49 protein-coding genes (2 of these 49 cut by a window edge) are annotated in these 57,671 nt (G+C 53.6%); 35 read left to right on the top strand and 14 right to left on the bottom strand.

Annotation, left to right across the window (positions count from 1 at the left end):
- Window positions 1–1,442: the 3' portion of an APC family permease gene (locus VFX97_01645; protein HEX5701905.1), read on the top strand. 598 nt of this gene lie to the left of the window's left edge; only the last 1,442 of its 2,040 coding nucleotides appear in the window; the start codon falls outside the window, past its left edge; its stop codon occupies window positions 1,440–1,442.
- A gap of 9 nt (window positions 1,443–1,451) precedes the next feature.
- Here the strand turns inward: VFX97_01645 and VFX97_01640 are convergent, their stop codons facing one another.
- Window positions 1,452–1,814 carry a zinc-ribbon domain containing protein gene (locus VFX97_01640; protein HEX5701904.1) on the bottom strand — a complete coding sequence of 121 codons (363 nt, stop codon included), beginning with the start codon at window positions 1,812–1,814 and terminating at the stop codon, window positions 1,452–1,454.
- A gap of 239 nt (window positions 1,815–2,053) precedes the next feature.
- Between VFX97_01640 and purD the strand changes: the two genes are divergently transcribed.
- The 4 genes from purD to VFX97_01620 all read left to right on the top strand — a co-directional run bounded on the left by purD (window position 2,054) and on the right by VFX97_01620 (window position 8,268).
- Window positions 2,054–3,352, top strand: coding sequence for a phosphoribosylamine--glycine ligase (gene purD / locus VFX97_01635; protein ID HEX5701903.1), 1,299 nt, complete (start codon window positions 2,054–2,056; stop codon window positions 3,350–3,352).
- A 159-nt stretch (window positions 3,353–3,511) separates the two neighbouring features.
- Window positions 3,512–4,249, top strand: coding sequence for a PspA/IM30 family protein (locus tag VFX97_01630; protein ID HEX5701902.1), 738 nt, complete (start codon window positions 3,512–3,514; stop codon window positions 4,247–4,249).
- Window positions 4,250–4,342: 93 nt separating this feature from the next.
- On the top strand, window positions 4,343–5,167 hold the full coding sequence (locus tag VFX97_01625; protein HEX5701901.1) for a hypothetical protein: 825 nt from the start codon (window positions 4,343–4,345) through the stop codon (window positions 5,165–5,167).
- Window positions 5,168–5,562: 395 nt separating this feature from the next.
- Window positions 5,563–8,268 carry an adenosylcobalamin-dependent ribonucleoside-diphosphate reductase gene (locus tag VFX97_01620; protein ID HEX5701900.1) on the top strand — a complete coding sequence of 902 codons (2,706 nt, stop codon included), beginning with the start codon at window positions 5,563–5,565 and terminating at the stop codon, window positions 8,266–8,268.
- A 375-nt stretch (window positions 8,269–8,643) separates the two neighbouring features.
- Here the strand turns inward: VFX97_01620 and VFX97_01615 are convergent, their stop codons facing one another.
- The 4 genes from VFX97_01615 to VFX97_01600 are packed head-to-tail and all read right to left on the bottom strand — an operon-like array spanning window position 8,644 to window position 13,537.
- Window positions 8,644–9,612 carry a hypothetical protein gene (locus VFX97_01615; GenBank protein HEX5701899.1) on the bottom strand — a complete coding sequence of 323 codons (969 nt, stop codon included), beginning with the start codon at window positions 9,610–9,612 and terminating at the stop codon, window positions 8,644–8,646.
- A 29-nt stretch (window positions 9,613–9,641) separates the two neighbouring features.
- Window positions 9,642–11,780 (bottom strand): AAA family ATPase, encoded by a 2,139-nt coding sequence (locus VFX97_01610; GenBank protein ID HEX5701898.1) that lies wholly within the window; start codon window positions 11,778–11,780, stop codon window positions 9,642–9,644.
- A complete protein-coding gene (locus VFX97_01605; protein ID HEX5701897.1) occupies window positions 11,781–12,371 on the bottom strand; it encodes a hypothetical protein in 591 nt (196 codons plus the stop codon).
- A complete protein-coding gene (locus VFX97_01600; protein HEX5701896.1) occupies window positions 12,368–13,537 on the bottom strand; it encodes a hypothetical protein in 1,170 nt (389 codons plus the stop codon). Before VFX97_01600 ends, VFX97_01605 begins: the two co-directional genes overlap by 4 nt.
- 444 nt (window positions 13,538–13,981) lie before the next feature.
- On the opposite strand from VFX97_01600, the gene VFX97_01595 reads away from it, so the two are divergent.
- The 15 genes from VFX97_01595 to qatC all read left to right on the top strand — a co-directional run bounded on the left by VFX97_01595 (window position 13,982) and on the right by qatC (window position 31,578).
- Window positions 13,982–15,280, top strand: a complete 1,299-nt coding sequence (locus tag VFX97_01595) for a site-specific integrase (GenBank protein HEX5701895.1) — start codon at window positions 13,982–13,984, stop codon at window positions 15,278–15,280.
- 6 nt (window positions 15,281–15,286) lie between these two features.
- Window positions 15,287–16,822 (top strand): hypothetical protein, encoded by a 1,536-nt coding sequence (locus VFX97_01590; GenBank protein HEX5701894.1) that lies wholly within the window; start codon window positions 15,287–15,289, stop codon window positions 16,820–16,822.
- 5 nt (window positions 16,823–16,827) lie between these two features.
- Window positions 16,828–19,173, top strand: coding sequence for a hypothetical protein (locus VFX97_01585; GenBank protein ID HEX5701893.1), 2,346 nt, complete (start codon window positions 16,828–16,830; stop codon window positions 19,171–19,173).
- Window positions 19,160–19,693 carry a hypothetical protein gene (locus VFX97_01580; protein ID HEX5701892.1) on the top strand — a complete coding sequence of 178 codons (534 nt, stop codon included), beginning with the start codon at window positions 19,160–19,162 and terminating at the stop codon, window positions 19,691–19,693. Before VFX97_01585 ends, VFX97_01580 begins: the two co-directional genes overlap by 14 nt.
- A 136-nt stretch (window positions 19,694–19,829) precedes the next feature.
- A complete protein-coding gene (locus VFX97_01575; GenBank protein HEX5701891.1) occupies window positions 19,830–21,482 on the top strand; it encodes an SIR2 family protein in 1,653 nt (550 codons plus the stop codon).
- A gap of 107 nt (window positions 21,483–21,589) precedes the next feature.
- Complete coding sequence (locus VFX97_01570) at window positions 21,590–22,732, top strand: sigma-70 family RNA polymerase sigma factor (GenBank protein ID HEX5701890.1); 1,143 nt, start codon at window positions 21,590–21,592, stop codon at window positions 22,730–22,732.
- An 804-nt stretch (window positions 22,733–23,536) separates the two neighbouring features.
- Window positions 23,537–23,878: a hypothetical protein gene (locus VFX97_01565; protein ID HEX5701889.1), complete on the top strand. Its 342-nt coding sequence runs from the start codon at window positions 23,537–23,539 to the stop codon at window positions 23,876–23,878.
- 263 nt (window positions 23,879–24,141) lie between these two features.
- A complete protein-coding gene (locus VFX97_01560) occupies window positions 24,142–24,357 on the top strand; it encodes a hypothetical protein (GenBank protein ID HEX5701888.1) in 216 nt (71 codons plus the stop codon).
- 127 nt (window positions 24,358–24,484) lie between these two features.
- The gene (locus tag VFX97_01555; protein ID HEX5701887.1) at window positions 24,485–24,715 is read left to right on the top strand and encodes a helix-turn-helix domain-containing protein; all 231 of its coding nucleotides are present in this window, start codon (window positions 24,485–24,487) and stop codon (window positions 24,713–24,715) included.
- Between the two features lie 285 nt (window positions 24,716–25,000).
- A complete protein-coding gene (locus VFX97_01550) occupies window positions 25,001–25,708 on the top strand; it encodes a hypothetical protein (protein HEX5701886.1) in 708 nt (235 codons plus the stop codon).
- A 20-nt stretch (window positions 25,709–25,728) separates the two neighbouring features.
- The gene (locus VFX97_01545) at window positions 25,729–26,961 is read left to right on the top strand and encodes an XRE family transcriptional regulator (GenBank protein ID HEX5701885.1); all 1,233 of its coding nucleotides are present in this window, start codon (window positions 25,729–25,731) and stop codon (window positions 26,959–26,961) included.
- A gap of 17 nt (window positions 26,962–26,978) precedes the next feature.
- Complete coding sequence (locus VFX97_01540) at window positions 26,979–27,413, top strand: hypothetical protein (GenBank protein HEX5701884.1); 435 nt, start codon at window positions 26,979–26,981, stop codon at window positions 27,411–27,413.
- 220 nt (window positions 27,414–27,633) lie between these two features.
- Window positions 27,634–29,496 (top strand): P-loop NTPase fold protein, encoded by a 1,863-nt coding sequence (locus tag VFX97_01535; GenBank protein HEX5701883.1) that lies wholly within the window; start codon window positions 27,634–27,636, stop codon window positions 29,494–29,496.
- On the top strand, window positions 29,483–30,304 hold the full coding sequence (gene qatB, locus VFX97_01530; GenBank protein ID HEX5701882.1) for a Qat anti-phage system associated protein QatB: 822 nt from the start codon (window positions 29,483–29,485) through the stop codon (window positions 30,302–30,304). Before VFX97_01535 ends, qatB begins: the two co-directional genes overlap by 14 nt.
- Complete coding sequence (qatC, locus tag VFX97_01525) at window positions 30,301–31,578, top strand: Qat anti-phage system QueC-like protein QatC (protein HEX5701881.1); 1,278 nt, start codon at window positions 30,301–30,303, stop codon at window positions 31,576–31,578. The genes qatB and qatC overlap by 4 nt, the downstream gene beginning before the upstream one ends.
- An 873-nt stretch (window positions 31,579–32,451) precedes the next feature.
- Here qatC and VFX97_01520 read toward each other — a convergent pair.
- On the bottom strand, window positions 32,452–34,689 hold the full coding sequence (locus tag VFX97_01520) for a serine/threonine-protein kinase (protein ID HEX5701880.1): 2,238 nt from the start codon (window positions 34,687–34,689) through the stop codon (window positions 32,452–32,454).
- 483 nt (window positions 34,690–35,172) lie between these two features.
- Window positions 35,173–35,778 (bottom strand): hypothetical protein, encoded by a 606-nt coding sequence (locus tag VFX97_01515; GenBank protein HEX5701879.1) that lies wholly within the window; start codon window positions 35,776–35,778, stop codon window positions 35,173–35,175.
- Between the two features lie 338 nt (window positions 35,779–36,116).
- On the opposite strand from VFX97_01515, the gene msrB reads away from it, so the two are divergent.
- A complete protein-coding gene (msrB, locus tag VFX97_01510; GenBank protein HEX5701878.1) occupies window positions 36,117–36,500 on the top strand; it encodes a peptide-methionine (R)-S-oxide reductase MsrB in 384 nt (127 codons plus the stop codon).
- Window positions 36,501–36,534: 34 nt separating this feature from the next.
- On the opposite strand, the gene VFX97_01505 is transcribed toward msrB, so the two are convergent.
- Window positions 36,535–36,882 carry a hypothetical protein gene (locus VFX97_01505; protein HEX5701877.1) on the bottom strand — a complete coding sequence of 116 codons (348 nt, stop codon included), beginning with the start codon at window positions 36,880–36,882 and terminating at the stop codon, window positions 36,535–36,537.
- A 476-nt stretch (window positions 36,883–37,358) separates the two neighbouring features.
- Here VFX97_01505 and VFX97_01500 point away from each other — a divergent pair, with 476 nt between their 5' ends.
- From VFX97_01500 to VFX97_01490, 3 genes are all read left to right on the top strand, one after another.
- Window positions 37,359–37,649, top strand: a complete 291-nt coding sequence (locus VFX97_01500; protein ID HEX5701876.1) for an RNA-binding protein — start codon at window positions 37,359–37,361, stop codon at window positions 37,647–37,649.
- A 221-nt stretch (window positions 37,650–37,870) separates the two neighbouring features.
- Window positions 37,871–38,311 carry an OsmC family protein gene (locus VFX97_01495; GenBank protein ID HEX5701875.1) on the top strand — a complete coding sequence of 147 codons (441 nt, stop codon included), beginning with the start codon at window positions 37,871–37,873 and terminating at the stop codon, window positions 38,309–38,311.
- A 121-nt stretch (window positions 38,312–38,432) separates the two neighbouring features.
- Window positions 38,433–38,945: a hypothetical protein gene (locus VFX97_01490; protein ID HEX5701874.1), complete on the top strand. Its 513-nt coding sequence runs from the start codon at window positions 38,433–38,435 to the stop codon at window positions 38,943–38,945.
- Window positions 38,946–39,023: 78 nt separating this feature from the next.
- Here the strand turns inward: VFX97_01490 and VFX97_01485 are convergent, their stop codons facing one another.
- Window positions 39,024–39,341: a hypothetical protein gene (locus tag VFX97_01485; GenBank protein HEX5701873.1), complete on the bottom strand. Its 318-nt coding sequence runs from the start codon at window positions 39,339–39,341 to the stop codon at window positions 39,024–39,026.
- Window positions 39,342–39,614: 273 nt separating this feature from the next.
- On the opposite strand from VFX97_01485, the gene VFX97_01480 reads away from it, so the two are divergent.
- Window positions 39,615–40,154 (top strand): hypothetical protein, encoded by a 540-nt coding sequence (locus VFX97_01480; GenBank protein ID HEX5701872.1) that lies wholly within the window; start codon window positions 39,615–39,617, stop codon window positions 40,152–40,154.
- Between the two features lie 89 nt (window positions 40,155–40,243).
- On the opposite strand, the gene ygiD is transcribed toward VFX97_01480, so the two are convergent.
- Complete coding sequence (ygiD, locus tag VFX97_01475; GenBank protein HEX5701871.1) at window positions 40,244–41,023, bottom strand: 4,5-DOPA dioxygenase extradiol; 780 nt, start codon at window positions 41,021–41,023, stop codon at window positions 40,244–40,246.
- Window positions 41,024–41,185: 162 nt separating this feature from the next.
- Here ygiD and VFX97_01470 point away from each other — a divergent pair, with 162 nt between their 5' ends.
- The 4 genes from VFX97_01470 to VFX97_01455 all read left to right on the top strand — a co-directional run bounded on the left by VFX97_01470 (window position 41,186) and on the right by VFX97_01455 (window position 45,517).
- Window positions 41,186–41,929, top strand: coding sequence for a zinc ribbon domain-containing protein (locus VFX97_01470; protein ID HEX5701870.1), 744 nt, complete (start codon window positions 41,186–41,188; stop codon window positions 41,927–41,929).
- A gap of 256 nt (window positions 41,930–42,185) precedes the next feature.
- The gene (locus tag VFX97_01465) at window positions 42,186–43,355 is read left to right on the top strand and encodes a radical SAM protein (GenBank protein ID HEX5701869.1); all 1,170 of its coding nucleotides are present in this window, start codon (window positions 42,186–42,188) and stop codon (window positions 43,353–43,355) included.
- A 78-nt stretch (window positions 43,356–43,433) separates the two neighbouring features.
- Window positions 43,434–44,627, top strand: coding sequence for a glycosyltransferase (locus VFX97_01460; GenBank protein HEX5701868.1), 1,194 nt, complete (start codon window positions 43,434–43,436; stop codon window positions 44,625–44,627).
- 146 nt (window positions 44,628–44,773) lie between these two features.
- The gene (locus VFX97_01455) at window positions 44,774–45,517 is read left to right on the top strand and encodes an SDR family oxidoreductase (protein ID HEX5701867.1); all 744 of its coding nucleotides are present in this window, start codon (window positions 44,774–44,776) and stop codon (window positions 45,515–45,517) included.
- Window positions 45,518–45,585: 68 nt separating this feature from the next.
- On the opposite strand, the gene lpxD is transcribed toward VFX97_01455, so the two are convergent.
- From lpxD to coaBC, 4 genes are all read right to left on the bottom strand, one after another.
- Entirely contained in the window at window positions 45,586–46,623 is a 1,038-nt protein-coding gene (gene lpxD, locus VFX97_01450) for a UDP-3-O-(3-hydroxymyristoyl)glucosamine N-acyltransferase (protein ID HEX5701866.1), read from the bottom strand.
- 194 nt (window positions 46,624–46,817) lie between these two features.
- The gene (gene priA / locus VFX97_01445; GenBank protein ID HEX5701865.1) at window positions 46,818–49,373 is read right to left on the bottom strand and encodes a primosomal protein N'; all 2,556 of its coding nucleotides are present in this window, start codon (window positions 49,371–49,373) and stop codon (window positions 46,818–46,820) included.
- 45 nt (window positions 49,374–49,418) lie between these two features.
- Window positions 49,419–50,309 (bottom strand): uracil-DNA glycosylase, encoded by an 891-nt coding sequence (locus tag VFX97_01440; GenBank protein HEX5701864.1) that lies wholly within the window; start codon window positions 50,307–50,309, stop codon window positions 49,419–49,421.
- Window positions 50,306–51,568: a bifunctional phosphopantothenoylcysteine decarboxylase/phosphopantothenate--cysteine ligase CoaBC gene (gene coaBC / locus VFX97_01435; protein ID HEX5701863.1), complete on the bottom strand. Its 1,263-nt coding sequence runs from the start codon at window positions 51,566–51,568 to the stop codon at window positions 50,306–50,308. The genes VFX97_01440 and coaBC overlap by 4 nt, the downstream gene beginning before the upstream one ends.
- Window positions 51,569–51,730: 162 nt before the next feature.
- Here coaBC and VFX97_01430 point away from each other — a divergent pair, with 162 nt between their 5' ends.
- The 6 genes from VFX97_01430 to VFX97_01405 form a co-directional block, all read left to right on the top strand.
- Window positions 51,731–52,297 (top strand): hypothetical protein, encoded by a 567-nt coding sequence (locus tag VFX97_01430; GenBank protein ID HEX5701862.1) that lies wholly within the window; start codon window positions 51,731–51,733, stop codon window positions 52,295–52,297.
- Between the two features lie 339 nt (window positions 52,298–52,636).
- Window positions 52,637–53,350 (top strand): hypothetical protein, encoded by a 714-nt coding sequence (locus tag VFX97_01425; protein ID HEX5701861.1) that lies wholly within the window; start codon window positions 52,637–52,639, stop codon window positions 53,348–53,350.
- Window positions 53,351–53,464: 114 nt separating this feature from the next.
- On the top strand, window positions 53,465–54,763 hold the full coding sequence (locus tag VFX97_01420; protein ID HEX5701860.1) for a UDP-glucose/GDP-mannose dehydrogenase family protein: 1,299 nt from the start codon (window positions 53,465–53,467) through the stop codon (window positions 54,761–54,763).
- Window positions 54,764–55,717, top strand: coding sequence for an SDR family oxidoreductase (locus tag VFX97_01415; protein HEX5701859.1), 954 nt, complete (start codon window positions 54,764–54,766; stop codon window positions 55,715–55,717).
- An 866-nt stretch (window positions 55,718–56,583) separates the two neighbouring features.
- A complete protein-coding gene (locus VFX97_01410; GenBank protein HEX5701858.1) occupies window positions 56,584–57,225 on the top strand; it encodes a carboxypeptidase-like regulatory domain-containing protein in 642 nt (213 codons plus the stop codon).
- 235 nt (window positions 57,226–57,460) lie between these two features.
- Window positions 57,461–57,671 carry the 5' portion of a hypothetical protein gene (locus VFX97_01405; GenBank protein ID HEX5701857.1) on the top strand. Its footprint extends 3,023 nt past the window's final position, so only the first 211 of its 3,234 coding nucleotides appear in the window; the start codon lies at window positions 57,461–57,463; its stop codon lies beyond the right edge, outside the window.

The following is a 57,671-nucleotide window of genomic DNA, read 5'->3' as shown; positions in this document are numbered from 1 at the left end:
ACTACATAAGTCCCGACGTTGCCCCCATTCCCGATGATGCGAACATGAAAATCGCTGAGGGTTATGGCGTTCAATCGTTGAGTTTATTTCTGCTGCTTGGTGCCTTCGCTAATGGTTGCGCCGCGCTCACGGGTATCGAGGCGATATCAAACGGCGTCCAGGCCTTTAAACAGCCTGAGTCTAAGAATGCCGCGATCACCCTGACCGTGATGGCCGGGCTATTGGTGACGATGTTTATTGGCGCAAGCGTGCTCGCATACCTTTTCGGCGTACATCCGCAGCACCGTGAAACCGTTATTTCGCAAATCGCGCGCGCTGTTTTTACCGGGCCCGTGGGATGGTTCTATTACGTGGTGCAGGCAACTACCGCGGGAATCCTCATTCTGGCCGCCAATACATCGTTCTCCGGCTTTCCTCGCCTGGCCTCGTTGCTCGCCAAGGACCGCTTTCTGCCGCGCCAACTTGCGAACCTGGGAGATCGGCTCGTTTTCTCAAACGGTATCGTCGTGCTTGCAGTCTTTTCCGGCACGCTCGTCTGGGCGTTTGGCGCGGACACCAGCCGGTTGATTCCCCTATACGCGGTGGGCGTGTTTCTAGGCTTCACCTTGTCACAGTCCGGCATGGTCATACATTGGTGGAAAGAAGGAAAGCAGCTCAAAGCGATGCGCGCGGTAGTCGCCACCGGCAATGTCGGCGCCGAGATGCCGATCGAGAAAAAGCGATCGGCAGAGGTAATGCCCACTGGAAAACTCGACGCCAGCCGATTGACCAAATCCGGCGAAGAGCCCAAGACCCTCGCCGAGGTGGCCGCACTGGAAAAGAAATCGCATTGGAAAAAGTACCTTGCTATAAATGGGGTAGGCGCCCTCGCGACTTTCCTCGTGCTCACTGTCTTCCTGGTCACGAAGTTCACCCATGGCGCATGGATCGTCGTGGTATTGATTCCTCTGATGGTTTTCATGTTCAAGCGAATTCACCGTCACTACATCGAAGTCGCCGAACAACTTTCTACCGAAGGCCTCAGTCAGCTTCGTCCCATACACCACGAAGTGATCGTGCCCATCTCGGGAATACACCGGGGCGTGATCGAGGCGCTTGAGTACGCAAAGTCGATCGCGCCGCATCACGTCACGGCTGTTTACGTGAACCTGGATGACGAAGCAGCGAAGAAGCTGCGCGAAAAGTGGCAACAGTGGGGCTCGGGCGTAAACCTGGTGGTCGTGGCTTCGCCGTACCGCTCGCTTGCCAGACCGCTTTTGAACTATGTCGATCGCGTCAAACGCACCAAGAAAGGCGTAGTTACCATCGTTCTCCCGGAATTCGTTCCCGCCAAGTGGTGGCAGAATCTGCTGCACAATCAGAACACTCTGTTCTTGAAAGGTGCTCTGCTTTTTAAGAAGGGAATTGTGGTGACGAACGTGCCCTACCACCTCGAACACTAAATGCCTGTCCTAAGCGCTGGCGCTGTAGGCCTTGCCGGCCAGGAAACATGCGCGGCAATAAACCGGACGTCCTTGTGAAGGATAGAAGGGAACTGTCGTTTGTTGCCCGCACTGCGCGCAGACGACCGTGACTTCGATACGCTGGCGCACCCCGGAAGTGTGGGACGCGGTGACGGCCGCCAGTCGCTCGTTCTTTGCCTGCTTGCAAACCTTGCAGCGCTTTGGCGGGTTCTTCAGTCCCTTGTCGTGAAAAAAGATCTGTTCGCCGGCCGTCCACAGAAAGCTCTCACCACAGTCGACGCACTTGAGGTTCTCGTCGTGAAGTTCAGACGACTGGACGTCGCTGGTTGCGAGGACTTCGCTGTCTGACATACTGTCTCCTCCTCACATGGATGCACGCGGCGACCGGCAGGAGCGGATTCGCACGAACGGATCAGTTAACTGACGAGGAGGCCGAGAAAGACTAGATTGAATGCTGTCAGGTTTGAATAACGGGCGAGCACTCAAAAACTGACGGCCACAGCGCGTGCAACTTATAACTAAGGCGCAGTGCTGTCAAGCGTTTTTGCGGCGAAAATCATCGCCTAAATTCGTTTAGTGAGAAGAGAATAATGAGGATTCTGGTTGTCGGCTCAGGCGGGCGCGAGCACGCGCTGGTTTGGGCTCTTAAAAAGACGAGCACGCAGCCCATGGAAGTCTTCTGTGCGCCCGGCAACGCAGGGATCGCCGAGATTGCTCAATGCGTTGCGATTGGTGTAACGGATGTTGGCGCGCTCGCTGATTTTGCCCACCGCGAGCAGATCGACTTAACGATGGTCGGGCCGGAAGCGTCGCTCGCCGAAGGCGTCGTTGATGAATTCGAACGTCGCGGACTTCGGATCGTCGGCCCCCGCAGGCAGGCAGCGCAACTGGAAACCAGCAAAGTGTTTGCAAAAGACTTCATGCAGCGTCATGGAATTCCGACTGCGCGCTACCGCGTTGCAGCTTCTGCCGACGAGGCGATCAAGATTCTGAGAAGCGGCGAGTTCGGCGATGAAAGCTCACCCATCGTCGTGAAGGCCGACGGATTGGCTGCGGGGAAAGGAGTCGTCGTGGCTCGCTCGCGCGACGAAGCGGAAAAAGCCCTGGCTGACCTTATCGCGCTGGGTTCGGCAGCAGAGCGCATCCTCATTGAAGAAGTACTGACTGGCCCAGAAGCATCGGTCCTTCTGTTTTCCGACGGCAAGGACTTTCGGTTAATGCCCGCCGCGCGCGATCACAAGCGCGTTGGTGAAGGTGACACCGGACCGAACACCGGCGGCATGGGATCGATCACCGACGCAAGCGTTATCGAGTACGATGTTTTGAAGAGAGTCGCTCGCGAAATAATCGACCCGACGCTACGCGGCGCGCGTGCGGAAGGTTTTCCTTTCCGCGGGATTCTCTTCATCGGCCTGATGCTGACGAGCGACGGCCCGCGCGTATTGGAATACAACGTGCGCTTTGGCGATCCAGAGACGCAAGCGATTCTGATAAGGCTGCAAACTGATCTATCCGCCATTTTTGAGGCGATCGTTGATCAGCGTCTCGGCGAACTCGAGGTGCAATGGTCGAACGATTCGTCCGCCTGCGTCGTATTGGCGGCCCGGGGTTATCCCGGCAAACCTGAAACCGGGACCGTAATCGAAGGTCTCGAACGCGCTGCTAAACACGAGAACGTGGAGATCTTTCACGCGGCCACCTCCCGCGGATCAAGTGCCGAACGGCTGACGGCGGGTGGTCGCGTGCTTGGGTTGACGGCAACCGGTGAAACGCTCGACGCGGCATTGGCCCGCTGCTATGCCGCTGTGGGCGATATTCACTGGGACGGAATGCACTATCGCCGGGACATCGGCCGGCCGGCAGCACCCAACATGGCACCGGGCGGTTAACGGGCCAGCTCTTACTGCCCGCTGCTCACTGTCTGTTATACTCACCGCGAAAATTGCCCGGACTGCAACCGTTTGCGCGCCCTTAACGTACAACCCAAGGCGCTATTGCGTGGCTTGTGAAGTCAAACCGGCAAATCTAAACCTCTGGAGGATGAAAACATGGGACTGTGGACGAGACTAAAACGTTCAATGCGCGCGCTGTTTGGCGGCGCGATCGAGAGGACTGAGGATCCGGAACTCATTCTCCAGCAGACAATCCGCGACATGCGGGATCGCATTCCCGATCTAAATAATTCCGTGGCGCAAGTGATGGCAACCGAAAAGCTGCTTGCCAAGAACAAAGAGCGGCTTGAGGCGCAGGTAGTCGATCTTGATTCGAAGATTAAGGCGTCGATCAAGATGAGCCGCGATGACATCGCCACGGCCTACATCGGGCAGCTTCAGCAGGCGCAGGTCGATTTGCAGAAGACCGTCCATCAGCATGAACACGCGCAACTCGCTTCGAAGCAGGCGCTCAAAGCCCGCGACAACTACATGCTCCAGATGCAACGGCGCACCGCCGAAGCGATGCAGCTAATCAATCAATCCAAGCAAGCCAAGTTGCAGGAACAGTTGGCACAGACGATGGCATCTTTCCAGCTTGGGGATGATGCCGGGACATTCGACGAGATGCGGGACAAGATTGACCGCCGTGCGGCTGCCGCTGAAGCCAAGATGCAGTTGGGCACATCATCGGTTGACACTCAAATGCAGGAGATCGAGCGCGAAGCAATGGACATGCAGTTGCAGGACAAGCTGCTCTCCTACAAGAAGGAGATGGGCTTGCTGCCGGCCGGAACTGAGGCAGGCTCGCCGCAGGCTTTGCCGGCGCAGGGCGAAACCAGTCGCCAGCCCTAAAACCGTTTCCGAGCATCCAACGTGCTGGCAGTAGCCCGACCGCGAGGGAGGGCTCAAGTTAGAAACAAGTGCCCAACAGTTTTCGTACGATAGATGGACTTGTCGAAGATCGATTTCCGATATGTGAAAGAGGCGTTCAAGGAGCCTCTGAATTTCTGGGGCATGGCAGGGTTCGCCGTCGCGGCCGCCTTTTTCTGGGATGTCACGCCTTTGTTGATGGGTCTGGGCGGCGAAGCGGTTTATTTAACAGTTGTGCCAGCCAGTCCTTTCTACCGCCGTTATATTGAGCGCCGCGAGAAGCAGCGACAGCATAAGCTGCGCGAAGCCCAGCGCGAACAGTTGATCAAGGCGCTTGACCCGCGCGAACGCGAGGCAGTCGAGTACCTGCGGTGGATGAAAAATCAGATCTATTCGAATTACCGCAAGTTCACCAACAGCAAAGAAATTCCTTCCAACCTGGAAACCCTCGATCAGCGCTGGGAAGACTTCGTTGATTTGCTCGACGTGTATCGCCGCCGCAAGCATCACCTTCGCTCAATCAATCGTCAGGCTGTTCAGAACCAGCTGAAGCAAGCTGAACACGCCATCCAAACCGCCACCGACGATCGGCAGAAGCGCATCCAACAAGCCAACGCGGAAATTCTCAAGCGGCGCGTGGCGGCCTTTAACGATCTCGAACGTTCAGTGCGCCTCGTTGAAGGACAATTGCAGTCCATCGAAAACTTCTTCGGATTGGTCAACGATCAGGTGGTGACGTTGCCGACGCCTGAGCGGGTTTCGGCCCTGCACTTCGAACAGCTCAGCGATTCGATTGCGATGACCCGTCAAATGCTGGAAGAAACCGCGGACACATTTGGCATGCTCGACAATCAAAACCGAGAACTGGATCTGCTTCTCTCTGGCGGTTCGAGGCAGTAGCCTGACCGTGTCAGAGGGCGACAACCAAGACGGCGTGGCTACGCCTCTCTAACAGTCGGGCTACTGCCCCGCAATCGACTGATTTGCCGCCACTTAACCCCTCAAGTATTTCCTCAGAAAACCCACTCTATCGTGTTGAAAAAAAAAGTCACCACAACATATTGACATCCTGAAAACTCAGGAGTATAGTCCGTCCTGCTTCGGTTGTGACGGCTGGCGGCGGCGGCGGAAAGGGTCCCGAACCCAACTCCGCAGGGATTTTTAACTTCGCAAACCGACCGTAGTACCTGCAAAAAATCGAATCTTTTTGAACGGCGATCTGGAATCGTCGGTGGCTTTTTATTCCTCGAAATCGGCTCGCGTGCGGTTCCCCGCGCGAGAAAGGTAAAATAGAAATGAAATCAGCGAGTGGCGCGAAGATGGAAAAAGTGTCGGAAAACGAGATCCTCCCGGCGAACGGTTCGCACGCCTCCGGCGTGCTGCAGGCCGGAGGCATGCGTACCACTCTTCGCCGCGCGATTCAGCCGTTGGGTTTGAATGCGCGGAAGGTGGTCGCCAAACGCTACTCGCTGAAAGACTCCAAAGGAACCACAATTGAAGAATGGAGCGACATCGTAGCTCGCGTCGTCGCGCACGTGTCTGTCGCCGAAACCAATCCCGCCGAACGCGATCTTTTCTACAACACGATGTCGGACATCATGTTGGCGCGCGAGTTCGTGCCGAACACGCCGTGCCTGGTCAACGCGGGCAAGCCCAACGGGCAACTCGCCGCGTGCTTTGTGCTCGATGTCCCGGATTCGATTGCCGGCATCATGAAGACGGCCACCGACGCTGCAATTATTCATCAGACGGGCGGCGGTACCGGCTTCACTTTTGAGAAGCTTCGTCCCAGCGGTTCGATGGTCAGCACCACGCACGGCGTCGCCAGCGGCCCGGTGTCGTTCATGAACATCTTCAATACGACGACTGATACGGTGAAGCAGGGCGGGGTGCGCCGCGGCGCGAACATGGGCATGATGCGTGTCACGCATCCGGACGTGCTGCGTTTCATTCACGCGAAGAACGATCAGCACTCGCTCACGAACTTCAATATCTCAGTCAACGTTACCGACAAATTTCTTGAGGCAGTTGATAAGAACGAGTGGTATCAGCTCGAGTTCGGTGGCGAGACCTGGAACGATCCGGTTTTCGATCCCGTCACGGGCCGCAACTACGTCGTCTATCGCCGTCCCGACGGCTCGACCGTCACCTTCCGCGACAAAGAGACATTCGAGACTGCCGATCTCTCCGACGCTTTGATTGAAGAGCCGCCGGCGCCGGGATTTGTTTATGCGCCGGACATCTGGAATCGAATTATTTCCAGCGCCCACAAGTACGCCGAGCCGGGCATCGCGTTCATCGACGAAGTGAATCGCCACAATCACATGATGAATTCGATGGGCCCGATCATGGCGAGTAATCCCTGCGGCGAGCAGTTTCTGCACTTTGCGAACTCGTGCAACCTCGGCTCGATCGACGTCAACAAGTTTTACAATCGCGAAAATCGTGTGGATTGGGATCGGCTGGCGGAAGTCACGCACTGGACGACGCGTTTCCTCGACAACGTGATCGATACGTGCGCCTGGCCGCTTCCGGAAATCAACGATGTCGTGAAGCGCACGCGTCCGGTGGGCTTGGGCATCATGGGCTTTGCCGACCTCTGTTTGAATCTGAAGATCACTTACGGCTCGCCAGCCTCAATCGATCTAATGGATGAGGTAATGGGATTTATTAGAAAGGAAGCCTGGACTGAATCGATGCGTCTTGGCGCCGAACGCGGCGTCTTCCCCGAGCTCGAAGCGAATCGCGACGCTTACGCGAATTTCCTGTACAACGACATCGGCATCTCACGCGAAGTTCCGCTCACCCCGCGCAACTATGAAGTTACGACGATTGCTCCAACGGGCACGATTTCCCTGGTTGCCGAGACGTCGTCGGGTGTTGAACCCAACTTCTCATGGGCTTACGTGCGAAAGGACACTCTCGGCACGCGCACGTACGTTCATACGCTCGCCGCGCAAGCGCTGGGGATGGATGTAGATCAAACCGATCAGGCTTCGATCGATGCCGCCGCCGCTCACGTGGTTGAGCATGAGCACGAACTGCCCGGCTATTTCATTTCCGCGATGTCGATCAGCGCAGAGCAGCACGTGCACGTGCTCGCCGCCGCGCAGCGTAACGTCGACAACAGCGTGTCCAAGACCTGCAACGGCGCGGTGAACGACACGATTGAATCAGTCGATCATCTCTATCGTTTGGCCCGCCAGCTTGGCTGCAAAGCCGTGAGTTATTACCGCGACGGCTCGCGCGAGAACCAGGTGCTGACTTCGATGAAGACTGAAGCCAAGACCGAGTCGCCAACGATTGTTACAACTACGACGATTCTCGATCCGACTCCAGACTCCGCACTCCAGACTCCAGACTCTCCAGTTCTGACTGAAGGCAGGACCGAATCTGAGAACGAAGCTGCCGCGCGTCGTCTGGCGGAAGCTGAGGCTGCGGCGCGCAAGCAAGGCGCAATTCGTCTCGAGCGGCCGCGCGAACTGCGCGGTGCGACCTGGCGCATTCCGTTCGATGGACAGAACCTCTACGTTACGGTGAATCACGACGACGAGATGATTCAGGAAGTCTTTGCCACCGGCCCGATCAGTGGTGGCGTGGGCATGCTGGCTTCGAAGATGCTGCGTGGCGGATTCGACGCAGCGGAAGTCGCTTACAGCTTGAACAAAGTGACGGGCACGCACGCTGTCTGGTTCAACGAACGCCTGCTGACGTCACCCGAACAAGCCGTCGCCGAATGCATCATGATCACCAACCGGCGCTTGAAGGGCCATCCGGATTCAGCGCGTGCAATGAAGACTCAGCCTTCGCTTGGTACACAGTCCTCCGGACTGCCTTCTCAGTCCTCAGTCCTGAGTCCTCAGTCCTCGACGGACACCCGACATGTGGTCGGCGCGATCATGTCCACGATGATCAGCACCTGCCCCGAATGCCACGGCCAACTGGAGCATGCGAGCGGCTGTGATTTCTGTCGGGACTGTGGGTACAGCAAGTGTCGTTAGGTGTTTTCTTATCATGTATACCCTGATCTCCTACTCGCCTTTCTTTCTAGCAAGTTAGAGCGGTCAGGGTATACCGCAAAATCCACCTCTCTGCTCTTCACTAAAATCAGTCTTTTTGTCTTCCTTTTCCTCGACCACCCCCGCCCATTGTCAGGTGAACTTCTGCTTAGAAACTATTAGTTTCTGAGCTGCGAAGCAGCTCATAACTACTCGTGAGCCGTAGCGAGGAAGGCAGTCAAGGGCGGAGCGAACTGTTTTTAGTTCGCGGAGTTCATCGGAGCGAAGCGGAGACCCTTTACTGCCTCCGCAGCGGAGGCTATTCGGTTGGAAAGCTTGCCCATGAAGCGAAGACTTGTTGCCGGTCGTCGGTAGGACTCAGCGGCGTAGAACTAAGTCAATGAAGTAATCCTCGCGCGTAGTTTTATCTCCTTCAAATAGATCGAGTAGTTCAGTCGAATCTATGATTCGTCGAAGAACCTCTCTCACTAGCGAGTCCGCATCGCGAGAAACATCTGCCAAAGTTCTTGCCGCAGTGGAGCCCATTACGTCCCCGTGAACAACTTTACTGCGGATGTTGTATAACTTCTTAACCCGGTTGAAAAGAAGTCTGCGTTCCTCATAATTGCCACCAAGGAATAGGGCAATTCGTTCGGCGAGTTTGTGCACGATCTCGGATGAGCCTGTTGAGAATAAGACTTCTAGGCAAGTCATGTAGTGGGAGATTTTGACAGAGAGATCGGTACAATCGCGAGCAGAGTCGGCAAAGAATGTAGCTCTTGAAAGCGCACGTACCTCATCGGCGCTTATTATGGTTCCGCTAGGTTGCACTTGCTCAACTGGGTTCAGAGTCGAGGGGCGCGTTGTCCTGGCACCAATCCTGTGGAGTCGTTCGTACAGCCCACGGGCTTGTAATAGTTCACATCGGGTGAATTTCTCAGGATGCCGGCACCCATTAGCAAGTGTGTAAAGGGATGCCCGTGAATTGCTTGATCCAATTTCTTTGCCGCTTGGGTCAACAGAAAACAGAAAACCGAGTCCGATGTTAATGGAGTTGTCTTTAATCAACCACAATGAGAAAACAAACTCTAGAAGAGAGTTATGCCATATCGACAAAATCTGAAGAGGCTCAAGAGATTCATCGGCTATTCCGCGAGTGAAAACCGCAATCTGCCTTTCTATTAGATCAAGGTATTCAAGTCCCCCTATCGCCAATTTCATCCGGTCTGATATCAGGCTTTCGATAAATGGTGATGTCCACGCCAAATAGATCCCGTCAGCCATTTCAAACGGTTCCTCAATTTCATCGCCGAAACTAAAGTCTTGAAATGAGTTAAGAAGGAACATGAAGCGTATGGAGAGTCTCAGTCGCGCGATCAAGAGGCTATTAATCGCAAACGTACGGGGTCACATTCAACGTTTCGCTGACTCACCCGAGGTCCCTCACGGCTCCACCCGTCTAGTTCAATGACGGTCGTGCGTGTCGTTTTATCGACCGGTCTCAGCTTACGTGATAATAGGTTTCCAAATCGCTCGTCGTGTGTCGATACAATTAGCTGCCTCTGATCTTTTGTTCTTCTAAGCAATTCGACTAAACCTAGCAGATTGATATCATCTAAGCTCTGTAAAGGATCATCGAGCATGGCTACGGAAACCGGCAGATTTCCTACGCCTATATTCAACGACAGGAACACGGATACCGCTAATGCGTTGATCTGAGAACTGGACAGCACAGCAGCTGGCGCATCGCACTCCTTAGACTCAATGGGGTCGTTGATCACAGTTGATAGCAAGCCGCGTTTGTTGTAGATACGTGAGGTAAACCTAACGAGGCGAAAAGTTGGGTGCGGATCAATTCTCGAGTAAACATTCTGCAGGATTGGCGTAATCCCTTCTAGGCGCCTTTCGACAACCGCTAACGAAGCCTCGCGGAGTGCTTCAATGACTCTTTGTGCTAAGTCGCCGGTCCTATTACGACTAGCGATTACCTTTTCACCTATTTCGTCCTCCTCGCGTAATGTCGCCGCTTCTCGCCTGACTTCGTCCAACGTTGCCAGCATTGAGGACTGGGCAAGACCAGTCGCCAAAGATTCGCCGCGACGTTGCAATTCAGACATCTCAGTGATTCTAACTTCTGTTTGGGCTAATGCTTGTTGGATTGTTTGATCGGTGTAGTCATCGATCGCCAATTCTTTCAGTTGTGTGCCAATCAGTTCGCGCATCTTCTCTTGTTCCGCAACTTGCCGTTCCGCTGATCTCACGGCTGTCTCGGCTTGTTGAAGCTGCTGCTCAGTTTTAGACATCTCAGCCAATAATTGCTGGAGTCTCTCCGGCTCCTTATCAACTGGTATGTCAAAGGGCTGATTCGCGAGGTGCGTTAGGCGTTCCCTTGTTGATTCTTGATCGTAAGCCTGATGGCAGACTGGGCAAACTTCACCAAGATTATCTAGAGCGAGAACGGCAAGTGTTTTGAGCTGTTCTCCCTTCTCCTTCACCGCAGCCTGTTGGCTTCTGAGGTCGGACAAGCGAGCCTGTTCTCTAGCGATGTCCTGCTTCAACTTTTCGCGACGAGTGAGCATTGCTTCAGTTGATTTGCGCAACTCGATTAGGCTCGGTACTGGTTCGTCGCTAATGCGTTTGCTCTCAGCGTAGAGCGACCGGAGATCCTGAACGCGTCGTTCACTGCGTCTGCGACGAGAAGTCAGCTCATTAATAACCGCATCTATTGAAAAAGATGCCTCTCGTGATGACGGCTCAACGCGCTTGGTCTCAATACCCAAGCGGCCCACTTCTTCCCACCACTCTTGCCATGTGCTATCGGTTATCGCGACCGTGGCCGCAGATGATCGACGCGTCAATTCACTAATGCGTGCGTCAACTAAAGCCCGCCGTTCTCGTACCGGCTTCAATTCCTCCATACGTTGGTTCGTTGCAGTGGACCAGGCTTTCTTCGCGCGTTCGAGACTTGCTTGCAATTCCGTTATGCGTCCAGTTCCGACCAACTCACTCAGGGTTTCGAACCTCTCTACCTCGGAAGCGGCTTCAACGAATTCTCGTATAACGTCCTGCTGAAGATAAACGCTGCGAGTTAGGACAGCTGCCAGGGCATCTTGTGCGTTGGCCGCCGTTGCGGCGCTCGGCCAGATTTGGCTAAGGAGATACGCCTCAGCTACAGGACCATGATAAAGATTGTCAGCAATCCGGGCGGTTATGCGCGTTTGCTTTCCATCATAACTACGCGTGATGGTGCAGGATTCGCCAGTGGTCGATTCTTTAAGTTTGAGCTCGACTCGTGCTTGACCAGTCTCAGAATATAAGGACACGAAACGCGAATCGTCTTCTCCGAGTCGCGGAATTCGACCGGTCAATGCCCACAGGACGCTGTCAAAAATAGATGTTTTTCCATGGCCGTTCGCTGCTACCAGAATGACGGCGTCTGCATCAAAGTCGAAGAATTGTTTCCGCGAGAAGCCGCGAAACCCATTGAGCTCAAGTGACGATAGTCTCATGCCCATTTATTCATCCGTTCTCTCATGCAGCTGTTCTAATAGAGGCAATTGTTCAGCGAAGGCATTAACAAGAATTTGTGTGACGTGTTCGGAAATTCCCTGATTAGCCAGTAGTTCAGGCAGAAGATCGAGCGCAGACTCTTGTGGAATCAGATTACGCTCGTCGGAGAGTGGTAATAGCGACCGTAACACGCGTTCCACGTCACTCGATTGTTGTAGATCACTACCAGTGGCGACGAACTTTCTTATTCGCGTTGTGTCACGTCTAATCTCATCTATCTCCGCAGACTCGGAAGTGAGGATACTGGGCGTCAAGAGGATGAGATACCCATCCCAAGACTTTGATTCAATGCGACCGACTTCGCCCGAGATAACGTCAACTAGCGAGCCTTGTCTGTCAGTCCACTCATCTAGAAGTTCCCTGCATGTGGCATACACAACGACACCAACGATATTGTATGGGTCCTCAAAGAGTCGTGAGGAAGAAGTATCCCAATCGGGAAATTTCTGGATCTGTTGGTAGCCTCCTGTAGCCAGCGTTTGAGTCGCTGCCGCCAGTAGATCACTGGTTGAGAATGCGCTAGATCCATCCGTCATGGAACTATATCTCCAATGGTTTCAGGCGCGCTTCGAATAACACTCACGTGGTACATAGGAGTGTCAGGCGCGATTAGATCATCAAAAGGTATATCGCCTCGCGCAATGTCTTTCGGTAAGGTTGGCAATTCAATGGGCTCTGAGGTTCCGGCGACTAAAACGCCATTAGCTTCCATCTCGTCAACACGCTGTCGTCGGGATCTCAGCTGCGCTTCCACTGCCGCCCTTCCACGATGACCTCGACCGGAGGCTAGAATATATCTAGCTACGGTCCGATGATCTCTTCGAAATTCCACCATACCATTTTTCAAAATGACAGCGGACGAAGCTGAGATTCTCGCGATCATGGCGATCGCTAACAATAGATCCCCGATGAGTCGAAACGCATCATCGCTTGCGGGCTCATACGGTTTGCTGGCGAGTAGAACATGCGCCCGAAGAATGCCCTGCGTGACAAAATCAAGATTCATGATCTGATTCACAAGGTCCCCTGAATTCTCGGCTGGTAGCTGTTCTTCTTCGGTTTTCTCGCGAAGCGATTGGTCAAGTTTACTACGGAATTCGACTGTCAACCGTTTTGCCAGCTCAGTCATGAATTCACCCCACCCGAGCTGGATGTAATGTTGTGCATCGACACCAGCTTCTAATGCAAAACGCGATCCTACGCGTGCTCCGGGACCTACCTGATAAACGACGGTCGGCATTGGGAGAGCTTCTCGAATTAGACGACTGCTCTCGAGTAAGACTGCTATGGGCGTCCCTAAACCCGCAAAGACAACGACGGGGGCTGTCAGCACCCTGACGGCGATGAGAGCTTCCCAATGATTTCTCCAGTCCTCCTCGAGCACAGAAGTGCGCAAAACCCACAATTCAGGGTCCGGAGAGTTCGCGTTTCTGTGCAAGTAATAAACATTGACGAGCTTGGTATGGGGCAGTTGCAAGTCCTCGGGCCGTTCAATCACGCCAACAACAGAGCCAAGTCCCAGCTGCGAAAGCGCAGTTGTAAGCGCCACGTCAAAATTCAGGGTGACGACAGACGAAATCGCCCCCTCAGCAAGCAATGCAGCGGTGATTAGATAGCCGTCATTGGGTGGAGCTACTTTGAAATCAGATATGGAGAGTATTCGATCGACAACCGGTTTTTGGAGCCGAGTCTTGTCAAACACCTTATCGCATAGGACCGAAAGGTCTTCAGGATTTGCACACTCGCCCTCGTTGAGTATTGAATCGGCAACAAGTCGTCGATGAACCTCAAGTGATAGGTCTCGAGAGATCGGTATGTTAGTCGGATATTCAACAGAGCAGCCAGCCCCAAGAATCAGTGCCACCTGACCGCCGGCAGGTGAGGATATTGCTTGTAGCAGTTCTGGGGGTAAAGGCACTGTCTTCCTTGAATTTCAGGCGTGTGTAGAGAACCGGGAAATCAGGGTTGTCACCTGCCAAGATCGTGGCCGTTAACAGCAAGCTTCCAAATAAAAAACACCCTATTTCTTCTCGCCTAGCCATGTTCATTCTAAAATCCGAGGCGTTCCTGCCGAAATCTCCCTAGGGCTCCTGAAACGGTTCGCGAAGTCTATCAGGCTTGCGAGAGTCGTCGCGAATATAAGCATATGGGTTCAGGAATTCAAGTAATTCGCACCTACTGTCCGTTCTGGGAAAGAACTGTTTACGAACTATGGGATGGACCTCATCCGGTAATTGCTGCGAACAATTATCTCAGATCAAATCTGATGTTAGAGGATGCTACGCTTGCCGACAAAGCGTACTCCTTGGTTCCATTCTTCCGATTTCTCGAGCGCAACGGACTCAATTTTTTCGATTTTACCGAAGGAACGCTCAAGCCATTCATTCTGCATTTTCGAAATGAGTTGTTCTGGCGCGTAAGACAGTCAGAAACCGGAATAGACAATAACCCAACTCGGCCGCTCCATTACGCGCGTGCGTCACACATGCTAGGAGAGGTTGGCTTTCTTTGTGCCTGGTGGGGCCTTATTCAGTCGGAAGCGTGCCGACACAGTTACAGAACCAAGTCGCAGTGGCAAAACGCATCGAAAGCCCTGCCCGATTACTTCAATATCGGTGTTCCGCGCGGGCGGCGAAAACTGAAATTCAACCACGTATTCGAGCCGAACGAAGTCGAAGCCATATGGAGTTACCTGACCTCTGAAGCACGTCCTAAGAAGCCTTTTATTCTCTCGGAGCATCCCTTTGGACCCAAGCGTGGTTGGTCATCGCGGAAGAGTGTCAATTGGAAAGCTGCCCAACAAACTTACAAAGATAAACGCGCGTGGTTTCACCGGCAACAGATGTTGTGGGCTTTGATGCTCGGATCTGGCATGCGCCGCAGCGAAGTTCCGCTAATCATGGATGAGGACATACGCTTTTACGGTGAGGACCTTTGGGTTTGTTTGAGACCAAGGAATGAGACCCAGAGGCTTGGCACAGCAAAGACTGGCCCTCGCACGATTTTCATCGGTTGGGATCCGAGAATAATTGTCGCTTGGCAAAACTGGGTGCGAAGTCGTTCGCTGTTAATCGATAAGTGGAAACGGTCAGGCAACACGTCCCATCACATGTTCTTAACAAACCGTGATGGTGGACCGCTGACCGTGAACGGGTTGGATAGCCTATTTGAAAGCCTAAACACAAGGTTTCCGATCTTTGGTGGAGAATTCACGGAGGAGCAATTCACCGCACATCCACATGCAGTTCGTCACACGGTTGAGTCCCTCTTCGAGGATTGGGGGGTTCCCCGGGACATACGACAACGACATCTTGGTCACAAAAAACCAGAAACCACAGATTTGTACGGAAAAGTATACAGGAGACGCTACGTCGATTTTCTCTCAAAGCTGGAAAGCACCCGAACTGCCGAAATGACAAAAGCTTACAGTGACAACCTAGTGTGATTCATCATGACGACCAACTGTGAATTCCTCACAACCGATCTTTGTCGAGTCGAGATTCGGTCTTTTACTCTCCAGGCTGAGATAAATGTTCGCGACAAAGTTTTTTTGATCAAGTTTGAGTTCGGTTCGACTCCATTCTCGCACGACATTCGCGCGTTTCTAATTGATCGCGGTCCTCATTGGACGAGTAGAACTCTTCAGGGTTACTGTCATGCCATTCAACGGCTCCTTTCTTTCTCTGCTTCTCATGATCGACCCAGTCTTACATCAGAGACGTTTGCAGCCTACACAGAATGGTTGAAAGCTACGCAATCATGCAAAGGAACAAAACTGACGGAGGAGAGTCGTCGATTTTACGGAAGTCTGTTGCTTCAATTCATCGACTGGCTAGCGGATGGCGGCAGAATTAGCTTACGAGACGCTCATGCCGCTCGCCAACGTCATCGTGCTGCCTTTAAGGGCAGTGCTGCTCGCAAGCTCGAGTTGATGAGAGCAAATGCCATTCCGCCAGAGAGATTGATTCAGCTTCGAAAAGCTGTCCGACTCGAATACGAAGAATGTCAGGAGCTACTGCAAACAGATCCTGAGGTGTTGATCAATGGTCAATCGTGCTTTCCGTTATTGCCGTTTTCCATCCTTCTCGGAATAGACCTAGCCGTGCGTCCGGTCGAATTTAATCACATGAAAATTGGTGATCTCCGGGGCGATCGGCTTTTGCTAAGACCGCCAAACAAGGAACCATCCGAAGTCGCCCTCACCTCGAGCATCGGATCATGTTTTGAACTGGCCCAAAAGGTGATGTCGCAGTACCGCACATCTTTAAGGTCTGGGGAACCACTGATGATGATCCGATGTCTCGGAGGCCCATGGAGAAACACACTCTTCAGGTTCGATACCGTGAGGTTGAACAAATCTCTCGAAAGATTCTATGAGAAATATTTTGAGTTTCTCGATCCGGACGGTATTCCGTGTCTTTATACCTTTTCCAAATCTGAACAAGACCCGGCGCCTCAAAAATGTCACCTACCCTTCAAGACGTTACGCGGGGCAGCCATAACCGAAGCCGCACGCCACGAGCGTAATCCGGAGACAGTCATGCGATTTGCGCGGCATCTCACGTTCGATACAACGATGAAGTTTTACATACACGAGGCACATGAGCAGTGGTTGAGAAACATCGCCACCTACCTTGCGCCTTCCGCGGAGATGTTCAGGATTTCATTAGCGAACAAGATTGCATCCCCTCAAGATGAGGGGGTCGCGCAGACAGCCTCTGCGAAGGTTCCCGGTGGTCATTGTCAACAGGCGGTGTCGGGAGACTATTCTTGTCGGCGCGCTTCAGATTGTCGACTCTGTCCGTTCTTTCGAATTCATATTTCTAGAAAGTCGTTTTTTGTGCAAGAACGTGATGAAGCTTTGAGTAATGCCAGCAACCTGGAGAACGATTTAGGCTTAACTCGTGACGCGCAAAACCTGCGCGAATTTGCTGCCCTCAATCAAGCAATAATTGATCGAATCGACGACGCTATTTCTCAGGCGTAACAACGATGACGCTTGCAACCGAACATCAACATCTAACAGCTGCTCCGTTGGATTTTATCGGTGGTAAACCTTATGTCCACCACACTGGCGAATTCGTAATGTTCGACGACGATTCATGGTTGATATCTCCCACAATCGGGGATCGGACGAGCGTCTCATTTGGCGATCTGCCTGCTTGGTTTGTTAGGCCGGTGAAAATCACTCTGAGTCATGGTTGGCTAAGCTTAAGGAGATCTCCGAACTGGTGCGCAATCCTAGTTTCAACATTCCGACAGATGTCGACATGGCTGGAAGACTTTAATGGCGGTTCGATGGCAGATTTGAGGAACGAACATAAGCTGATTTTGCAGCGTCGAATTGATCAAGAGATTACTCGATATCGCGACACGCTGCACGAGGCAGCGACAAAAGCTGGGCGTGTACTGAGCGATCGTGAAAACAAACGGATCCAACGTGAGTCAAAACTGCATGGACCCAAGTTTGCCCGGAATGCCATTAGTGCATTCAATATGGCGGCAATTCTCTACGAAGAAATCGACGGCACTACAGTGCCAGTCCGGTTGAAACGATCAAAGCTTCTAAAACAGTGTGAAACCCGATCCGTAGGTTCGGCCAATCCCGACAAGGTTCTTAGTCCCGACCAAATAGCAAATATCGAATATGCCCTTCGACAGGATCTGCGGCGCTACCGAAAGGGACTGGAAACAATAAAACGGCACCTTCAGTCACTTGACTTGCGAAAAGCAGAATTTCGTCCGCTTGTGAGTTTTGATACTGAACGCTATTTCGGGTTAAACGGCTTTCGAGAACACAGAGCGAAGGATGTCGCTACATTGAGAGGCCTGTCGCCGAACTCGGCGCCAGACGTAACGCGCCGCATTTCGAAGTTTCTATCCCACCGACTCGGCGCTCCACTTGCTGCCGAAGTCCTTCAACTACGTAGCCAATTCGGCCAGGCCGGCCAAAACCTCAGTGAAGTAACAAAGAATCGTGATTACGTGCGTACTATTCTGGCGAACGTCGATCTCTCCGCTCCAGCAAGCCCGACAAGCCTTTGTATCGTTCTTTACTTTGGGTTGAAGGGTAATCGTATGCATCCGGCGTCAGCGATTGGCGCTCAAGTGGGCCTGACAGAGATTTCAGTTTCGCGAAGAATATCCGCTGGGCTTCGTCGGTCGATTGGAGAGACTAAGAGTAGGCGAATAATGGCAATTCGCGAAGCCTTGCCGCGTTATCTTTCTCGCGCGATCAAAGCCCAGGCATTGAGACTACAACTTGCCGCAGCAAGACGCGTGAGTGCCATTCTCGAGCTTGAATCGGAACCCAAGGTGAAAGTTCAGTCGATCGCAGGTCGGCGAATAGTAGAAATCCAGTTCCGAAGCCGTAAGACTTGGGGTGATGAGGGCTTACTAGAATGGGTCCCTTGCGTGGATGGCTTTGGAGAAATGGCGGAAGATGCAATTCGAACCGCTCAAGGACTCACCGCTGAAATCAGACCTCTGGCATCTGAGGACGCGCAGAAACGACTATTTATTATACCTGGGCGGTCCATTGGCTCCGCGATCGCCCTTACAACGAAGGTTTTGGCAGAGTATCTATATACCAATCAACCTGGGAAAGTTGACTTGCTTCGTCGTCACAAACTCGACGATTTATTGAGCTTCCAGCTGCATCACGCACGTCACACCCACTCCACTCACATGATGGAGGCCGGCGGAACTGTTCAAGATGTTGCTCGCTACCTTGGTCACATTCTTGGCGGGGGAAGTACAAGAATGGCCGCGACCTTTTATCTCGCTGGCGGCACAGACAAGATGAGGCACAGAACGGCCGAAGCGCTGCGAAGAGGCGCCGCAACAGGGATGATTTTTGACGGCGTAGCTAGGATGAAAACTGAGGCGATGGGGGAGGAGGCCAAGAACATAACTGTGCCGCCGAATCAACTATCATTTGAAGAAGCGAAGCGAAGAGTTCTCCAAGCTGACATAGTCGACGATATTCCTATGAGTCCTCAGGAGGCGGGCAAACTCGCCTCGCAAAAGGTCGTTTTTAATGTTACCCGCTATGGCGGATGTTTGTTACAAGCGAATTCAGGGCCTTGCCCCACAGCGAATCCTTGCCCAATCGGAATCTTGCCAAAAGGTACCGACCCGGTGCTAGGTTGTGGATGCAAGTACCTAGTGCTACTGCCTGATTCTGTTGAACAACTAACGGCGGATATAGAAGTCATGGAGTCTCAGCTTAGTCGCATGCAGGAGGATCAATGGGGATGGAAGTCCCACACGGAAGCAAAGCTAGATCATTACAAGTCACTTCTTGAAACTGCTAGATCTCTCAATGGGTCAACCTAAGACATCACAACCTTCTGCTCCCATTGTCAGTGCGCGTGAGCAACAACTTTTGGATGACTTCCAGCTTTTGAAGAGCCAAGGAGAGAAGGTTACTATTGCTGGGTTCGCTCGACGTAACGGTTACGCGAATAAGTCAGCACTTCGCCATTTTCCGGTTCTACGCCGAGAATTAAGTGACTATGTCGCACGGTTTTCGGCGGCGTCGCAGAAGCGACAAGGCTCATTAGAAATCAAATTCCTCGAGTCGCAGATTGAGCGGCAGTCTCGCAAAATTGAGCGCCTGGAGACCCAAGTCAAGACCATTCCCCAACTCAAAGCGAGGATTGTCAGACTAGAAGCTGGGAAGGAAGAAGATAGCCGTAAAAAGCGGCTACTCCGCGCCATGCTGAGCACCGTCATATCGTTTCTTAGCAGTAGCGATTTTGCAAAGGCTCGTGACCTAAGCGCTCGCCTTGAAAAGCAAGCGAAAGCACTTATGGAAGATGCTCAGGACGATCTTGGCTCATCCGGTAAAGGATAGAGACTTCCCCATGATTCCCTCCCCACGCGTACACATTATCGGATCACCTGAGGCGAGCGACTTGATTCGCTCACTGCGTTCTGAAACCCCCGTGGCTTTCGTAGGTTCCGGAGTGTCGATTTGGGAGCCTTCGGGAATGCCAAGCGGACAGGACTTTACAGCTTCACTCTACTCATTACTGTTTGATTCATCCTTTCCTCTTAGTGCTGAAGAACGTCCCATCATTCATGAGTTGTTCAATGAAATGCCGTTTGAGCACGTTCTTGAAGTATGTCCGAATCCTCGAGCGGCCGGCGATCTTTTGGTTGAACTGTACGGTAGAAACGTTCCAAACGCCTTTCATAAAGCGTTAGCAGCAGCGCTGGGAGGTGGCGAAGTTGCATCATTGGTAACCACCAATTATGACTGTTGCCTGGAAGCGAGCTTGAGTTTACTTCAGCTTCGAGTCCGGAAAATAGTCACCGAAGACGATGCCGAAACGTTCGCACCCTCCCTGCCGACTTACTTCAAGATTCATGGCTCTAGTGAACCAGGACTAGAACACACGGCAATTCGCACACTCGGTGAAGAACATTTGCTACCCGCTTGGAAGCGTTCAGTGTTAAGAGATCTTCTAGACCATAGGACGCTTGTCTTTATCGGGTATTCTGGGCGCGACTTCGAACTTTGTCCGGAGATATCTCGCATCGCACCCTCGAAGATTGTTTGGATCAGCCGTAACCCAGCCCCACCAAGCGTGAATGCCAAATTACTATTACAAAATTCAGACGGCCATATTTTGAGCGGCGATATGAACGCAGTCCTGCACGAGTGGCTAGGCTCTGCGCCCGCAAAGTTGACAACTGGCATGGATGTTGTGACTCAGCAGTCACTATCAAAGCGATTTACTCACGAGCAATTAAAGGAGTGGCGCCTGGCAATTCTTGTGAGAATCGGAGCCCCCATATTAGCGCTAAGGACAATCGAAACGGCAGGGACCTTGGATCGTGTAATCGCTAAACGCCAGCGTGGCCATGCTCTTGTAAGTGCCGGGAAGTGTCACTCAGCCGCGGGAGATTTTCTACAAGCGAGCTGGCAACTCTACAGGAGACATGGGCGCGCGGCAGCGGGCGATGCGCTGCTTGACGTTTGCGATGCCTATAGGATCTACGGTGCAGTCTCGCGCTCATGGATAACATTCGCGGCCGCAGCTTTTCTCGTTGACAAACAGTCTCGTGCCAAAATGCTCCTAAAGTCAGCTCTCTTACTCTTTGCTGTGCACGGTTTCCTGCCGCCTACGTTCGCACGACTGCGTCGATGGTTGCGTCACTGTTCAGTCCTTGTGTTGCGCAAATGTGCAATGGAGGCACTGGCTAAAGGAAACTGGCTTGATTTTCAACAGGCGGGTCTTGTGGGACTACGACTTGGAATACCTCTGGAAGACTTGGCAGAAGGCGATTTTTATCCCCCACCCCAGCCTGGAGAGGGGTATCTTCAACTTGGCTACTTTTTGGCGCAATCGATGGCGCTTCTGGACGAGGTCGAAAAGCGTCCGCCTAATGGTCGAACGGCCATAGAACGATCCGAACTTGCTTTGGCTGTCAGTCGCCAGTTGCATTACTGCGATGTATTAGGAATCGCGCCCCAATCGTGGAAACTACGGGCCGCGTCGCGGTCCTGCTTTGACTTAGACAGTGGACAAGAGGCCAACTACATTGACTCGATGCTGACTAATTTTCGCGCGTGCGAGTTTACACGCATCATGAGATCTTACTGGCGTCGACGTATGCCGCTTCTGAGAGTGCGGTAAGGCACGAGGATGAGAACCGCCGAGTTGCTGTCAACTTGAGGCCTCGTTATGCTGATGCGGTGCGTACCAGTTCGAAACATCCCGCATCATTCAGCGCACGTCTTCGCTTGGCCAGAGAGCGGTTTCGAGAACTTTTACTGCAAAACGCACCTGAAGCCGAATGGCAGGCACTCTTCACTGAACACCCGTACGTACTTTCCCGTAGCCTCCCTCTCCGTCTTTCTCCTACGGACATAGTTCCCCTAGGCCGGCCAGGACAGAGCGAAGCTGACTTCATCTTCTACCAACGCAGCAAAGCCCTCATCACTGGATACGGGGTTATCGAGCTTAAACGTCCTGATTCCCGGGTGCTAACATCGCCGCGCAACGATATCGTTATTCTTACCCGAGAAGCGGACACTGCCATCCGACAGGCCAGCCACTATGCCCGAGCGTTAAAGCTCCCTGAGCGCGCGATTTTCCTCGGCGCATCTCAGCACCTATTCGTGATTATGGGTTTGTCTTCACACCTTACCAAGACTATCAGCTCCGAGTTTGTGCGTAATCAAACCGGTGGACTCGTACCTATGGGTTGTCAGATCCTACCTTACGACGAACTCTTGCGTCGCTTCGAATCTTCGATTCCTGACAGGCTGCTCGTTTTGGCGCCACTCATTCCACAGTCAAGCACCGCCGGCGTTTCGCCCGGAGATGGCCGTACCGAAGGCCTAACGAACCTCTTAGATACTATTAGAGACTCCGGCACCCACTTAGAATCGCTGCTTGATTACGCTACGCGACGGGCACGCCAATTGGCGCGAGATTTCGGCGACGAAACCGTGGATTATGAGAGCATTTCACAGGAAGCATTACTGCTGGTCCTGCAGAGCCAGACAAAGATCCCTGATGAAAGGGGCCTATTAGATAGAGTCATCGCTAGGGAGATTCGTGACGCTAGGCGGCACAGCCCGCATGAACGGTCCCACGTTCCACTCGAAGTCCTGTCCGAAGGCAGAACGTTTGGTGACTATATAGACTTATCGATTTTTGGTGAGTTTGAACGGCAACAGAAATCAGTCGACCTGTGGGACGCTGTCGGTCGTCTTCCTTCTGACCTAGCACATATAGTACAACTGGTGGTTCTTGGTGGATTTGATGTCCGAGAAATCGCGCAGATACTTGACCTGAGTCCTCGAAACGTGCGGCGAAAGTACGAGCAGGCTATCGTTCAACTAAACGCACTTCTTCGTGCCGGCCGTGACGGATACTAAGCGCAAGCACCCGCTTGTGGCGAAACATAATCGATTTCAGCTGAGGCAAGTGCCACTCCGCAAGCATTGTGGTCGTTTCTGGGAATCCTTTTCACTGCTCGTAGCTTGAGGTGGCTCACAATTGCGTAGGCGTGCAGCGGGAGCAGCAACTTTCGGACAGCCAACACTAACGCTGGGCATCACGCAGAAGACTTCAACTTCATAAGATTGCAAACTTTTGGAGGTGGCGGACTATCGGGACTTCTTAACCGTTGGGATTTTACTAGGCAGTTCCATTTCGTCGTCAATAATCGCCTCAAGGAACTCGCCACGCCCCGCGCTCGATACTGCTCGCGCGTAAGCTAATAACACATCTAGCGTTGGCTCTAAGATCCCGCGCTCATATTTCGAAATGTAATCGCGTTCAATCTTGTTCTCTAGTCCGAGGCGTCTAATTAATTCACCTTGAGACAGTCCGAGCTGGGTCCGAATGTGCAGTAGTTTTTCAGCCAGTCTAGCCGGTTTGCGTCGCTTAGACTTGGGTCGCGAACGACTTTTTCTTGTCCCTGCCATCTCAGGATTCCCTCCTGAGAAAGCAGTCTCGGTTTATCGGACCTAAATCCTTGCCTTTAGGGATGTACGTCCCTAGAATACGCCCAAAAGAACGTTCTGCCGCGTTTTCGAGCCTCTGGCTCTTAGCGACAGCCTCCATTGGTAGAGGTGCCGAAGAACGTCATTTTGGTTCGAACGATCAGTTTTCAAAGAAGACAGGCCTTAAAGATATCAAAAGTTCAGTTTCGTCGATAGGGCTGTCTGCACCAAGCGATGTCTACAAAGGACCATAACGAGACGTTAGTTGGGATCCACTTACTGATCGGTAGTGTCTTTGTTCTCGGCTTGATTGGGGCACCGTGGATCATCGCTCGAAATTTTAGACACGTGGAGCAGATTCCGCTCGCGATGTTCATCTTCGGAACAGTTTTCCTGGTAGCGGCTCTGATGTTTTCGACAGCCATTGCGATGCGCCGCCAAAAACCAATTGGCCGAAAATTGGGTCTCTTCGCAGCCGGCGTTCTAATAGTCCTCTTCTGGCCGGCCGGCGTATACAGCTGGTGGTTCTTCCATAGCGATGGAGCTAAGCGGATCTACGGTGTTCAGAAAGGGTAGTCGCATCCCGGACTCATGTCAGAAACGAAGAAAGCAATTACGATCGCGCCTTCTTTTTCTATTGATGCCGTAGCTGAATTGATTTGTGTGCATCGGTCAACGGTCGAGAGACTTCTTGAGAGTCGGAGACTCGGCTTTTACCAAATCGGTCGCCGCCGCGTAATTGGACAAATACACTTGGACCAGTACTTAGCTCAGGTTGAGCGGGAGGCGAGAACAGACAGCGAGCGCCGATAATCTCTTCAAGTGCCGTCGTAATGGCAATGACTTTAATCAAACGAAAAACCCGGATAAGCGCCAAGCGGGTAGCCGAAATCATTGGGTGCTCCGAAAAGACTGTGTATAACCGCGGCGCCGGCACTGACGAACTCACGCGCATTCGCAATGGTCGGCGCCAGGTACGGTTTATCCTTGAAGAAGTAATTGCACTCGCCGAAAGGCAGGAGAAGGAAGCGCAGAGGCCGATCGCTCGTCGCTGACTCATGAACCGAAGAGCGATGAAACCAATGCCAGCTTTTAGTTCTAAGAAGGGAGGGTGTTCGAACAACAAGACATCTCCGTAATATCAACACCAAGAGATAAAACACGCTTTGCGCCGAGTGAACCATGGAAACGAACACTTCTAACCAACTGCAGATTAACCCGAATCTTGAGCTCAAGCGGGCGAAGTACACCATTGAAGATGTACAGCAGCTCTGTGGCGGCATCTCCCGGTCTACGGTCATGCGTGAGATCCGACGTAAACGATTGGCCTGTTACCGCGCACGTCGAACGTTGCGCTTCTCCGAAGAACACATCACGAAATATTTGGAGAGAGTTGAGCAAGGGGTAAGATGAAGATGCGCGTTCCTTTCATATTGTTTGACCTTCCCAAGTCATAATCTTTACGGCCCGTGCAACCAAAAGGCCCTACACTCCCCCTTCCAACGGATTCTACGTCATCAAACGATGTGATTGCTCCTACCCGCACTGCGGTCTGGTAGAGCATGTCACGAGAGAGCGGTCAGCCACATACTTCCCACAATTGCGGACAGTCAACTTGACACTTCCCATTTTTCACGCGGCAGCGTAGGATACTTCAAAATGTATGCTTTTTGAAGTCTCAGCTTTACGGGAGTTGTTGTGACAAAAGAATCAACGCTTTACGAGATGTTAGTTGAGGACACGCTTGAGGCGAGACACGGTTTACGTTTTCTCAAAGGCTACGGCGAACGCGGCGCAGTGATTTACAACGAGGCGCATGTTGCCGCACGGGACGGCTCAGTCCATCCAGACTTCGCTCCCTATTATGAAGGGCAACTGCTTTTTTATTTGCATCAGACTATGTTTCTGAAGTTGGCCAGTGACTGCGGATTGGAGTCGTGGGTAGATCGGTGTGAACAGAACGGGTTTCCGAGCGCGGTCGTAAAAATGGGACGTTTTCATTTTACAAATCATCACGGAGCGAGTCCTTCCGAAGTGAAGTGTCTGAATCCATCGTTAATGCGGGCGCAAAACTCGAACATCAACATGTCGCTGCTGCAAGGCAATCTGTTCGAACCGCCATTCGACAATAACAAGCTGCGCAAGGCCAACAACATCTACGGGAATTTCATTCATGGTTGTCGCGGAACGGGAAATACGTTCACGGCTGACGGGTTTATGCAGATTGCGTTTCCGTGCGTGGCGGATGTGGAGAACACCGAGGACGCGCAAAAGAAGTTGCGATATGTCGAGCGTTACAGTCTGTACAGCCTGATCAATCACGTAACGACCTGCCAGAACGAACGTCGACGTATCGCGCTGCCAAAGGTGCGCATTATTAGTCCGAAGATCAAAAAGCAACAGTAGTCATTTCGGGGAGAACAAAGTTGACCATTGGTGTAAGTGGATTTGTCGGCGAACGGCTGACGGAAGCAAGAGAAGCCAGGGGAATCATGACTAAGTCTGCACTTGCGGACTTACTCGATCTCAGCGTTAAAGCTGTGAGTCATTATGAAAGCAATGCAATGAAGCCCCGTCATGAGATGGTCATGCGAATGGCAGAGCAACTGAAAGTTAAGGAATCCTTTTTCTTTATTCCGATCCCTCGCAAGATTAGCAATCCGGTGTTTTGGCGTTCGCGACATGCCGCTACGAAGACGAGTCGCATCACTGCAGAGCGCAAACTAAATTGGGCAAAGTGGATCGCTGACGAATATCTAAAGCAGTTTCTTGAATTGCCTCCCGTGAATCTTCCAACACGAGAGGAACTTGCGATCCCTGACGATCCGTTTTTACTCACGGATCGTGACGTTGAAGAGATCACGCTGAAGCTTAGGCGGTTTTGGGGATTAGGTATGCTGCCTATCGACGATCTGACTCGCGAATTAGAGAACAACGGGATCTTGGTGACTTATGGCGATCTCGCATCTGGCAGGCTAGATGCCTTTTCAAACGTTTCTGAATTTGACAAGTCTTTTCATATCTTTTTGGGGACTGACGATAGCACGGCCGTGCGTTCGCGTTTGGATGCCGCTCATGAACTTGGACATTTGATTTTGCATTCGCACCTTAGCAAGAAGTACTTGGAAGATAAGGACAAGACGAAAAAACACTCTCTAGTTGAGCATCAAGCGTTTCGATTCGCTTCGGCTTTTCTGATGCCTGCCGATTCTTTCCGTGCTGATGTGTGGATGACATCCCTAGAGGCGTTGTTATCGCTGAAGGAACGATGGAAGGTCTCGGTCAAAGCGATGATTATGCGGTGTAGCCAGCTGGGAATGATTGACGAAGATCAAACGCGGAGACTCTATATCTACTATAACCGCCGATGGAAACACGCCGAACCGAAAGATGACATTATGCCTTTCGAAAGCCCGCGTCTGATGAAAGACTGCTTTGACATGATCATAGACGCAAACATTAAGACGAAAGCAGAAATACTGCATGAGCTACCTTACAAGCAGCGCGACATAGAAAAGCTTATGAACCTCCCGGAGGGATACTTCGATCCTAATTTCGGCAATGTTAGGCATCTTCCCACCTTGAAGCTAGTTGCACAGCCGACAAACGCCGAGAGGGGCGCAAACGTTGTCGATTTCGAGCCAAAGAAACCAGCCTAGTCAGGGGGAACGACTGTATGGATAGAACAACGCAAAGAAAACGCGGCGGGTATAAGCGATCACAAATCAAGAAACCGCTAGTCAAAACACCTTCTCTACATTCTTATGCGATAACGCCAGAATTATTAGTGAGTCTGCCGCCGCTGTCGCAAATCGAACCGACAAATCCACTTACGTTTCAGTTCGGCCCCGTCGTGCCTCCTCCGCAACCGCAGAAGTCGCTTGGCGATCTAATTTCAGAACTGATCTGGGAAATGGCTAAAGCTGCGTGGAAGCAAACCAATCCGGCTTCTTACAATTTCAACCAGGTGATGTTTGAATTAGCACCCTATTGGCCGCCTGAGAGCCGCTGGATGCTAGGTGTTGGCGCCGTTGGGAGCGCGGTCTATGGTCTTGGGCAAGTTGCGGATCGCATTGACAAAGCCATTGACTGGGATCGTAATCGACGTTGAGTGTGCTTATAGAGGTTTACTAAGAGCGGCTGACTGCGCTGGCACGGGCGCGTGGGTCCAAGATTCCTGATGAGTAAGCTCGGCTAAGTTTTTCCAACGAGCCTTATCGGCTTTTGGATGGACAGACTCACAGTTAGCCAATGGGTCTTCTCGAAAAACTCCCGGCGCATATTAAAAGAAACCGCTCGAGATCGCACCTTACCGGTAGTCGAAAACCAACATGTGGTCTGATATAGAAACCACAACAGATTTTCTAAATTTTGCGGGTGTCGCTGATACCGTCGCGGAGATAATTGTACAGGCGCGCGGTCGGCCAATTTCGATCGGCGTGTCTGGTGCCTGGGGCTCAGGCAAGTCGTCGATGATAAAACTCACGCGGCAATCCTTAACAAACCGGCATTCAGAAGAAGAGGATCGGGAATTCATTTTCGTTGAGTTCAATGCTTGGCTGTACCAAGGGTACGACGATGCACGAGCAGCGCTGATGGACGTGATTGCCACCAAACTTCAGGAGGAAGCCCATAACCGCGAGCGGGGAGTTGATAAGGCCAAAGACCTTTTGAAGCGGGTTAACTGGCTTCGTGCTGCCAAACTTGTGGGAGGCTCGGCCGTTGCCCTCTCGCTAGGATTACCGCCGGTTGGGCTTCTGGGAGAACTCTGGTCACTTGGGAATAGGGCTATTGGCGCCGGCGTAAATGAGGCGTTGATAAATGAGGGTCAGTCGAAGGTAGGCGAGGTTGCTGCAGCGGGGACAGGACTGCTAAAACCCAAAGCCGAAATCTCGCCCCCAAAAGAGATCCAGGCACTTCGAGACACTTTTGAAGAAACGTTGGACGAGCTTGGAGTGACTCTCGTGGTGTTGATTGATGATCTTGATCGATGCTTACCACCCACGACAATTGCGACGCTGGAAGCGATCCGTCTTTTTCTGTTTCTGCGCAACACCGCATTTGTGATTGCCGCCGACAATGAAATGATCAAGCACGCTGTGCGGCAACACTTTGAAGGAATCAACGATGATGTTCTTGTCACCAACTATTTTGACAAGCTAATCCAAGTTCCAATTAGGGTCCCTCCGCTCGGCACTCAAGAAGTGCGTGCTTACATAATGCTGCTATTCGTTGAAAATAGTGACTTAGCAGACGATATCAAAGAGCAGATTCGTGCCGGCGTGTGCGCACAGTTAAGGCAAACTTGGCAGGGCAAACGCGTGGATCGGGCCTTTATTCAGACGTTACACAACAATCTGCCAGACGAACTTGTCGGAAAATTCGACACCGCGGATCGGCTTGCGCCTATGATGACCACGGCTACAGGCATTATTGGAAATCCGCGCTTGATTAAGCGATTCTTGAATGCCCTTGCCATCCGAATGACTATTTCTAACGCGCAAGGAGTCGGCGTCGATGAGGCTGTCCTGGCTAAAATGCTTTTGTTTGAGCGACTCGGTCGACCCGAAGCGTACGCTGAACTCATAAAGGCTGTGAGCGCAAACGAACAAGGACAACCTCTCTTTTTGGCGGAATGGGAGGAGAAGGCAAACGCTGGTGCAGCGCTGTCGTTAAAGGAACCGTGGAATGATCCATTTGTTCAGGAATGGCTCATCGTCCCGCCCCGTCTGGCAGAGCAGGATCTTCGGGGCGCGCTTTACGTCAGTCGTGAGCATGCTCCACTTATTACGCCTGAAGATCGTCTTTCGTCAGAATCGGTGGAGTTGCTCACCGCGTTACTCCAACATCCAGACATGGCAGAGAGTGTCAAGGACCGATTAGCTCGCGTTCCTCGGGCCGAAATCACGATCATAATGGACCGACTGCTTGATCGCGCGCGCAAAGAACAAGAGTGGGGGGTGCCGCCTATTTTGGAAGCTTGTCTAGTTGTGTCACAGGCGGATCCACCACAGGGTGCTCGGCTAGCAGCATTCTTGCGGGATCGACCACCGGCACAGATCCAACCGAACATTGTGCCAAAGATAGGTGACGAAACCTGGGCAGAGACCGTCTTCAGCGCGTGGCAATCAGCCGCTGTTTCGCGTCCGGTAAAAACGGCAATGCGGCGAAGGAGCGAAAATGGGGACGTCTAGTTCTAGTGGGGGGCCTCCATCTGGCGTGCCCATGGTGCCCCCGTGGGTTCCTGATATCCCGAGCGACGAGACACCCGGCGCTGGCTTACCGCAAGCTCCCGCGCCTACACCTAGCCCAACACCGACAATTGCGCCGCCGAACCGCTTCGGTGGAGCTCGCCGAAACTTGGGAGATTTCGCCCGAAGTGGCGATGCCAACAGTCTGCGGAGAGGAGTCGGTAGTTATGTCCGCTCTGGCTACGGCGGAGCGGGCACCGCTGTTCGACGTTTTGGAGGGGCAGTGTCGACTGCGGGAATGCTTTATGACGCTCTCGCGCTTGATGCAGCGGACCAGCCGGTTACAGCGGGAACTCGAATCGATCCGGTGCTTTTGAGAGGGAAGACTGCAAGAGAAGTCATGGATGCTGTGATTGAAGCTGTTCAGCCGGTAGACGGAACGCAGGATGCGGAAGCAGGCCGAGCAGCAATCGGCGACGCGCTCTCCGAGTTACTTACGCGATTCCCTGAAGCCGATCTTTTGAATCTCAACGATGAGGAGCGAATGTTTGCAGTAGAGCGTTACGTGGCGTTTGATGTATTCCGTCGATTTGACTTAGATCTTGGTAAGACAATTCGTGATAAGGCACCGAGCGCCGCTACTGCACTTTCTCGTCTCAAGCAAGTGCGCGATTATATAAAAGAGACCGTGGCGGCTGCGTTCAGGAGACTGCGCCAAGCCGCCACGGGTGTGACGTCCAGGCGCATGGAGCACCTCGTCCGAGATGCCTTGCGTGCGGCTTTTGATGTTTTTGAGGCGTATGCTTCATGAAACTTATTTGTACTCCCAACACATCCTCATTTCCGAATGAAGATAGTGCTCTTAAAATTTGTCTCTTCGGAAATGCAGACGCATCGCAAAACGGAAGTGTGGGCGCCGCAGTTTTTCGCGAGATCTTTCGTAAGAAGCTTGCGGGTGAGGCACGCGCTTGGGATCTACTCTCACTTGCTCTTTCCGTTGTAACAGCGGATCTTGCGGGCCATCGTTCTCGGACGGAAACGGGGTGGACGCGTGACTTTGAACTCGAAGTAGCCGTTGGTGATCCCGAGTTTTGGAATACTCAGACTGCTACGATCAAGAAAGCGCTGGATTTTTTGACTACCGACCGTTGGAGGATTCACTTCATTGGTGGCGGCGCACGCCCTCCGCAACCCAACGAACCCATTCAACCCGACGAAGATAGCGTCGTCCTATTATCAGGGGGGCTGGACAGCTTGGTAGGCGCGATTGATCTGTCCGCGTCTGGCAAGAAACCATTCGCGGTGAGTCAAACTGTCCGAGGCGACGCAGAAAAACAGGTGAGCTTTGCAAGGAACATAGGTGGAGGGTTGCGACATCTCCAGCTAAACCATAATGCGATTGTGCCGGACCCAGAGGAACCGCCATCGCAGCGGGCACGTTCACTCAATTTCATCGCGTACGGCATCTTTGTAGCGACAACGCTCGCTTCCTACCGTCGCGGAGAAATGGTGACTCTGTATGTTTGTGAGAATGGTTTCATTGCAATCAATCCGCCATTAACAGGTGCTCGTTTAGGGAGTTTGAGCACCCGCACTATGAATCCTGTCTTTCTGCGGCTAGTTCAGAGCCTAATCGACTCTGCCGGACTGAGGGTCCGTATTGAGAATCCGTACCAGCTAATGACTAAGGGTGAAATGCTTAGCGCTTGCGCGAACCAGTCACTGCTAGAGGCCCATGCCTCCTTGTCGACAAGTTGTGGTCGCTTTATGCGGTACGGCTATAAACATTGTGGCCGGTGCATGCCGTGTCAGATTCGACGCGCTGCTTTCCGGGCCTGGGGGTTTACTGATTCGACCGAGTACATATATGAGGATCTCGGAAGAGACGACGCGGATTATGCCGGCTTTGATGATGTCCGCTCGGCAGCTATGGCCATTGCTGAAGTTGAATCGATAGGTCTCGACGACTGGCTTGGCGTCACCTTAAGTTCGACATTGCTGGGTGACGTATCTTCGTTGAAAGCAGTAGTGAGTCGCGGACTTGCCGAACTGGCGGCACTCCACCATGCGTACGGTGTTAGATGATCGATCTGCATTGCCATTTAGACCTATACCCAAAGCCACAGCAAGTGGCAGACGAGAGCCAAGCGCGAGGACTCTATGTCTTATCCGTGACCACAGCACCGTCCGCATGGACCGGCACGGTTGCTTTGGCTCGAGATGCCTTGAGGATACAGACCGCGCTTGGGTTGCATCCTCAGCTTGCGCATCAGCGAAAAAGTGAGTTAGCACTGTTCGAACGCCTCTTGCCAGAGACGCGCTATGTTGGCGAGATAGGATTGGACGGGGGACCAGAATACAAGTCTCATTGGAGGGACCAAGTGACAGTTTTCACCCGAATTCTCGAGGCTTGTCGTTCAATAGGTGGCAGGATGCTCTCCATTCACAGTCGGCGAGCTGCTGCCGCTGTACTGGATCGTCTTGAGGAAGTCCCTGGGGCCGGGACTCCCATTTTGCACTGGTTTTCAGGCTCACAACGTGAGCTCTTGCGTGCGATAGACATAGGTTGCTGGTTCACTGTTGGGCCTTCGATGTTAGCTGGCGAGAAGGGGCGGAAACTCGTTGCGAACATGCCGCGCGACCGCGTTCTGACAGAGTCGGACGGCCCTTTTGCGCAGGTTGACGGAAGGCCTGCTTATCCTTGGGATGCGGATCTTGCCGTTACTCGTTTGGTGGAGGTTTGGGACATGCCTAAGCCAGAGATAGAACAGTTGCTGCTTAACAACTTGCGCTCCCTAACTTCGTTCATATGACGATGGTGTGGGCTAGAATGGGCTGCAACCTTTGACCTGCTGAATCAACGTAAAGACCATTCCGTCATGCTGTGTGGGTTTCAGCCGTGCAACCGTGGTTGGCCATCTTCAACGTCGGGCGTCGTAGAACTTGGCTCTCGTTGAGTCAGAGTGCAATTGCCGAGTATTTGTGACGAATATCTCGTTTGATGCTTTCGTCAACTTTTTTCTTGAACTCCAAGAATTCGGCGAAACTTCCGGCGAAGATTCCGGCTTTAAACCACGGCCACGACTCTCCTTGACGTTGTAATTCGTTGTCAGTTATTTCAAACACATAGGGCCGCTGCCTTAGATTCGACTCCCAGAGGTAGCTTCCGTCAGGCGCAACGGCATTTTCCCAAACCTGCTCATGCGCTTGAGCACTGACGAGGGCTAATAGATATTCAAAAAGAAGGAACGTTTCATCATACTCGGCATCCACCCTAATAACTCGCTTCAAAGGCTCGCGCAAAACTGTAAACAGGTGTTTGTTTATCGGCGTATGATGGTTTTCGATTGACTGAACTATTTGCTTATCAAATATGCGATAAGGGTTCAGAACATAGGCTGCAAGTTGACCTTTCCCATAAGTTCTCGTTCGAATCTTTGTTCTCAATAATGAAACCGCCGTCTGCAACCTTTTTCCTGAAACGGCTGCGAGACCTGCCGCGTAAGTTAGCAGCAGCGCCGAATATAACTGCGGTTCCTCACGCGCATTCTTAATCCTTGGTATGTGCCCGACTAGCGTTAGGCCTCGTACAAGTGCCTCAGTTACGGTTGGTTCACCGTCGTTCGCGGCGTGCGTATAGAGACACACTGCTAAGGCTGAGGCGCGTTCGTAAGTCGTCATTAAATGAAGTACACCGTCTTGGGTTTGATCCGTTGCGACTGGCGAAGCATTGATCTCGGCCAAATCTTTTGCCAGTTGCTCCACCGTACTTTCGATTAAGCGGCAAGCCCGTTTAATCGTGTTCGGATCCAATAGGTAATCTTCCAGCTTCGACACCGTGTCGATCTTGTCACCGGAGATTGCGATCGCTGGCTCACTGTCAACAATAGTAGATCTCGCATCTTCAACGGTGTCTGCGAGGTCAGAATCGGGACGTATTTTGATGACCGCTTCAAACGCTGCTCGCAATTCTTCTCCAAACACGGTGGCATTTGCTTGGCGATCTTCCCTTCTTTTCGAAAGTCCTCTCATAACAACTTCTTCAACTAACGGAGGAACACCAAGGTGTGAATCAAAATGTGGTGGGTCATCAAGCTGATGCTGTCGAATAACATCAGGACCCTCAAAAGGAGGACGACCGGTTAACATCTCATACGCTATAGTCGCGAGGCCATAAACATCCGAGCGAGAGTCCAACTCTTCGACGCGGCACTGTTCCGGTGACATATAAACAGGAGTGCCTACGAGAGTGCCTACGTAGGTAATCGCTGGTTGGTTGGGTGAGTTAAATAGTTTCGCTAAACCAAAGTCGAGAACTTTCACTGCTCCTGTTTGCGAGACCATGATGTTATCTGGCTTTATGTCGCGGTGAATGACTCCTTTTTCATGCGCAGCACCTACCGCGGCGCAGATTTGTTTCAGGAGGACATTGGTTGTTTCCAAATCGAGCCGTCTTGCTCTCTGAAGGATCGCCTTTAGAGACTCCCCTTCAGCGAGTTCCATCACAATGAAAAGGCGCGCGTCCGGCTGGGCGGTTTTTCCCAAATCGTGAATGACGATCACATTCGGATGTCTAATACTAGCCGCCATCTTAGCCTCACGCTCGAATCGGAGAATCGCGCTTGCGTCGGACAAATGGCGTTTGTCAATAACTTTAATTGCTATGTCGGTTTCCAATCGAATGTTTCGACCGCGGTAGACTCGACCCATTGCGCCGCTGCCGATTTCTGAGATTATTTGATAAGTGTCCCGCAGAATCGTTCCAATCAGCGAGTCAGTTCCCGTAGCTGATTTATCGGTCGGCATCTTCAAAGTTGCGTCCTCGGTCATGGTCAAACGAAACCCGCATTTGTCACAAAATAGGGCTGACGGTCGCAATGAGTTGTGGCATGCCGAACAAGAGAAGTCGGCGGACTCTTCGCCATTGCGTTCCGTCGCTGCTAGTTCTTGAAGTTTTCTCCTTCCCTTCGCGGTTAAGCCGCCAACGAATACGAAATCAATGTAGGCTCTCCCCGTACTCGTTTCGCGATTTGGTGCACAACTACTGAGATAACCGTCTTCGCCAAGCTCAATTAATTCCTCCGCTTGAGGTTGGAAGGCTTTCTCATCTTCTTCCGACCTGCTGTTTGCCTGAAAGGCTCTCTTGCCGCCCTCTATTTCGCGCAGCAGATTGAGTTGAGTCGCTGTGGGGTTCATTTTTCCGCCATAATACCAAAAACAGTTTCGCAAGTTCACAAATGCCGGGGGTGGGTCGAGCCTGCGATTTTGCGATTCTCGCGTGCGTTCTGACGACGGAAGTCCGAACCGGTTTGTAGTTTCCTTTAGTTTTCTAACAACCGTTAAGCGAGAAAATTGAAAGTTAAGGTATTTCATCCGCACGTATGGCCTTAACGTGCCTGAAATCAAATGGTTGGCGTCACTGTATCCCGCATACAGTTTGCAACGCCCCTCACTGTCTAAATGTAAGTAGTAGGCTCAGATCCAACTGAAAGTAACGGAAGCCTTGAGCCGCAGTTCGACCAGCGATTCGGGTCAGTACCGGGAACGGTAGCGACCGGATCATGAATCAACTTGCGTTTCGAAGTGGATCAATTATTCAACGTTGGGACCTGATCCGGTCGCCGATTCATCAAAGTTCTGACACGGGCGATCTACCGTTTTCGGTGCCTACAGGCGTCATCACCATTTCACGTCATATTTCTTCAGAAGCATTTCCATCTGTTCCCGATTGTCCAGCACCGTCGTAAACAGCGCTTTGTAGTTCTGCTGTCGCTTGAATTTCAAAACGTCGCGCGCGCGACCGGCGCCGATCAGGTCTTCTAGCGCTTGCCATTCGAGCATGATCACGATCAGGTGTATATATGAAGAACCTTCTTTGCCATCGCCGTGTGGCGGCTCGATCCGAAGCTCCGGATACGCCCTTTTCAACTCCTGAATCATTTCGCGCCACTGGCCTCGATGCCGCTCCCCTAAAACCCAGTGAGCCTGTTCGTGCACGTAAATGGAAAGCACGCGGTCGTCGTTGTCGCCAAAGCGGAGATTCAGCGTCAGCACGGGGTAAGAATGGTTGATGGCCGTTTCATCGATGACTATATCGCGGGTAATGGTGTACTTCTTCAGATCGTACTTGGCGGCGAGCCGTCGAATTTGTTCCCGGCGCAGATGTTCACGCTGCGAATTGTGTTGAAGCTTGATGTTCAGATCTGGTGCCTGAGCAAGGACAAGCACGGGCATCAATATCAGCGCAAAGGTAAAGGCCTTGATAGTGTTTCTCTCCGCCATCATGTCGATGCATTTTAGCTGATTGTGATGCGCTGAAAAACAAGAGCCCTCTCTCACGGTCGGGCGACGCCCAGATATAAGCCCCAATTCCAGTCACTCAACAAATCCAATCTGCCGTCAGCTTACGTAATTCATGTGTAGTCGATATCATCTTGCGAGGCGAATCCATGAATAGACGGTTCTTTCTTTCATCTTCAGTTGCGGTCGGCGGGATAGCGTTGTTAACGCAGTTGCCGAGTTGGGCGCGGAGCAGCAATTCTGTAGGAGCCGACCACAATCCGGAATTCAATAGTCCAAATTCAAGTATTCAAGAAAAATCAAAATCAAAAGGAATCAAAAAAGTGATCAAGACAGACGCGGAGTGGAAGGCCCAATTAACGCCGGAGCAGTACAACGTTTTGCGTGAGAAGGGGACTGAGTATGCCGGCACGAGTCCTTATACCGACCTCCACGACAAAGGCACGTTCGAATGCGCCGGATGCGGGTTGCCGCTGTTCAGTTCGGAACAAAAGTTTGATTCGGGCACGGGCTGGCCGAGTTTCTGGGCGCCGATCAAGAAAGAGAACGTGATCGAAGAAGTCGATAAGAGCCTTGGCATGACGCGCACCGAAGTCCTGTGCGCGCAGTGCGACGGCCATCTGGGACACTTGTTTGACGACGGACCAAAGCCGACGGGGCTGCGCTATTGCATGAATGGTGTGGCGCTCAAGTTTGTGAAGGAGTGATAGACGAGGACACCCTTCCTCGCGTGCTCCGAATCTATTTCCGACGCTTGAAATAATACGCCGGATCCGTTGCCGGGCCGGCGACCGAAACCAATTCCCAACCGTTGGCGCCAAGCTTGTCCAGATGTTGTTCGAGGACAAATGCCTCGCGAGCAAACGGGACGTTTGGTTCCTTACGCATGCGCGGGTTGTTAGTCGAGGTTAGGTTGGTTGTGCTCGGGCCGGCGACGGCCAAATATTCCCACTGTTCGGCCGCTGCGTTAGTTTTCGCATTGGCTTCTTCTTGTCCTTTCGTCCTGACCACCGCAAGCACGGCCACGGCCAGTACCAACGACACAGCCACTTTTAAGATACGGATCAATGCTTCGTTCTTTTGACTCATTTGAAGTTCTCCTTTCAATTCCGAGTGCGCTTCTCTTGTCCCTTCTGCGCTTTGAGTCGTTGCCCGCGGCTTATATCACCTCGCTAACTTGAATGGGATCGTGATCCTGGGTGGCGCGCCGAAGCGGCGCTTACCCCAACCTATTTTATTTCATGCCTTCAGCGTGAAGAACCCGCCCGCTCACGCAGGCGGTTCTGACAAGCGGGCAAGATGCCCGCGCTCCCAGGGGGATGTTCGCACTCCCAGCTATATCCTGCCTTTGACATATACCTACTATTAGCGTAGGGTCGTAGTCGAACATAGTTCGAGCTTACTCTGCTCTCAGATCCTCTGGTCACTTTTCCAGTTCAACTGAATTCCACAGCTCATCCCAGTTAGAAAGCCAAGGCTTCTCTCTTCTGGTTCGTGTACACCTTGGCAAATTGGGAAGCGTTTGTAGCTTCTGTTGGTCCCACAGGGGAAAAGGTAAAGAAAAAATGTCTATGAAACTATATGTTGGTAATCTCGCGTTCGAAACGACGGGCGACGATCTGAAAACACTGTTCGCGGAAGCGGGCACGGTCGAAAGCGTCTCGTTGATTGAAGATCGCGAAACTGGTCGCTCACGCGGCTTCGGGTTTGTCGAAATGCAGACCAAAGAAGAAGGTACGGCGGCAGTTGAGAAATTCAACGGCACCGAGTTCGGCGGACGCCCGCTTAAGGTCAATGAGGCCAAGCCGCGCGAAAATCGCACGCAGCGTTACAGCGGCGGCGGCTCGGGCTACTAAGTAGCGGCCACGTAGCGGCCTACCGCTCTCACCAAGCCTCCGGCGTGATTTTATCCGCCGGGGGCTTTTTGATTTCTTGGTGACTTGATGGGGCTCCTTTACCCATCCACTTACGTGGATGGTACTGACCTCATCGCGCTGCTCACTGCTCACTGCTCACAGCTCACTGGTAGGACGCGCTACAATCATTCAAAACCAAATCATCAAGGGAGAAAACGATCATGGCGAAACGCACAGCAAGCGCAGTTTGGACAGGCACGCTCAAAGAAGGGAACGGCAAAGTAAAACTCGGTAGTGGAGCATTCGAAGGTCAGTACTCCTTCGCATCGCGGTTTGAAGAAGGCACGGGGACGAATCCCGAAGAGTTAATCGGCGCGGCGCATGCCGGATGCTTTTCGATGGCTCTGGCGGCGGGCTTGACGAAGGCCGGTCACAATCCCACCCGTATCAGCACGAACGCGAACGTCAGCCTCGAGAAGGTTGGCGAAGGATTCAAGATTACGACGATTGAAATCACAACCGAAGGCGAAGTGCCGGGAATTGACGAGCAGACCTTTCTCGCTGCCGCGGAAGCGGCGAAGACGAATTGTCCTGTGTCGCAGGCGCTCGCGGGTACGGAGATTAAATTGAATGCGACGCTGATCAAATCGGCCGCGGCGTGATTTCCGTCAGTGGACGATTGACTTACGTGCAATCCGTGGATAGATTGCGGGCGCTCTAGTTAACTCCGTGTTGGATGCCTACGGGATTTATACGAGGTACCCCTTCGCAAGGAGAACAACGATGCGTCGCTCATCCTTCGCCGCCTGCATTCTACTTGCTGCTTCAGTTGTAGTTTTAATGTCGTGTACCGGACCCGCGGGACCCCCAGGACCGGCGGGCCCTCCCGGGCCGCCGGGTTCAGGCGGTGGGCCGCCATTCGTGTGGGTCTGCACGCCCGCGCATTATCCGAACCAGGGTCCGGGTCACCCTACCAACATCTACGTTTTCAATGGGAGCGGATCGAGTGCCGCGGTGGCCTTAAACATTCTGGATAAGAATGGAAATAACCTCGCAGGCGTCCCAATCCCAGGAACAGCGCCCGGGAATAACTATCCGGGCAACGCAGGCGCAACCACTACACCATTAGCAGCAGGTGCCACTCGGGTCGAGACCTGGCTGTCGCCTAACACGGTCACTGACCCTTTAACTAACATTTCGTTCAGCGTCAGAGTTACGTCGGATCAACCAATCGGCGTGGGCGCGAATTTTAACCACTTCGAACAGAGGCCGGTGGCCTGTGTTCATGTGAAGTAGTTCGCCGGCGCGCGTTTGAAAAAGAAAAAGGCCTCGCGTGCAGCGGGGCCTTTTTCTGGTGATGGCGAGTTTGTTTTGCTATGGCCGATTTGTGTTGGACGTCGGTTTGTTCGTCTTGACATCGAGTTGTTCTCTCTCAACAACAGGGCTGCCTTGCGGAACCCAGATGCGTTTGCCGTTGCGCGTGACGTAACGACCGCGTTGCCCGTTGCGAACATACGTTCCGGCGCCTCCGGCACCAATAGCTCGCTTGGGTGACTGAGGATTGCGCGCGCGTGCGCCTGTGCCCGTGGCACCGCGGGTAACAGGCCTGCGCTTCTTGGGTTGAGCGGATGCAACCACCAAACATGAAGCGAAGACAACGAGCATTGATAACAGCGACAGAATTCTTTTCATTGAAGCTCCTTTAAGAGTGGCCTCCGTGATCTTAGTCAATAGCTTCTGACGGTCAAGTCTCTAGATTTTTGCCTTCCCTTAACGAGCACGCGCGAACGAGATGGCCGAGCTCCCAGTTTGTCGGATATCGTCAATTACCTGCACGAATCTCACCCGATATCGTGCTGAACGTTATCGTGCACACCAAAAATCGCGCGAAACTCCAAGGACACTATGATCATCACTCAAAAGGCATGGCAATTGCCAAAGTCCGCAGCGGAGGTTTTTAGCAAAATGAAGGCACACTATTTCAGTCAGAAGATCGGGAGAGTCCTGGCGGCATTGTTCTTTGTAATCAGTATCGGATTCGTGTCGAGCTCAGCAGTTCAGGCACAGTGGTGGCCAAATGCTACTGGCCAGCGGGATCGCGATTATCGGCGCCAACAGGAGCGCGAAATGCAGCGCGAACGGGCGCGTATGCGTAACGAGGAATGGCGGCGTCGGGAACGCAATCGGAACGACGATAACTGGCGTTATCGAGGCAATACCGGCTACGGCAATATTAGCCAGGCCGCAGTGAATCAAGGCATTCAGGACGGACTTTACACTGGCTCGCGGGACGCCCAGCGAGGTCAGAGCTACAATCCGCAGCGCTCGCATTTCTACAAGAACGGGCACGGGGATAACGGTGGCTATGGCCGTTACGGTAACAGCTACCAGTTCCAGCAGGCTTATCGTCAGGGATTCCTGCGTGGATATGACCAGGGCTTTCGACAGTATGGCGGTTACAATCGCAGTCGAAGCAGCAACAATCGGTTTCCGTTCCCCTGGTAAGTAACTATCTCTTGCTTAACTCCGAGGCGGATCGCTGATTGTCAGCGGCCGCCTCTTTTTTTTAGCAAGCGACGAGCGCCCTAAAGTCTTTAGCCGAACTTCACGGAGAGCATAGAAACCGATCCGCCATCAAAGCCTTCGACAGGAAAACTGACTGCATCGTCCGAGTGAACAGCGCCGAGAACGTAGAGCAGAGGCAAGTAGTGATCAGGGGTCGGCACTGAAAGCAGCGCGTCGCGGCCGAGCGATTCGTAATCGACGAGCGACGCAAAGTCGCCTCCCGTCATCAAGTCACGCGCGCGATTCTCAAACCTAACCGCCCAATCGAAAGGGTCAACGTTCTGGCGCCCCCAGGCGTACGTGTGCAGGTTGTGCACCAGGTTGCCGCTCCCAACGATAAGCACTCCCTCCTCGCGCAAAGGCGCTAGTCGCTGGCCCAGTTCGTAGTGAAACGCCGGAGACTGCGCTTCATCAATACTCAGTTGCACTACCGGGATGTCTGCTTGGGGGAAGATGTGACAGAGAACTGACCACGTACCATGATCGAGTCCCCAACGCTGATCCATGCCGACGGGAATCGGAGTTAACAGCTCACGCACGCGTTGCGCAAGCGCAGGATCGCCGGGCGCTGGATACTGAACTTCGTACAGCTCGCGCGGGAACCCGCCAAAATCGTGAATTGTGCGCGGCTGCGCCATCGCGGTTACCGCAGTTTCAGGAATGTACCAGTGTGCTGAGACGCACAGGACAGCTTTCGGTTTCTCAATCGCCTGGCCGATTTCCGCCCAGGCTGCGGTATATGCGTTGTGTGTAATCGCATTCAGCGGATTGCCGTGGCCGAAGAAAATGGTGGGGAGCCGTGAACTCACGAGAGCGATTCTAGGCTTTCGGGTCGCGCGACGCACCCCGCGAGGAAGCTCAGGCGATGGCGTACGAAACGTCGAGAGCCCTTCCGGACATGGCGGGCCGGAACGGCGAAACGGAGTGAACAACTGCCCGCAGGTGGGCGTACAATCTCCCGGGAAAAAGCTATGTTCTGTCCACAATGCGGAACTGAATCACCGGCGGATCTAAAATTCTGCCGCATGTGTGGCGCCAATCTGCGTGTGATTGGTAAAGCGGTCACGCTCAGCGAAGCGATCGCGCGCAGTGACAGCGTGCCTACTAAGATCAAAGACCTGGTCACGAACCTGAAGATCGAAAAGGTCAGCGATGAAGTGGCGCGCGCCATGGAGAAGGTCAAACAGGAAATCACGCATACGGCCGAAGATCATCGTGATTGGCATCGTGAGAGAACCGATCGCAAGCGAAAGGAAAAGACCTGGGAGCAGCGTCGTGAGAAGCACTTGACTGCCGGGTTGGTGACGATGTTTTCCGGCGTGGGTCTTTCGATTTTTCTCTATTTTCTCAGCACCGCGATCGCGCTGAAACTTCCCCCCGACGTGGTTGCTGATATTCCATTCGAGCTTGAACCAGTGATTCGTGTGGCGTGGATGGTCGGTCTGATTCCAGCGTTAACAGGCTTCGGACACATAATCGCCGGGTTGACGATTCGGCGCGACCGTCCTGCTGAAGTTGCGACTACGGCCGCAACACCGTTGCGCATCGGAGAACCTGTCGAGCCGGCATTCGACCCGCCACCAGGGTTCGTGCCGCGTCACGACGATGAGGCGACGCTGTTCGCAAGACCTTCGGCGCCCGGAAGTGTCACGGATCGAACAACAAATATCCTCGAACGTCAGCCACAGGTGCAACAGAAGGACGAGATGCGTTGAGTTGAGCGCGGGGCTCCAACTTATTAGCGCGTTTTGAACGCGCAACCCGGTAAGCCCTCGCTTGCTGGCCGGCTAATGTCCCTCGCGACACGAACTTAGACTCAATTCTCAAAGAAATCCACGTTGACATTGTCGTGCGAATCCCTTATCAGTTGATGAGGTTTGCGCTGTCTGAGGCCGCGAATACAACTTCACCTCGAGCGGCGCATCAAAGAAACCTGAGGCTAGCTGCTTATAGCAGTGGTATTGGAATTAAATGGACTACACAACTCGCGAATTACTTAAGCGTTACGCAAAGCTGGCGACGGGCCAACCCTTCGCGCCGGTGCTGCTGAACATCCTGGTTACGTCGGTGTGCGACATGCGTTGTACACATTGTTTCTTCACGGATGAACTCGATGATCGTCCACGCAAGAAACTCCAGATGAAGACGCAGGAGATTGATCGGATCGCTCAGACGCTGGGCGGCAACCTCGGCGTGTTGATTCTCGCCGGCGGTGAGCCTTTCACGCGTAAAGACCTGCCCGAGATCGTCAGCTCGTTCTACCGACACAACAATCTGGAATCGGTCTACCTGATGTCGAATGGGCAGATTCAGAAGCGCATCTATCCCGACGTCACGCGCATCCTGGAAGAGTGTCCGAACCTGAATGTCACCGTGGCGATGGGCATCGACGGCCTGGAGCAGCAGCACGACAAGATTCGTCAGAAGCCCGGCTCGTGGCAGATTGCGATTGAAACCGCGCGCGAGCTGAAGGCGATGAAAAAGCAGTACCCGAAGCTCGACCTGCAAACGTGCACCTGCTTTATGCATTCAAATCAGGACACGATCTTTGATTGGTACGAATTCCTCAAGCACGATCTAAAGCCGGACAAAGTCAATTTTAATTACATTCGTCCGCCCTCAGCCGATCCGATTGAACTCGACATCGATAAGTCGCGGTATGCAAAGCTCGCGCAGATGATCGACGACGACTCGCGTCACGCCGCTATCAAGAACAATTACGGCGGCAAAGCCGGTTACTTCAAAGCGGCGATCGACATTTACATGCACGGCCTGATTACGAAGACGCAGGAGACACAGCAGGCGCAACTGACTTGCTATGCCGGAACCGCGGGCGCCGTGATTTACGATGAAGGCACGCTGTCATCGTGCGAGAACCTCGCGCCGATAGGAAACCTCCGCGATCACGACTGGAACTTTCAGGGACTGTGGCTATCCGACGCGATGAAGGCGCGCCGTAAACAGGCCGCGGATGGCTGCTTCTGCACGCACGAGTCGAACTGCTATTACCCGTCGCTGCCTTTTAACCCGAAGCACCTGATTCAGATCAAGAAGATTGAGCGCGAGATGAAAAAGGCGAGCAGGGAACTGGAGAAGCGTGGTGCTGCTGAGCAGCCTGACGGAATTACCGTGAATGTGTAGTCGAGTAAGTGGCACAGACTGCAGTCTGTGATTAGTTGAGAAAAAGGAACACAGACTGAAGTCTGTGCCACTAAGTAAGTGACCTCAAACAATCCCAAAATCCTGATCCTCTCTTCCGACACCGGAGGCGGTCATCGTTCGGCGGCGGCGGCGATCGTGGCCGGCATTCAGGGCTTCGTGAAAGGCGAGTCTTACGCGATTCGCACGATTCGCGCGGTTGAAGAATCCCATCATCTGGCGGCGAAGTTGGTAGGTGTTTACAACTGGCTGCTCCGTAACCGCCAGGGCTGGATGAAGTATTACTACTGGCTGATCAATCGGATTCGTCCGGATACTCGCGAATTTTTCTACAAACGCACCGTCGGATACGTCGCCAGCCACTTTGATAAGTGGTGTCCGCATATCGTGGTGAGCGTACATCCGCTCACCCAACATATGTTTGCGCGCGTGTTGAAGGAACTGGGATTGGCGCATCGCATTCCCCTTGTCACAGTCGTCACCGATCCTTACTACGGATTCTGGAAGGGTTGGGCGTGCGATGACGTGACGCTTTATCTCGTCGCGAGCGATGACGCGCGCCGGCAGCTGATCGATTACGGGATCTCGCCTCACCGGATCAAGATCTCCGGCATGCCCGTGCATCCGAAGTTTGATTTTCCCGGCGAGCAGGCCGCGCAAACGGCGCGCGTCGCCTTAGGTCTGGACCCTGACAAGTTTACGGTTTTTGTTAATGCCGGGTGGGAAGGCGGCGGCAACATTCCGCTCATCTTCCGCGAACTCGTGCGCGGGGAACTCGACGTGCAGGCGATCTTTCTCGCCGGCCGGAACGAAGAACTGCGCGGCGAAGCCGAGCAAATCGCTTCCGAAGCAAAGTTTCCGGTGAAAGTCATCGGCTACTCAGACGAAGTAGAAAAGCTGATGCGGGCGGCCAACGTGATGATTTCGAAGCTGGGCGGCCTTACCACATTTGAAGCTTTATCGTGTCGCGTTCCAATCATTGCCGATTCAACAACTGAACCGATGCCGCAGGAAGCGGGGACAGCTGCGATGGTCGCTAAGAGCGGCGCCGCCGTCATGCTGCAGACACCGGCGGACGTGGTGCCCGTTATTCGTCGCATGATTGATGATTCAAGGCACTACGCGTCTCTGCGTGCGGCCACGATCACGCTCGGGATTCCCAATGCAACCAAGCGGATTGTTGAAGAGATCGTTTCGTTGATTCCCGAGCAGGCGACGGCGAATGCTGAGGTGCTCGCGGAACGTGCAGCTTAGCCCCCTTCTTGACTGGCGCGCTCTGTTCGCGGTTTAATCCCGTCGTTCCACACTCCGAACAAGTTGAGCAATTAAGTGGCACAGACTTCAGTCTGTGGTTTCCTCCCGAATGATCACAGACTGAAGTCTGTGCCACAATGGTTAGCATGAGTCTTTTACTCGAAGGAAAACGAGCATTTATCACTGGCGGCACGCGCGGCATTGGCGCCGCGCTGTGTGAGGTGTTCGCGCGCGAAGGCGCGGACGTCGCATTCAGCTATAACTCGCGCGACGATCTCGCCGAAGAAATTAAACAAAAGATTGAAGCGCTCGGCCGCAAGGCGAAATCATTCAAGGTCTCCGTGACCGACCGGTTCGGCATGAAGCATTTGACGCGCGAGTTGGTGCACGAATGGGGCGGCATGGACATTCTGGTGAACAACGCAGCGATCAATCGCGGGGACAACTTCGCTACGACTACCGACCGCGCGTGGGATGAAGTCATTGGGACCAACGTGGGCAGTCTGTTCGCCGTCACCAAGCCGATGTACAAACAGATGATTCGCCAGCGGGCCGGCGCGATTCTCAACATCACTTCCATCGGTGCGATTCGCGCGCTGCCGACTGCGGTTCATTACGCAACTTCAAAGGCGGCGATGATTGGGTTCACCAAGTGTCTGTCGCGTGAGGCGGCGACGTTTGGAATTAAGGTCAATGCGATTGCGGCTGGAATTTTCGATACGGATCTGGCGAGCGCTCTGCCGGAGCGCTGGCTGCAAATGCACGAATTCTGGGTCGGGCGTCTGGGCAAGCCGATGGAGCTGGCCGAGTTCGCGGTCTTCATGTGCAGCGATCGTAATTCGTATATGAACGGCGAAGTTGTGATTGTTGATGGCGGGGCAGTGACTTAATCAGTGGGCAGTGGGCAGTGAGCAGTGAGCAGTTAAAACGAGAGCTTTGAATCTGCGTAATCTGTGGACTATTTCTTTTCTGACTTTTCGATTTCCTCAACGCGCTTTTCCAAACCCCTAAGCGTTCTGACCATCTCTCCCAGGCGCCTGAACGCAGCAATCGATCGTAACCAATCACGATTGTCGAACGCGGGAATTCCGGAAATCATTTTTCCTGCCGGCACGTCGTGACTGGTAGCGCTTTTCGCGGTGAGGATAACGTCGTCGCCAATCGTGTTGTGCCCGGCAACTCCGGCCTGGCCGGCCAGAATCACTCGGTTGCCGATGACCGAACTTCCTGCCAGCCCAACTTGCGCGCACAGCAAACTGTCTTCGCCCACCGTGCATGAATGACCAATTTGAACGACGTTGTCGATCTTGGCGCCACGTTTGATGCGCGTCTCGTCAGTCGATGATTTGTCTATCGTTGTGCCCGCCCCGATTTCCACATCATCCTCGATCATGACGCGACCGACTTGGGGAATCTTAAGCCAGTGTCGCTCTTCATCTTTGGCGAACCCGAAACCGTCACAGCCGATCACAGCGTTGTTATGAATGATGACGCGTTTGCCGATAACGGTGTTCTCGCGAATGGCAACGCCTGAATGAATCTCTGAGTCATCACCGATCATCACGTTCTCGTAGATGGTCGCGTTCGCGTGAATGCGGACCCGATCGCCGATACGCGAGTTCTTTCCCACCACTGCGTTCGGCCCGACAAAGCACTCCGCGCCAATGGTCGCGGTCTGGTCGATCACCGCTGATTCGTGAATTGCTGATTCGACTGCCGGGCGGGGATGGAAGGCTATCAGCGCTCGAGTAAAAGCCAGATACGGATCTTTCGCGCGCAGCACAGCGAGATCAGCCCGCGGTACTTCGACCTCTTCTCCCACAAAAATTGCCGTCGCACCGGTGGTAGCAATTTTTGGGGTGTAGCGCGGATTCGATAGGAAGGTCACTTGGCCAGGCTCAGCCTGTTCAAGGCCCGCGGCGCCGATGATTTCGATGTCACCGTCGCTGGGTTCGCAGCGCGCATGCGCTTTCTCAGCAAGCTCGGAAAGTTTCATTGGCGCAAGAGTTTATCGCATTCGCCGGTTGGACGGTACGGTTTAGCTGACTGGGGTCGTTCTACTTTCTTCGGCGGTCCAGGAACTTAATAATGGCGTAACAGATGCCAAACCATGTCAACAACAGCAAGACGTAGAAGACCGGGTACAGAACCACGATCCGCCAATCGCCATGAATCCAAATAAGGTTCATCTCACATCATGCTAATCGGATCAATTTCCAAACTCACGTGCCGCAGATCGTGCCCGGCGTCCTCAAGCGCTTTAAGGGCGACGTCGATCACGGCGCGCATCTGCTTACGACTACGCGATTTGACCAGCACATGGAAGCGAAACTCTGCGCGAAGTCGAGCAAGCGGCGCCGGCGCCGGACCCAGCACGCGACACGTACGATCGGGATCAGCTTCAACTAAAGCTTTTTTCGCTGCCCCGGCCAATTCGTAGGCACGATTCGCATCTTTGTGACGCGTCAGCAGCAAGGCGAGCGCGACGAACGGCGGATACTGATGGTTCTTGCGGTGCCGGATTTCTTCCGTGTAAAAGCCGAAATAATCCTGCGCGACCGCGTGCTTCAGAGCGTAATGATGCGGATGATAAGTCTGGATAAAAACTCGTCCCGGCCGATCGCCACGACCCGCGCGGCCCGCGACCTGGGTAATCAACTGAAATGCACGTTCGGCAGCGCGAAAGTCCGGCAAGGCCAGTCCGGCATCTACCGAAATTACTCCCACAAACGTGACGTTCGGAAAGTCATGTCCCTTCGCGAGCATTTGCGTGCCCACCAGCATGTCCAGCTTGCCTTTTTCAAAATCGAGCAGCGTCTGCTCAAATTCGCGGCGGCGAGATTTCGTGTCGCGATCGATGCGGCCGATGCGTAGTTGCGGAAAGCGCTTTCGCAGAAGCTCTTCGATCTGTTCCGTGCCTTCGCCGACGTAGTAGATGTATTTGCTTTCGCATTGCGGGCACTGCGCCGGGGCGCGCTCGCGGTGATTGCAGTAGTGACAGACAAGCACGCGATCGCCGCGATGAAACGTCAGCGTCACCTCACAATTGGGACACATGATCGACTCGCCACATGAGCGGCAAAGAATGAAGCTCGAGTAGCCCCGACGGTTCAGCAGAACGATCGACTGTTCGCCCTTCGCGTGTGTTTGCTCGATCGCTTCGAGCAGTTGATCGGAGAAGACAACCGGCTTTTTATGCCGCGCAAAGACGTCGCGCATGTCTACGAGTTCAGCGGTCGCCAGGCGGCGTTCGCCGATTCGATCCGGCAACTCGAGGTATTGGTATTTGCCGGTCTGCGCATTGTGAAAGGTTTCCAACGAGGGCGTGGCCGACCCCAGCACAACCGCGGCGGATTCTTTCTGGGCGCGCACAATTGCCGAGTCGCGTGCGTTGTAGAACGGAGACTCTTCCTGCCGGTACGACGAGTCCTGCTCTTCGTCCACAATAATGAGTCCAAGATTCTTGACGGGCGCGAAAACAGCCGAGCGCGTACCGAGAACGACGCGCGCTTCACCGGTGCGCAGGCGCGACCACTCGTCAAAACGTTCGCCGCGCGAAAGCGAAGAATGAAAGATGGCGATCTGATCACCGAAGTGCGCGCGCAGACGACGGGACAAAATTGGCGTTAGCGAAATCTCCGGGACCAGCATCATCGCGCCCCGACCGCCGTGCAGCGCTGCCCGCATCGCGCGAATGTAAACCTCAGTCTTACCGCTGCCGGTCACACCGTGGAGCAGGAAGGGCGAGAACGAGCGGTTGCCGATGGCGGTCTCGATCATTCGGAAGGCCGCCGCCTGATGTTCTGTCAGCTTGAACTCATCGGTCCCGGGAAGTTCCGCGAGCGCCAGCGGATCGCGACGAATGTCCTGCTCGAACTCTTCCACCACGCCTCGCTTCTTCAGCGTGGCAATGACCGAAGGGCTGATGCCGGCAGCCTCGATTAATTCGCTTGCCGGCATTTGCTGGTTGTGAGATTGAAGTTTATCGATCGCGCGTTGTTGAGCGTCGGTAATGCGTTCGGTGCGCGGGCGTCCCACCTGCTCGTTTGTTGATTGTTCCCCAGGTGTCTGATCCGAGCCGGCAGCAGGCGAGGCGCCTGCGTACCGATCTTGAACCAGCCGGATCAACTTCTGTCGTTTGGCGCGTGTAGCAGTTGTGCGCGTCCGATCCGCCCGCTCGATGTAGCCATCGGCCTCCAGTTCTCGCAGCCATTTAGGAATGCGCGCCGAACCCAGGCGCAGGCAGAACGCGTTAATCTCGGCTTCGCCTTCGTCAGCCAGAATTTGCAAAGCCTTCTGCTTGGTTGATCCATCGGTCAGTGTCGCCAATGCCTCATGACCTTCCGTCGTGATCGACACAACCTGCATGATTGAAGTGTTGATACCGGCGGGAAGCGCCGCGCGCATGACTTCGCCCAAAGGCGCGGCGTAATACTCAGCAACCCAGCGGGCAAGCTCGACCACTTCAGGTGTCAGCGACGGCTCGGCGTCGAGTAGCTCTTCAACTTCCTTAAGATCAGACTCAATCAGGCTTGTTCCTTCGCGCAGCTTAAGGAGGAGAGCGACGATGTAGCCCGTCATGGGCTTATTGCCAAGTCGCACGACGACCCGCGAACCGACACGCGCCGCTTGTCGCATGGTTACGGGCAGACGGTAAGTAAACAGCTTTCGGAGATGGACGGGGAGCGCTACCTGGGCGAACTGTGAAGCGGAGTCTTCCTGCGGAGCTTGAGCGGGCAAAGACATTTGTGCGGCAGGTTATCGCGGGAGCGAAACGATTCAAAGCGCATCTCAGCCATTCGCCGCTTTGTGCGAATTACTGTCGAGACATTCCATTACTTTCTTCAGGTCGTCCCACGTCTCGCGCTTCTTGGAAGGGTCGCGCAGGAGATAGGCAGGGTGAAAAGTTGGCATTACCTTGATGCCTTGATAGTCCCGGAACTGACCGCGCACGCTGCTGATTCCGGCCTTTACCTCAAGCAGATTTCGCAGCGCCGTATTGCCCATCACGACGATGACTTCAGGGCGAACCGCGGCGATTTCGCGGAATAAGAACGGGCGGCAAATCGCAGCTTCTTCCAACGTCGGCTGCCGGTTGCCGGGCGGCCGGCAGCGGTTGACGTTGCCGATGATCACTTCTTCGCGCTTCAGACCCATTGCTTCAATCATCTTTGTCAGCAACTGACCGGCGCGGCCGACAAACGGCTTGCCCTGGGCGTCTTCATCAGCGCCCGGAGCTTCGCCGACGAACATCAAACGGGCTTTTGGATTGCCGTGCGTGTTCACGACCTGCGTGCGCCCTGAGCACAGCGCGCATCGGGTGCAATCGTCGCCAATCTCGCGCCAGATGTCTTCGAGAGTTTCAGTTGAGGGTGGCAACGACGGTCGCGCAGGGAGTTCGCCGAATAGACTGTCTGGCGTTGGAGCACTGACACGGGCCGGAGTTGGATTTGTTCGTGTAAACAGAGTCGATTTTGCCGGCGACGGAGCGGCAGCCGGTAATTCTGTAGCGATCTCCCCCGGCTCTTCGACCCTTGCCGAAGAGATGCTCTGCGGCGCTGAATCGTTCAGCGTCGCCGGTTCCGCATCTATCGTTTCCGCGCCGAGTTCGCCGAAGTAGCGAATGTATTCTCTCGTCTGCTCCAACAGTTCGCTCAACTCTTTCGTTTGATCTGACGTCATTCTTTTTGTGCGGCAGCTGTACGTGCGTTGCTTTGGTTGTTCCTCATTTTCACGACTTCATCAAGAATGCGATGCGCTGCTTCTTCTTTCGGCATGAGCGGCAGTTCGACGGTGTCGGGTCGGTCGCGAAACAAAATCGCGATGGCGTTGTCAGCCGAGTCAAATCCACCACCGGCTTTTGAAACGTCATTGGCCACGATCGCGTCGAGGTCTTTGCTGACCAATTTTTCCCAGGCGTTCTCGAGAAGATTTTCAGTTTCCGCCGCGAAGCCAATGATCAATTGGCCGTTGCGTCGCGCCTGCGCTACTTCCCGGAGAATGTCGGGAGTGCGTTGCAGTTTTAGCTCGAGCGTGTCTGCCGATTTCTTCAACTTCTGAGTAGAGGGGTCAATGGACGCGTAGTCGGCTACTGCTGCCGCGGCAATAAAGATGGTCGCGTCGCCGGCGCGTTCCATTACGGCGCTATGCATCTCTTTTGCGGCTGTTGTCTCGATGAGTTTCACACCTCCGGGGGCCGCGACACTCGTGACGCCTGAAACGACCGTCACTTCGGCTCCCCGAGCGTGGGCGGCTTTTGCAATCGCATATCCCATTCGGCCGGACGATCGATTTGAAATAAAGCGCACCGGGTCGATTGGTTCGCGGGTGGCACCGGCCGTGATTAGGATCCGCTCCCCGGCCAAATCGGCCGCGTGCGTTGACGCCTTGAGCATGTCCAACGCCACCGACACGATCCTGTCCGGTTCGCTTAGACGTCCTGGGCCGATCGTGCCGCAGGCCATCTCGCCCTCATCCGGCTCAATAATCCGGACTCCGTCAGCACGGAGCTTTTCGAGGTTTCGCTGCGTGGCGGGATGCTCCAACATTGTGGTGTTCATCGCCGGCGCCACCAGAACCGGCGCGGTGCAAGCCAGGTATGTGGACGTCAGGAAGTCGTCGGCTACGCCGTTGGCGAACTTCGCCAGGGTGTTGGCTGTTGCCGGCGCCACGATCAGCAAATCTACGGTTTGAGAGAAAGTGATGTGCGCAATCGGATCCGGATTATCCGGCGCATAGTCGTCAACCAGGACGTAAGCACCGGAAAGCGAACGAAAGGTGAGAGGCTGAATGAACTCGCAAGCGTGCCTGGTCATGGCCACCCGTACCTCGCAACCGGCGCGTTGAAGGCCCCGGAGGACCTCAATCGCCTTGTAAGCGGCTATTCCGCCAGTTACGCCGAGCGCCACGCGGTACTTGCCGTCAATCGGATCGCTATCCATGTGAAATCGAAATGTAACACCGCCAAATTATGGGTGCAATATTGCTGGATTTTGAGCGGGCGTATAATCGCCGCACAATCGAAACTGGCTTACCAAAGTTCCCTGAGCTAAAGTAACGCATACGCGTCAGTCAGCAGGCTCGATCAGTAGAGGTGGACTTCAATGGGTAACTTAAAGCGAATCGTGTTGTTGGTTCTCGCGCTGGCAATGGCGGGTGGAGTTGTGCACGCACAACGCGCGGAGCAGTCCCAGTTCGGGCCCGTCATGCAAGCGTACCTTGGCTACCTGCGTAATGAACAGGAAGTCGTTGATGACCGGGCGAGTCGGCACGAGATTTCCGGAGACTATTACCGGCGTAATTCGAATCGGATTCGCGCGTTGCGGCAGATGGCCATCCGTTTAGTGACGAAGTCCGACAACGACTATGTGCCGGAGCTCGAAGCAGTCGCGGCGGATGAGATGCGAATTCTGTTTGAGGAGCCTCCAAGCCCCCGAACCCTCCGCGTCAGTCAAATTGTAAAGAATACGTTTCGTTACCTGGGCCCGGTGACTTCAGGAGAGGTCTTTTATGTCTTCGCGCGCCTTGACCCTTACGAGCAGGCCGCGTTAATAGAATCCGGGAACGGCGTCGACGGGCCGATGAGTTCGACAACCCCGGACTCTTCAGCCGCCAAGGGCCAACGCGTCGGCGACAGCGCGACGCGTCCCCGTCGGAGTAGTCCGCGCTGACCCGTCTGACCTCCGATTTTCTGATTTTTGGCCTCGCCGTTGACCGGAGGGACGAGGACACACAATCTTGACACCGCCAGGCCAAAAACCCCTTTACAGCACCTATAGGCCGTGATATCGTGCGCCGAACCTAGTAATTCTGGGCTAAGTTTTAGAGTTTTCAATCAATTGCCTGTTGACAGGGGGGCTGGATTTCGTGTACAAAAGCCACTGATTCAGTGGTTTCACTACACCACGAAAAAGCTTTCTTCAACAGAACTCAAGCGATAGCGACTCGAAATGTGAAAGAGTCAGCAGCGCGTTTTCTAAGGTATCTTGTCACTTGTACGGGAGGAAATGATGATTAGCAGAAATTGGAGCCGCAAGTCGATTGCATTTGCGGTCACAGTAGCCGTCCTCAGCGTCTACTCGATGGTAGCGTTGGCGAAACCCGGCCAGAAGAACTCCGGAGAACTTTCGGTTTCCGGCCAAGTCACCGTTAACGGTCAAGCGGCGATTTCGGGTGCGACAGTATTTTCCGACAGCGTCATTACAACTGCGGCTAACAGCAGCGCGGTTGTGAGCCTCGGCAAACTTGGTCGCGTAGAGTTGTTGCCGAACACGAGCGTTAAACTCAGCTTTACCGACGCCAGCATTTCAGGAAATCTCGACGCCGGTCGTCTGCAGGCTTCGACGTTGGCAGGTACGTCCGCCATCATCACGACCAAAGACGGCGCGGCTGTTGCCGATGCGAGCCAAGCGTCAAGCTTTATGGTCGATGTCGAATGTGGCGACATGAGAGTCGCTGCTCAGGCAGGCTTGGTTGAACTGCGAGCCGCTGGCAAGACGACAGCTGTCGCTGCTGGAACGACTGAAACTGCGGGAACACCTCAGCCCGGCACACGCTGCACCCGTCTAGCACGGCCCGGCATGCCTGGCATTGGTGGCGGCGCCTTGGCAGCCTTGTTACTGGCTGCTGGTGGTGCGATTGCGGCGGCGATTCTGGCCGGAAGTTCAGAGAACAATGATCTGAACTTTGGCGGAGACGTTACCGTAATCAGTCCGACGAGATAGAGGACGCGAACAATCCTGCTGGTGGCGTGCCCGAGTGCGCGGCACTTGAGTGTAACTTGCGGGTCACGCGCTAAATGCGCGTGACCCGTATCTTTTGATCAGACATATTTCCGAATGCACATCGCTGTAATTGGCTCTGGTTACGTAGGGCTTGTAACCGGAGCGTGTTTCGCAGAATTTGGCGTTGACGTCGCGTGCGTTGACATAGATGCCGACAAAGTCGCCCGGCTAAATCGCGGCGAAGCCCCCATCTACGAACCAGGCCTCGAGCAACTAATCCAAAAAAATCTTCAGGCGGGACGGCTAAGATTCACCACAGACCTTCATTCAGCCGTCGAGCCTGCTTCCGTTGTCTTTCTTGCGGTCGGCACGCCACCACAGGCCGATGGCTCGGCGGATCTCAGCTTCGTCAATACTGCCGCCATCGACGTCGCCCGAAACATTGGCAGCTACAAAGTGGTTGTGATGAAATCCACTGTCCCGGTGGGGACTGGCAAGCGACTGACGGAACTAATTAAGAAAAATCTGCCGGCGCCGGTACCCTTCAGCGTCGTTTCCAATCCAGAGTTCTTGCGAGAAGGCGCCGCGATCAGCGACTTTATGCGCCCCGATCGAGTAGTGATCGGGAGCGGCGACGCGCAAGCGACCGAGGTGATGCGGGAACTCTACCGGCCGCTCTATTTAATCGAAACGCCGTTCGTGATCACCTCTGTCGAAGGCGCTGAGCTAACTAAGTACGCTGCGAATGCCTTTCTTGCTACGAAGATTTCGTTCATAAATGAAATCGCCAACCTGTGCGAGAAAGTGGGTTGTGACGTTCACGACGTGGCCCGCGCTATTGGTATGGATCGGCGTATTGGCAGCAAGTTCTTGCACCCCGGTCCAGGCTTCGGTGGCTCTTGTTTTCCGAAAGACACGCGTGCGTTGTCGGTAATCGGAAGGGAATACGACTCGCCTACGCGAATCGTCGAGACGGTGGTAGAAGTCAACGAGCGACAGCGGCAAGCCATGTTTCCGAAGATCGAAAAGCTGGTTGGCGGTGTGAAGGGTAAGCGAATTGTTGTCCTGGGCCTGAGCTTCAAGCCGGAGACTGACGACATGCGTGACGCTCCCTCGGTTGATATCATCCGCGCTTTGGTGGAAGCCGGGGCAACAGTAGTAGCGTACGACCCGGTCGCCCAACACGAGGCAGAAAAACTGCTGCCGGATATTGAGTACGCGAATGATGAGTACGCCGCTGCTACGGGCGCTGACGCTCTCGTGTTTCTCACCGAATGGAACCAATTTCGCGCGCTGGACATGGAGCGTATTCACGGCCTGATGAGGACCGCCAACATCGCCGATCTTCGAAATATTTATGAGCCTGCCGATCTGCGCGCGCTCGGATTCAAATACGCAGGAGTTGGACGCTAAATGGCGCTCTCCGGAATTGCTCTAGTCACTGGCGGCGCGGGCTTCGTGGGCTCACACATCGCCACGGCGCTCGTTGACGCTGGCGCTCGCGTTCGCGTTGTCGACGACCTGTCGACGGGTTACCTCAAGAACCTTCGGCACATTGAATCCAAAATTGATTTTATCGAGGGAAGCGTTGGCGACGCGGCCACATTGGGGCGCGCGCTAAGCGATGTAGAGTTGGTTTTTCACGAGGCTGCTATCCCCTCCGTGCCACGGTCCGTGGATCGGCCGGTTGAATCTCATGATGCCTCGGTCAATGCCACGTTCGCACTGTTGCTGGCAGCCCGCGACCAGAAAGTTCGGCGGTTAGTGTACGCGGCTTCCAGCTCGGCTTACGGCGATCAACCTGAGCTTCCGAAACACGAAGAAATGAGGCCCGCGCCGCTTTCGCCCTACGCGGTCGGAAAACTGGTAGGCGAGTATTACGCCCAGGTCTTCACCAACGTCTACGGTCTCGAAACCGTTTCGCTGCGGTACTTCAATGTCTTTGGACCGCGTCAGGATCCCGGCTCACAGTATTCCGGCGTCATTTCGCGTTTCATGAATGCGCTGGAGAACGGAGAGCAGCCGGTGATTTATGGCGACGGGGGACAGTCACGCGACTTCACCTTTGTATCGAACGTGGTCGATGCGAATTTGCGCGCGGCTGAATCGCCCGACGCCGTCGGTAAGGTGATGAATGTCGCTAACGGCCGGCAGGTAACGCTAAACGAACTGCTTGAGATAATGAAGAGTGTCACCGGCAAGTCGGCCGCGGCGGCCCGCTATGAACCAGTCCGCGTCGGAGATGTGCGACACAGTCTCGCGGACATCTCGCTCGCGCGCGCATTGCTCGGATATGAGCCGAAGGTCGGACTCGAAGAAGGTCTGCGCCTGACGTTTGATTGGTGGCAGAAAAGCGGTGGTCAATAACGCCGTCGCCACTGATCGCCACAAATATAGTCCTTACGAGCCAATCAAGAAATACTTACGATGGGGATGAGTTGTCTGGGTTTAGAAAGTAATAAAGTCGTTACTTCGGTACCCATTTAAGAGCCCGAGTCAGCCGCGACGAACCGTTAAAGTCCTTACCTTTCTTACCTAATTCGAAATCGGCCATAATCCGGTTCTTCGCCGCGGTCTAAAGCGACGACAAACATGCGCGGCCGTGAAAAAAGGCGAAGGGCGGGCCTCCGCTTTGTTCAGGAATAGCAAACGAAGTCTCTTTCATCGTAAGGGAGGTCACGGAGTGCAGGATGCCATAGACATTTCGTTATCGAATCTGAACCAACATTTCACACGTATTGATGCGTGATTATTGATTAGTCTCCTCTAAGCTTGGAAATACGCTGCCGACCGTTGCGCGAAACCGCCGGTTGATTCGCAATGCACGAGCCGCAAGACTGGTTGTAAACAACGCGATAACATGAGCATGCGATCTTTTAATCAGAAACAAAAAGACGAAGCAAACTGCGTTGTACGGACTCTCTTGGTTAAGCGACGTCCTTCGCATATGGAGGCTTTCTCGAGGAGTAAGACACTATTCCCATACTTCCCCTGCTGGGTGTAGAATTAGCTTTCCCCGCAACCTCGCAGCGGCCCAGTTTTCTCGGATTAGACCCAATCCGTCCGCGAGCAAATTGGTAGCCGGGCGCCGATAGGTAGCAACTTCAGACGGTTATCGGAGGATGCTCATACATGCTCTAAATCCAGCTGCGGCTGCGCAATGCGTTCGCACGACGACTTGGCGCCAACAGGCGCCTCTCTATGACTGTAAGAATCTAATTCGGAGGTCAAAAATGAGATTATCGACTCCTTGGTATAAGAGGACTCCCGTTATCGTTGCTCTCATACCGGTGTTAGGCGGACTGGTAGTAGCGGGCGTTAAGCTCATACCACTCACGTTTAATCAAGGGAACAAGAATGAATCATTTATCGGAAAGGTTTCCGATACTAAGGGTACAACGCGAATTCGGGGCGCCAAAGTAAGTCTGGAGGGAAAGGGGCTGCCTCCGGTTCTTTACACTGATTCAGAGGGCGTATTCAAATTTGATCTGTCTCAGGAACTTGATGAGATCAAGATTGTAGTTGAAGCAGACGGATATGTGCCTTTTGACAGGCGACTGCGAGTGTCTGCAAAAAGAGAAATCGAGGATATTCGGCTAAGTCCCGTATCAGACACCAAAGCGAATCTGTCGGGCACAGTGCTGGACAGCCACGACCAGCCGCTTCAGGGCGCGCTGGTCACGCTCGATGACTTTCCTGGAATGGCGCCCGTTCACACTTCCACCGATGGAGTCTTCAATCTAAGCGAGATTCCCAAGAAGTATGGAGAAGGAGTACGCGTCCGGGTAGTCCTAGTCGGCTATCAGCCTAACCCTTACACGGAAGATGTAGTACTAGGTAAGGCACCTCCGATAATCAAGCTGCGAAAAAAATGAAGTTCACCACCTCCCTCATTGCGCCTCATTCTTTTCTTATCAGCGACCGTCATTGAGAATAGTTATCGACTGACGGTGAATGGCATGGCTCAAAATCCCACGTGGCTCCTACAGCTGCAGTATCCATTTAATGACCGAATGAGATTGATCGCTCAATACACTGATGCCGCCCGGCTGGTTCGGCGACAATGACATCCTGATAAATCCCTGCTTTGCAAGCTCACGAGGATAAGACATGAAACCACGCCTCACCATACTTCCCCTTTTCATTCTCAGCCTGGCAGTAACCGCATTCGGGCAACAAGCCAAGATTGAAGGACATGTTTATGACCACAGGGACCGGCGACTAGCGTCTGTGCGAATCGTCGTCACGCCCGGCGGGCAGGCTGATACGACTGACAGTAAAGGCCATTTTAGTATCAGCCTGCCTGACAACGTTCAGCCCG

Source organism: Pyrinomonadaceae bacterium, from assembly GCA_036277115.1.
Taxonomy (GTDB): Bacteria; Acidobacteriota; Blastocatellia; order Pyrinomonadales; family Pyrinomonadaceae; genus UBA11740.
Note: the sequence above shows the minus strand (reverse complement) of the source record. Positions and strands in the feature narration are given on the sequence as shown.

Excerpts from the sequence above, each read along its gene's own strand:
- VFX97_01625 (HEX5701901.1), top strand. The coding sequence starts at position 4,343 with ATGGACTTGTCGAAGATCGATTTCCGATATGTGAAAGAGGCGTTCAAG.
- VFX97_01480 (HEX5701872.1), top strand. The coding sequence starts at position 39,615 with ATGAAGGCACACTATTTCAGTCAGAAGATCGGGAGAGTCCTGGCGGCA.
- VFX97_01440 (HEX5701864.1), bottom strand. The coding sequence starts at position 50,309 with ATGACGTCAGATCAAACGAAAGAGTTGAGCGAACTGTTGGAGCAGACG.
- VFX97_01560 (HEX5701888.1), top strand. The coding sequence starts at position 24,142 with ATGACTTTAATCAAACGAAAAACCCGGATAAGCGCCAAGCGGGTAGCC.
- lpxD (HEX5701866.1), bottom strand. The coding sequence starts at position 46,623 with ATGAAACTTTCCGAGCTTGCTGAGAAAGCGCATGCGCGCTGCGAACCC.
- VFX97_01605 (HEX5701897.1), bottom strand. The coding sequence starts at position 12,371 with ATGACGGATGGATCTAGCGCATTCTCAACCAGTGATCTACTGGCGGCA.
- VFX97_01640 (HEX5701904.1), bottom strand. The coding sequence starts at position 1,814 with ATGTCAGACAGCGAAGTCCTCGCAACCAGCGACGTCCAGTCGTCTGAA.
- VFX97_01595 (HEX5701895.1), top strand. The coding sequence starts at position 13,982 with ATGGGTTCAGGAATTCAAGTAATTCGCACCTACTGTCCGTTCTGGGAA.
- VFX97_01500 (HEX5701876.1), top strand. The coding sequence starts at position 37,359 with ATGTCTATGAAACTATATGTTGGTAATCTCGCGTTCGAAACGACGGGC.
- VFX97_01630 (HEX5701902.1), top strand. The coding sequence starts at position 3,512 with ATGGGACTGTGGACGAGACTAAAACGTTCAATGCGCGCGCTGTTTGGC.
- VFX97_01555 (HEX5701887.1), top strand. The coding sequence starts at position 24,485 with ATGGAAACGAACACTTCTAACCAACTGCAGATTAACCCGAATCTTGAG.
- VFX97_01515 (HEX5701879.1), bottom strand. The coding sequence starts at position 35,778 with ATGATGGCGGAGAGAAACACTATCAAGGCCTTTACCTTTGCGCTGATA.
- VFX97_01470 (HEX5701870.1), top strand. The coding sequence starts at position 41,186 with ATGTTCTGTCCACAATGCGGAACTGAATCACCGGCGGATCTAAAATTC.
- coaBC (HEX5701863.1), bottom strand. The coding sequence starts at position 51,568 with ATGGATAGCGATCCGATTGACGGCAAGTACCGCGTGGCGCTCGGCGTA.
- qatC (HEX5701881.1), top strand. The coding sequence starts at position 30,301 with ATGAAACTTATTTGTACTCCCAACACATCCTCATTTCCGAATGAAGAT.
- VFX97_01490 (HEX5701874.1), top strand. The coding sequence starts at position 38,433 with ATGCGTCGCTCATCCTTCGCCGCCTGCATTCTACTTGCTGCTTCAGTT.
- VFX97_01485 (HEX5701873.1), bottom strand. The coding sequence starts at position 39,341 with ATGAAAAGAATTCTGTCGCTGTTATCAATGCTCGTTGTCTTCGCTTCA.
- VFX97_01425 (HEX5701861.1), top strand. The coding sequence starts at position 52,637 with ATGATTAGCAGAAATTGGAGCCGCAAGTCGATTGCATTTGCGGTCACA.
- VFX97_01620 (HEX5701900.1), top strand. The coding sequence starts at position 5,563 with ATGAAATCAGCGAGTGGCGCGAAGATGGAAAAAGTGTCGGAAAACGAG.
- VFX97_01610 (HEX5701898.1), bottom strand. The coding sequence starts at position 11,780 with ATGGGCATGAGACTATCGTCACTTGAGCTCAATGGGTTTCGCGGCTTC.
- VFX97_01565 (HEX5701889.1), top strand. The coding sequence starts at position 23,537 with ATGTCTACAAAGGACCATAACGAGACGTTAGTTGGGATCCACTTACTG.
- VFX97_01495 (HEX5701875.1), top strand. The coding sequence starts at position 37,871 with ATGGCGAAACGCACAGCAAGCGCAGTTTGGACAGGCACGCTCAAAGAA.
- VFX97_01615 (HEX5701899.1), bottom strand. The coding sequence starts at position 9,612 with ATGTTCCTTCTTAACTCATTTCAAGACTTTAGTTTCGGCGATGAAATT.
- VFX97_01540 (HEX5701884.1), top strand. The coding sequence starts at position 26,979 with ATGGATAGAACAACGCAAAGAAAACGCGGCGGGTATAAGCGATCACAA.
- VFX97_01505 (HEX5701877.1), bottom strand. The coding sequence starts at position 36,882 with ATGAGTCAAAAGAACGAAGCATTGATCCGTATCTTAAAAGTGGCTGTG.
- VFX97_01585 (HEX5701893.1), top strand. The coding sequence starts at position 16,828 with ATGACGCTTGCAACCGAACATCAACATCTAACAGCTGCTCCGTTGGAT.
- VFX97_01420 (HEX5701860.1), top strand. The coding sequence starts at position 53,465 with ATGCACATCGCTGTAATTGGCTCTGGTTACGTAGGGCTTGTAACCGGA.
- VFX97_01415 (HEX5701859.1), top strand. The coding sequence starts at position 54,764 with ATGGCGCTCTCCGGAATTGCTCTAGTCACTGGCGGCGCGGGCTTCGTG.
- VFX97_01455 (HEX5701867.1), top strand. The coding sequence starts at position 44,774 with ATGAGTCTTTTACTCGAAGGAAAACGAGCATTTATCACTGGCGGCACG.
- VFX97_01575 (HEX5701891.1), top strand. The coding sequence starts at position 19,830 with ATGCCAAGCGGACAGGACTTTACAGCTTCACTCTACTCATTACTGTTT.
- VFX97_01520 (HEX5701880.1), bottom strand. The coding sequence starts at position 34,689 with ATGAACCCCACAGCGACTCAACTCAATCTGCTGCGCGAAATAGAGGGC.
- VFX97_01580 (HEX5701892.1), top strand. The coding sequence starts at position 19,160 with ATGGGTCAACCTAAGACATCACAACCTTCTGCTCCCATTGTCAGTGCG.
- priA (HEX5701865.1), bottom strand. The coding sequence starts at position 49,373 with ATGTCTTTGCCCGCTCAAGCTCCGCAGGAAGACTCCGCTTCACAGTTC.
- qatB (HEX5701882.1), top strand. The coding sequence starts at position 29,483 with ATGGGGACGTCTAGTTCTAGTGGGGGGCCTCCATCTGGCGTGCCCATG.
- VFX97_01535 (HEX5701883.1), top strand. The coding sequence starts at position 27,634 with ATGTGGTCTGATATAGAAACCACAACAGATTTTCTAAATTTTGCGGGT.
- VFX97_01465 (HEX5701869.1), top strand. The coding sequence starts at position 42,186 with ATGGACTACACAACTCGCGAATTACTTAAGCGTTACGCAAAGCTGGCG.
- VFX97_01410 (HEX5701858.1), top strand. The coding sequence starts at position 56,584 with ATGAGATTATCGACTCCTTGGTATAAGAGGACTCCCGTTATCGTTGCT.
- purD (HEX5701903.1), top strand. The coding sequence starts at position 2,054 with ATGAGGATTCTGGTTGTCGGCTCAGGCGGGCGCGAGCACGCGCTGGTT.
- VFX97_01590 (HEX5701894.1), top strand. The coding sequence starts at position 15,287 with ATGACGACCAACTGTGAATTCCTCACAACCGATCTTTGTCGAGTCGAG.
- VFX97_01430 (HEX5701862.1), top strand. The coding sequence starts at position 51,731 with ATGGGTAACTTAAAGCGAATCGTGTTGTTGGTTCTCGCGCTGGCAATG.